Annotated in this window: 41 protein-coding genes (1 of these 41 cut by a window edge); 23 read left to right on the plus strand and 18 right to left on the minus strand. The window is 62.2% G+C overall.

The window, feature by feature from the left end; translation table 11 throughout:
- Positions 1-281: 281 nt before the first annotated feature.
- From PLL20_00090 to PLL20_00110, 5 genes are all read left to right on the plus strand, one after another.
- Complete coding sequence (locus PLL20_00090) at positions 282-2393, plus strand: tetratricopeptide repeat protein (GenBank protein ID HPD28362.1); 2112 nt, start codon at positions 282-284, stop codon at positions 2391-2393.
- A 227-nt stretch (positions 2394-2620) separates the two neighbouring features.
- The gene (locus tag PLL20_00095; GenBank protein HPD28363.1) at positions 2621-4999 is read left to right on the plus strand and encodes a BatD family protein; all 2379 of its coding nucleotides are present in this window, start codon (positions 2621-2623) and stop codon (positions 4997-4999) included.
- 82 nt (positions 5000-5081) lie between these two features.
- On the plus strand, positions 5082-5888 hold the full coding sequence (locus PLL20_00100; GenBank protein HPD28364.1) for a hypothetical protein: 807 nt from the start codon (positions 5082-5084) through the stop codon (positions 5886-5888).
- Positions 5889-5989: 101 nt separating this feature from the next.
- Entirely contained in the window at positions 5990-6982 is a 993-nt protein-coding gene (locus PLL20_00105; protein ID HPD28365.1) for a sugar phosphate isomerase/epimerase family protein, read from the plus strand.
- Between the two features lie 118 nt (positions 6983-7100).
- Positions 7101-7367, plus strand: a complete 267-nt coding sequence (locus tag PLL20_00110) for a hypothetical protein (GenBank protein ID HPD28366.1) — start codon at positions 7101-7103, stop codon at positions 7365-7367.
- 154 nt (positions 7368-7521) lie between these two features.
- Here PLL20_00110 and rsmA read toward each other — a convergent pair whose 3' ends face one another.
- The 5 genes from rsmA to PLL20_00135 form a co-directional block, all read right to left on the minus strand.
- Positions 7522-8400 carry a 16S rRNA (adenine(1518)-N(6)/adenine(1519)-N(6))-dimethyltransferase RsmA gene (gene rsmA / locus PLL20_00115; GenBank protein ID HPD28367.1) on the minus strand — a complete coding sequence of 293 codons (879 nt, stop codon included), beginning with the start codon at positions 8398-8400 and terminating at the stop codon, positions 7522-7524.
- A 62-nt stretch (positions 8401-8462) separates the two neighbouring features.
- Positions 8463-10535, minus strand: coding sequence for a fibronectin type III domain-containing protein (locus tag PLL20_00120; protein ID HPD28368.1), 2073 nt, complete (start codon positions 10533-10535; stop codon positions 8463-8465).
- On the minus strand, positions 10532-12226 hold the full coding sequence (locus PLL20_00125; GenBank protein HPD28369.1) for a carboxypeptidase regulatory-like domain-containing protein: 1695 nt from the start codon (positions 12224-12226) through the stop codon (positions 10532-10534). The genes PLL20_00120 and PLL20_00125 overlap by 4 nt, the downstream gene beginning before the upstream one ends.
- A gap of 131 nt (positions 12227-12357) precedes the next feature.
- On the minus strand, positions 12358-13290 hold the full coding sequence (locus PLL20_00130) for a ParB/RepB/Spo0J family partition protein (protein ID HPD28370.1): 933 nt from the start codon (positions 13288-13290) through the stop codon (positions 12358-12360).
- Positions 13291-13765: 475 nt separating this feature from the next.
- Entirely contained in the window at positions 13766-15070 is a 1305-nt protein-coding gene (locus PLL20_00135; GenBank protein ID HPD28371.1) for a carbohydrate porin, read from the minus strand.
- Positions 15071-15549: 479 nt separating this feature from the next.
- Here PLL20_00135 and PLL20_00140 point away from each other — a divergent pair, with 479 nt between their 5' ends.
- The 6 genes from PLL20_00140 (at position 15550) to PLL20_00165 (ending at position 27144) form a co-directional block, all read left to right on the plus strand.
- Positions 15550-18786, plus strand: a complete 3237-nt coding sequence (locus PLL20_00140) for a malectin domain-containing carbohydrate-binding protein (GenBank protein HPD28372.1) — start codon at positions 15550-15552, stop codon at positions 18784-18786.
- Between the two features lie 345 nt (positions 18787-19131).
- Positions 19132-19707, plus strand: a complete 576-nt coding sequence (locus PLL20_00145) for a rubrerythrin family protein (protein HPD28373.1) — start codon at positions 19132-19134, stop codon at positions 19705-19707.
- A gap of 353 nt (positions 19708-20060) precedes the next feature.
- Positions 20061-21692, plus strand: a complete 1632-nt coding sequence (ptsP, locus tag PLL20_00150; GenBank protein ID HPD28374.1) for a phosphoenolpyruvate--protein phosphotransferase — start codon at positions 20061-20063, stop codon at positions 21690-21692.
- 150 nt (positions 21693-21842) lie between these two features.
- Positions 21843-22358 (plus strand): HAD-IIIA family hydrolase, encoded by a 516-nt coding sequence (locus PLL20_00155; GenBank protein HPD28375.1) that lies wholly within the window; start codon positions 21843-21845, stop codon positions 22356-22358.
- 31 nt (positions 22359-22389) lie between these two features.
- On the plus strand, positions 22390-26058 hold the full coding sequence (locus PLL20_00160) for a hypothetical protein (GenBank protein HPD28376.1): 3669 nt from the start codon (positions 22390-22392) through the stop codon (positions 26056-26058).
- Positions 26059-26739: 681 nt separating this feature from the next.
- A complete protein-coding gene (locus PLL20_00165; GenBank protein ID HPD28377.1) occupies positions 26740-27144 on the plus strand; it encodes a tetratricopeptide repeat protein in 405 nt (134 codons plus the stop codon).
- Positions 27145-27536: 392 nt separating this feature from the next.
- Here PLL20_00165 and PLL20_00170 read toward each other — a convergent pair whose 3' ends face one another.
- The 7 genes from PLL20_00170 to ubiE all read right to left on the minus strand — a co-directional run bounded on the left by PLL20_00170 (position 27537) and on the right by ubiE (position 35657).
- Positions 27537-28751, minus strand: a complete 1215-nt coding sequence (locus tag PLL20_00170) for a CofH family radical SAM protein (GenBank protein ID HPD28378.1) — start codon at positions 28749-28751, stop codon at positions 27537-27539.
- 9 nt (positions 28752-28760) lie between these two features.
- Positions 28761-29537, minus strand: a complete 777-nt coding sequence (locus PLL20_00175) for a sugar phosphate isomerase/epimerase (GenBank protein HPD28379.1) — start codon at positions 29535-29537, stop codon at positions 28761-28763.
- A complete protein-coding gene (locus tag PLL20_00180) occupies positions 29527-31308 on the minus strand; it encodes a hypothetical protein (protein HPD28380.1) in 1782 nt (593 codons plus the stop codon). Before PLL20_00180 ends, PLL20_00175 begins: the two co-directional genes overlap by 11 nt.
- A 30-nt stretch (positions 31309-31338) precedes the next feature.
- Complete coding sequence (locus tag PLL20_00185; protein ID HPD28381.1) at positions 31339-32253, minus strand: UbiA-like polyprenyltransferase; 915 nt, start codon at positions 32251-32253, stop codon at positions 31339-31341.
- Positions 32250-32843, minus strand: coding sequence for a UbiX family flavin prenyltransferase (locus tag PLL20_00190; GenBank protein ID HPD28382.1), 594 nt, complete (start codon positions 32841-32843; stop codon positions 32250-32252). Before PLL20_00190 ends, PLL20_00185 begins: the two co-directional genes overlap by 4 nt.
- A gap of 18 nt (positions 32844-32861) precedes the next feature.
- Positions 32862-34784, minus strand: coding sequence for a hypothetical protein (locus PLL20_00195; protein ID HPD28383.1), 1923 nt, complete (start codon positions 34782-34784; stop codon positions 32862-32864).
- A gap of 114 nt (positions 34785-34898) precedes the next feature.
- Positions 34899-35657 (minus strand): bifunctional demethylmenaquinone methyltransferase/2-methoxy-6-polyprenyl-1,4-benzoquinol methylase UbiE, encoded by a 759-nt coding sequence (gene ubiE, locus PLL20_00200; GenBank protein ID HPD28384.1) that lies wholly within the window; start codon positions 35655-35657, stop codon positions 34899-34901.
- A 172-nt stretch (positions 35658-35829) separates the two neighbouring features.
- Here ubiE and PLL20_00205 point away from each other — a divergent pair, with 172 nt between their 5' ends.
- From PLL20_00205 to PLL20_00230, 6 genes are all read left to right on the plus strand, one after another.
- Entirely contained in the window at positions 35830-36120 is a 291-nt protein-coding gene (locus PLL20_00205) for a hypothetical protein (protein ID HPD28385.1), read from the plus strand.
- Positions 36121-36168: 48 nt separating this feature from the next.
- Positions 36169-36720, plus strand: coding sequence for a dCTP deaminase (dcd, locus tag PLL20_00210; GenBank protein HPD28386.1), 552 nt, complete (start codon positions 36169-36171; stop codon positions 36718-36720).
- Positions 36721-36851: 131 nt separating this feature from the next.
- Entirely contained in the window at positions 36852-38153 is a 1302-nt protein-coding gene (locus PLL20_00215; GenBank protein HPD28387.1) for an SO_0444 family Cu/Zn efflux transporter, read from the plus strand.
- A gap of 292 nt (positions 38154-38445) precedes the next feature.
- Positions 38446-38604 (plus strand): rubredoxin, encoded by a 159-nt coding sequence (locus tag PLL20_00220; protein ID HPD28388.1) that lies wholly within the window; start codon positions 38446-38448, stop codon positions 38602-38604.
- A 185-nt stretch (positions 38605-38789) separates the two neighbouring features.
- The gene (locus PLL20_00225) at positions 38790-39599 is read left to right on the plus strand and encodes a ZIP family metal transporter (GenBank protein HPD28389.1); all 810 of its coding nucleotides are present in this window, start codon (positions 38790-38792) and stop codon (positions 39597-39599) included.
- A gap of 345 nt (positions 39600-39944) precedes the next feature.
- Positions 39945-42698, plus strand: coding sequence for a S8 family peptidase (locus PLL20_00230; GenBank protein HPD28390.1), 2754 nt, complete (start codon positions 39945-39947; stop codon positions 42696-42698).
- A gap of 59 nt (positions 42699-42757) precedes the next feature.
- Here PLL20_00230 and PLL20_00235 read toward each other — a convergent pair whose 3' ends face one another.
- Positions 42758-44377: an ASKHA domain-containing protein gene (locus tag PLL20_00235; GenBank protein HPD28391.1), complete on the minus strand. Its 1620-nt coding sequence runs from the start codon at positions 44375-44377 to the stop codon at positions 42758-42760.
- Between the two features lie 286 nt (positions 44378-44663).
- On the opposite strand from PLL20_00235, the gene PLL20_00240 reads away from it, so the two are divergent.
- Complete coding sequence (locus PLL20_00240; protein ID HPD28392.1) at positions 44664-45899, plus strand: uroporphyrinogen decarboxylase family protein; 1236 nt, start codon at positions 44664-44666, stop codon at positions 45897-45899.
- A 283-nt stretch (positions 45900-46182) separates the two neighbouring features.
- On the opposite strand, the gene PLL20_00245 is transcribed toward PLL20_00240, so the two are convergent.
- The gene (locus tag PLL20_00245; GenBank protein HPD28393.1) at positions 46183-46329 is read right to left on the minus strand and encodes a hypothetical protein; all 147 of its coding nucleotides are present in this window, start codon (positions 46327-46329) and stop codon (positions 46183-46185) included.
- A 131-nt stretch (positions 46330-46460) separates the two neighbouring features.
- Here PLL20_00245 and PLL20_00250 point away from each other — a divergent pair, with 131 nt between their 5' ends.
- On the plus strand, positions 46461-47258 hold the full coding sequence (locus tag PLL20_00250; protein HPD28394.1) for a hypothetical protein: 798 nt from the start codon (positions 46461-46463) through the stop codon (positions 47256-47258).
- A gap of 82 nt (positions 47259-47340) precedes the next feature.
- Here the strand turns inward: PLL20_00250 and PLL20_00255 are convergent, their stop codons facing one another.
- From PLL20_00255 to PLL20_00270, 4 genes are all read right to left on the minus strand, one after another.
- Entirely contained in the window at positions 47341-48486 is a 1146-nt protein-coding gene (locus PLL20_00255; GenBank protein ID HPD28395.1) for a histone deacetylase, read from the minus strand.
- A 25-nt stretch (positions 48487-48511) separates the two neighbouring features.
- Positions 48512-49735 (minus strand): enolase C-terminal domain-like protein, encoded by a 1224-nt coding sequence (locus PLL20_00260; protein HPD28396.1) that lies wholly within the window; start codon positions 49733-49735, stop codon positions 48512-48514.
- Between the two features lie 223 nt (positions 49736-49958).
- Positions 49959-50960, minus strand: a complete 1002-nt coding sequence (locus PLL20_00265; protein HPD28397.1) for a zinc-dependent alcohol dehydrogenase family protein — start codon at positions 50958-50960, stop codon at positions 49959-49961.
- A 32-nt stretch (positions 50961-50992) separates the two neighbouring features.
- The gene (locus tag PLL20_00270) at positions 50993-51418 is read right to left on the minus strand and encodes an amino acid-binding protein (protein HPD28398.1); all 426 of its coding nucleotides are present in this window, start codon (positions 51416-51418) and stop codon (positions 50993-50995) included.
- Positions 51419-51585: 167 nt separating this feature from the next.
- Between PLL20_00270 and amrB the strand changes: the two genes are divergently transcribed.
- The 4 genes from amrB to PLL20_00290 all read left to right on the plus strand — a co-directional run.
- Positions 51586-53139: an AmmeMemoRadiSam system protein B gene (amrB, locus tag PLL20_00275; GenBank protein HPD28399.1), complete on the plus strand. Its 1554-nt coding sequence runs from the start codon at positions 51586-51588 to the stop codon at positions 53137-53139.
- 7 nt (positions 53140-53146) lie between these two features.
- A complete protein-coding gene (locus tag PLL20_00280) occupies positions 53147-54172 on the plus strand; it encodes a DUF362 domain-containing protein (GenBank protein HPD28400.1) in 1026 nt (341 codons plus the stop codon).
- 212 nt (positions 54173-54384) lie between these two features.
- Entirely contained in the window at positions 54385-55602 is a 1218-nt protein-coding gene (gene amrS, locus PLL20_00285) for an AmmeMemoRadiSam system radical SAM enzyme (protein HPD28401.1), read from the plus strand.
- 737 nt (positions 55603-56339) lie between these two features.
- On the plus strand, positions 56340-57671 hold the 5' portion of the coding sequence (locus PLL20_00290; protein HPD28402.1) for a sulfatase. 144 nt of this gene lie beyond the right edge of the window; 1332 of the gene's 1476 nt are visible here — the first part of the coding sequence; it begins with the start codon at positions 56340-56342; the stop codon falls past the right edge of the window.

The following is a 57671-nucleotide window of genomic DNA, read 5'->3' on the forward strand; positions in this document are numbered from 1 at the left end:
AGGGTGGGACTCTGCCAGGGAGAAGGCCCCAGAAAGGATTCTGGGGCCAGCGAAGTCCGCATTCCATGACCATGAAGATGGGACTCCGGCAGGCAGAAGGCCCCAGAAAGGATTCTGGGGCCAGCGAACTTGACTGCCCATGCACTGGCGGGCGAGCCGCCGGGTTCCACGACCATGAGGGTGGGACTCTGCCAGGGAGAAGGCCCCAGAAAGGATTCTGGGGCCAGCGAAGAGGATTCTGGGGCCAGCGAAGAGGATTCTGGGGCCAGTGGCTTCTGGTGATGTTGTGGCTGATCGCGGTGCTGCCGGTGGTCGCGCGGGCCGACATTCGTGCTTTGCTGCTGGATGCGGAGGAGCAATTCGAGCAGAACCGTTTTGAGCAGGCCCTGAAGCTGTACAAGCAGGCCGATGAGGCGGAGCCGGATCACCCGGCCGTCTGGTACAACATGGGGCTGTGTCACATGGAGTTGGGCGACGGCGACAAGGCGATTCAACAGTTCGAGAAGACGGCGAGTCACTCGGGTGTGCCCGCTTACCTTAAGCAGGATGCGTTCTACAACGTCGGCCTGGCGCGGGCTGCGAGTGCCCGTCAGAAACTGAACGATCTGATGGCTCCGGCCACGCAGCCGACGGATCGCAAACCCGCGCCCGACGATCCGGCGAACATCGAGAATCTCGGGAAGATCGCGGAGGAGCTTCTGCAGGCGATCACGGCGTTTCGCCAAGCGCGCGACGTCGGCCCGGACGACGACGTCGAACACAACATTCGGGCAGCCCGGATCATTCGCCGCAACGTACTGGGCTTGTTGCGGCGAGCCACGGAGGCCAAGGAGAAGGAAGACATTCTGAAGGATCCGCGTGCCTATCTGGAATCGCTGATAGCCGAGCAGGATCAGCAGGTGAGTCTGGCGCGATATCTGGTGATCAAACCGCCGGAGGATGCAGCCGCGGTTCGTCACGCACGGCGCACCGCCATTCGCGGCCAACGCAAGCTCATGGAGCGGACCGGCGAACTGGCCGATCAGTTGGCCCAGTACCGCCAGCAGCAAGCCGACGCCGGCGGGGCGGCGACGTCGCAAGCTTCCACCCAGCCGGTCGAGAAGACCCCGCTTGAGAAGGCCTATCATGCGGCGTCAGAACAGCTCAGGAAAGCGGTCGATTCGCAGAAGGACGCGTGCGCGTTTCTGCTTGACGGCGAGATCAAACCCGGCTGGGACAAGCAGTTTGCCGCTCTTGAACAGATGTACGGGGCCTTGTTCCTCTATCCGCTCGAGCCGGCGCCGGCGTTGGCCAAAGCAAGGGCGATTCAACAAGTGCTGCGCGGGTTGGTTGCCGAAGTAAAAAAAGAGACCGATTGGCTCAGCGATCCGCTGCTGGGAGACGTCGAGTGGCCCAAGGACGCCAAGTGGGACGCAGACAAAACCAGCATCTTTGTTCAGCAAGCCGTTGTAGGCGGTACCTTGACGTTGTTACAGAACCAGTTTCGAATTCTCTCGACCCGACCTGCTGATGAGGCCCAGGTGCCCCAGGAGCAGCAGGGAAACCCGATGCTTGATCGTGAGCTGAACGAGAAGCTGTCCAAGATTCTGGAGCCCGCACCGGAGACGGGGCAGCGATGTCTGAAAGCGATCACGGAGCGCAGCCGCAAGGACACACTGGCGGCCCAGGATGAGCTGCTCAGAATGATCGACGAGGCGATGGAGTTGCTGCCGCGGACCATCGAGCAGCGATTGCAGGAACTGATTGTGAAGCAGGCGGAGCTGAATTCGCAGGTCAAGGTGGAGGCGGGTGACCAACCGGTCGATGAATCCAAGAAGCCCTCGCCGCTTGACGAGGTTCGCAAGTGGGCCGCCGAATTAAAGACGAGGCTGCTGGCTCCGCGAGCATCGAAGGTCGCCGACGGATTCCGGGAGCGTCAGGAGAAGATTCAGAAGGATTGCGGCAAGGCGGCGGCACAGATTCGCGATGAGATCCCGGCGGAGGCGGCCTCGCAACCGGCCGGCGCTCCGCCGGCGTCACAGCCATCGCGCGTGCAGGCCCTGATCGAGGCGGGCAAGCACGTGGGCGCTGCTGACGAACAGATGACGCAGGCGATTGAGGGTCTCAACAAGGCTTCGGTTGAGAACTCCCGCAAGCCGCTGAAGTCCGGCGGTCCGGTCCAGGCGCCCCAGGCCAAGGCGCTGGAGGAACTGATCAAGGCACTGATGGTCCTGCAACCGCCGCAGTCGCAGCCGCAGGACGATCAGCGGGATCAAGAAGATCGGCAGCAACAGGAACAGCAGAGGGACAGGCAGGACATTCAGCGGGCGCTTGAGCAGGCCGAAAAGCAGCGCCGGGGAGTTGAACGTCAGCTCCATCAGCGCCGCCCGCGAACGGTGATCAAGGATTGGTGATGGTGATGGCAACCGTCTCGGACAGGACCACACAAGCGAGGCAGTGGTCCCGACGGCCAGCCGGCGGGTCTGGTCGGGAGCGAGATAACCCTGACGGGGCGCCTCCTCCACCGAAGCGGCCGCTTCGACCGCGAAGGCAGCAAGCCGCCAGTGGCAGCCGGCAGGTGTTGCGGCTTGCTTGCGGTCTCTTGCCATTTGCGCGGCGTCATCTGAACAGGATGGGGCTGTTGACTCTGGCCGCGGCGTGGCTTGTGCAGGCGTCACCGGCCGCATCGGCCGTGCAGGTCAACGCCGGTTTGAACCCGGAAACGATCTATTTCGGTACCCAGACGATTCTCACGGTGAGTGTTGAAGATGACACCGGCGAGTGGCCGAGCGTCGAGGCCGTGGAAGGAGTACACATCACGAGATACGGTTCCCCTTCGGTGATACACGATCTGATCTCCGGCAGGGTGCAGCGATCATATCGATTTCTGGTCAATCCGACTCGTCCGGGCACGTTCCAGATTCCCGCGGTGGCGGTCAAGGTCGGCGAGGAAACGGTCACGCGCGGGCCTTTCACGCTGCGGGTCAAGGAGGCCCCGATCAGATGCATTGCCGCCGAACTGAATCCAAAGGAAACACTTGTCGGTCGTCCGGCCACCCTTATTCTTGCCTTTCAGGGGCATCGCCCCGGTGCTCGACCCGTGTTGCCGAGCATTGAAGGATTAACCATCACATCGACGGGCGATCCGCAGATTCAGCAAGACAACCAGGGCGTTCCGGTTCGGGTGTTCCGTTATCACGTGACGGCTTCGAAGCTTGGGACCTTCCAGATCAGGGGAATCAGCTTTGCGGGTGTTTCCGCTGACGAGGTCACGCTGACCGTTTCGCCCTTTGTGATTGTCGGGACGCGGGTTTCTTCGCAATCGCTGGTGATCGGCGAGGAGGCAACTCTTCAGTTGGATACTCTTGGTCTGAGCGCCGAGTCGGAGCCAACGCCGGTGGCGCCGCCCGGCCTTGAAATCAAGTCCGTGGGAGAGCCTGCCCACGGTGTGACGGGGACGACCACTTTCAGTTTCGTCGTCCGCGGCGTTGAGCCGGGCAATCCCGTGATTACGACCTTGAAGCTCGGCGACGGTCGGCAGGTGCCGCTCACACAGCCGATTTCGTTCTCGGTGAGGCAAAGCGGTGAAGGCGGCATCCTCGCCTTTACCGGCAAGGCCCGCGGCGACGAGAGCGCCATCGGCGAGCCGTTCATTGTGGATTACGACGTGTTCTACCGGGGCAACCTGGTTGCGGCGGCGCTGGATCTATCGAAGGCGGGGTTTGCAGACAAGTCCTACATCAAGGTCGAGCCCGTCAATGACCTTGCCTATCCGGATTGGAGAGGGCGGCCGATGCAGGTTGAGTTGGCTCCCGAGGGGAAGTTGACCGTGCTGGTCGGCAGCGGCGAGTATGGGGGCCAGAAGGAGCAGCGAATACGCTTTGCTCTGAAGATCACGCCTCTGGCGGCTGGCGAGGTACAGTTGACAGGGGTGCGGGTGATCCTGCGTCTTCAGGTGAGTATCCGCCGGCAGAATGTGGGATTCGTTTTCCGGAGCGACACGACGAACGATTATGACCGCGTGGCGGATCTGCCGCCTCACCGTGTGGTTGATCCCCGGGGCAAGACCGCCCCGGCCGGGTATCGCGGAGCGGTCGGCGCGAACTTCGCATTCGTTACTTCGTTGGACCGTACCACGGCCGCGGCGATGTCGCCTTTGACGCTGACAATGAAAATCACGGGCGAGAGTGTCGGCCCGCAGTTCCAGCCGCCTGTCCTGACCGAGGTGGCGGAGCTGACCCGTGATTTCGACGTGTCGCCGACCGTTTCGGGCGGCGAGATCGAAGGCAACACCATTACCTTCACACAGATCATCCGTCCGCGGAGCGAACGGGTTAGCGAGCTTCCCGCCCTGCCGCTGGTTTTCTACAACTATCAGAAACAGCAATATGAGACGGTCTACAGTCTGCCGATTCCCATTGAGGTTCGCGCGGGGTCGCTGGTCGGGGCGCAGGCCATGCAGGTCCGGAGCGGAACGCAACCGGCCTGGGAGGCGGCGGTCGCAAGTGGCACGGCGAGGGAGGATGAGCCGGCGGCGGCGCTGGGTGCGAATTTCGATTCTCTCGGCAGTTTGGTTCGCGCTGAACCGCTGGGTCTGAACGGCTTGTTGCTGGTATTGGCAGGTGGGCCTGCGATCGTGCTACTGGTGCGCGTGGGCATCGGGGTCTTTCAGCGGCGGCGTCCGATGAGCGAGGTTCGCCGGGCGCAGGCGAGGTTGTTGACCTCGCTGGATCGTTTAGGCGAGGCGGAGCGGTTTCATTTTGAGCTGGCCGAGATCGTGCAGGCCTTCTTGCGGCTGACGTTTGGCCTCCCGCCCGGGGAGATTTCAGCCGATGACCTGGGGCGGTTGCTCGACGAGCGACGGGCGGGGAGCGAGCTGCGAACGGCAGCTTTGAGCCTGCTGACCGAGTGCGACGCCGGACGATTTGCGGTCGGAGCGGTGGATCAGGTTGAGAAGGAGCGGTTGATTCGTCAGGCCCGCGAGGTGCTGACCAAAACCGAGCGGTTGGCGAAGAATTGAGAGTGAGGAGTTGGGAATTGCGAATGCGGCTGCTTGGGCCAGTGTGCCATTGCTCCGCGGACGGTGAAGAAGACTCGATACGATGACGTGGATCTCCCGATCATGTTTCGTGTTGCTTGTTGCCTTCGCGGCGGCAAGCGGCGGTGCGCGCGCACGGGGGGCATCCGCGGAGGAGCGATTCGCCGAAGCCCAGGCACTGTTCGAGGCCGCGCAGAAGCGCCTGGCAGAGGAGAAGTCTGACCCTGTCGAAGCCCGACGGATGTTTCACGAAGCCGCCGGCCGTTTCGCCGGCATTGCCGCCGAAGGCGTGGCGAGCGTCAATCTCTGCGTGAACACCGGGAATGCTTATCACTTCGCGGGCGATAACGCCCGGGCGCTGTTGTGGTACCTGCGAGCAGAGAAGCTGGCCAACACGCCCGAAGTACGCTCCGGTTTGGCGACGCTTCGCAGGATCATCAATGCCGAGCCGAGGCCTCCGGAGCGGACGTCCATCGGTCGGGTGCTGATGTTCTGGCACTATGATTTGTCTCGCCGGACGAAGCAGGTCCTGATGCTGGCAACCTACCCGATCGGCTGCGGTCTGCTGCTGGCGGGGTTGATGAGTCGCCGCCGTGTGCTGTTGCGCCTGGCCGTCACCTTCATGCTGATGGGAGGCGTCGTGGGCGTTTCCGACCTTATGACGGCGATGATCCCGCCGGCACCATGGGCAGTAGTCGTGGAGCCAGGCGAAGGTCGTTCCGGTAACGGGTCGGCCTATTCGGTGATTGTCCCGTCCGTCCGTATGGGCCAGGAGGTGCGTATCATCGAAAGGCGGCCGGACTGGGTGCGGGTTGAGATGCCCTCGGGGGTGCGCTGCTGGTTGCCGGCGGAGACTTGTGAGGCGGTCTGAGCGAGCGGTTCGGCGAAGCCCGGCGTCTCGATTTGATGCGGACATCAGGTTGGCTTATAAGTGGGCAGGCCCGTGGGTCGGGCAAAGGAGCAACAGCGATCATGCAATTGTTCAAGCAGCAGACTCGACGCGACTTTCTGAGGGACTCGCTGGCCGCTGGGGCGGCGGTGAGTGTGATGAGCATGAACGAGTTGAGAGGTGCCGAGACGGCGGCCAAGCCGCGATGGATCATTGCCTGCCGGGACGCCCACCTGCCCGAGACCGGTGAGCCGGATGCCTGGTCGGCGATGAAGGTCATGGGGATTGAAGGCGTGGAAGTGTCGGTCGACCTGGCGGGCCAGTGTTCGCACCTGCACGGGCGCGAGAAACCCTACTCCATCGCCAAGCCTGATGATGTCAAGGTTCTGGGCGACGATCTCAAGAAGCACGACCTGAAGATCTCGGCGTTCTGCCTGCATAATCATTTCGACGAGAACCTCGAAGGGGAGCTTGCGTGCGTGAAGATGACCGTTCGCGCGGCCAGGGAACTGGGCGTGCCGGCCGTGCGGCTGGACATTGTGCCGCGGAAGATCAAGGACGAGAAGGAGTTTCTTGAGTTCGCGATCAAGACCGGCAAGCAGGTTGTCGAAGTGTCCAAAGAGACGGATGTGCGCTTCGGCGTGGAAAACCATGGGGGTACGACGAACAAACCTGAGTTTCTCAAGGCGATGTTCGAGGGCGTGGACTCAAAGCACTTCGGCCTGACGCTGGACACGGCCAATTTCTACTGGTTCGGCCACCCGCTGACGAAGCTGTACGGTTATTGGGAGGAGTTGGCCCCATATATCTGTCATACGCACTGCAAGAGCATCAAGTACCCCGAAAGCGAACGCGAGAAGCAGCGACCGATGGGCTGGGAATACGGCAAGTACTGCTGCCCTGTTTATGAGGGCGACATCGACTTCAAGAGGCTTGCCGCCATCCTGCGCAAGGCGGCCTACAAGGGCGATCTGTGCGTCGAGAATGAGTCGCTCGGCCGGTTCCCCAAGGAGCAGCGCAGGGAGATCCTGATCAAGGAGGCCGCGTTTCTCCGCAAGATCGCCGAAGGGGCGTAAAGTTGCGCGCTGATCTCGGGTGCCATGCCCACGGTTTTGCGTGGGCATGCGATGCTCGTATGCTCGGCCCGGAATCCTTACCCGGCCCGCATCGCCTGCCGCTTGATCGGAGTGTGCGATGAACGCCCGACGACTGATCCGAGGACTTGTCGCCGCCCTTTGCCTGCTTCTGAGTTTCGCGTTCTGCCATGTCACCTTGTCCAGCGGCAATTACAGGTCCAGTTACAGAGATGCGGCGCTGTTGGCGTTCGTGGCGATTGTCATCTTGGGGCTCAGTCTTGCCCGGCGCCCCAGCAAGGACAGATGGGTCCCCGAAGCGGCTCTCCTGGCGGCCGGATCGTACTGTCTTGTGTATTCGCTCTGGCGGTACCTGACCAGCCACTGAGATCCATGGGGGCATCCAGAAGAGTACTCCTGCGCAGTGGCTGAACGGGCAGATTTCGGGCAGTGACGTTCGCTCTCCTGGATGTGTTATTCACCGCTCGGCCCGGAATCCTTTCCGGGCCCGTCTGCAAAGCAAGGCGTTTGGGATGATTGCCTCATTCATCATTCCTGATCGCGATCATTTCCGCCATCTGCACCCATTGCTCGACGCTGAGTTGTTCGGGGCGCTGCGATAGGTCCCATCGGCCGTCGGACTCGACGAGGTGGAAATGCTCATCGGATAGAACGCGGCTGAGCGTCCAGCCGAGCATCTTGCGGCGGTGGTTGAAACAGTGGTGGACGATGGTGGTGAGTTGTTCTCGCACAAGCGGAGATAGCCTGTCGCCTGCGCGCAGATTGATTCGCAGCATCGCCGAATCCACCTGTGGCTCCGGCCAGAACGCGCTGGGCGGCACGCGGGTGATTCGCTCGGTGCGGGCCGTGGCCTGCGCGAACACGCTGATGGGTCCGTAGTCCTTGTTGCCCGGGGAGGCGGTGAGGCGATCGGCCACCTCGGCCTGAACGGTGAAGCACATGGGCGAGACGGTCAGTTCGCCCATCAGTAGATCCATCAGCAGTGGCGTGGCCACCTGGTATGGCAGGTTGGCCACCAGCATGATTCGGCCGTGGAGTTTCGCTTGGTGCCTGGTCAGGGCGTCGAGCACGCCGGGATCGATGGTCGATTTGTTGGCCAGGATGTCGCCGTGGATCAGCGTCATATTGCCTGCGGCGGCGAAGCGGTTTCTGCAGATCTCGTGCAGGCCACGATCGATCTCGACCGCGACCACGTGCCCGGCCTGCTCGACGAGGTAGTCGGTCAGGGTTCCGGTGCCTGGTCCCACTTCCAGGACGACATCGCGACGAGTGATTCCGGCGGCCTCGACGAGTTTGTGGAGCAGGTTGCCGTCGATGAGGAAGTGCTGGCCGTGTTGTCGCAGCGGCCGTAAGCCCGCCGCTTCGAGCATCGCACGGATCTCGGTTTTGGTCTGGGCCATAGCGTATGGTTATCACGCCGTGCGAGAGAATGTCAAAGGTTGGATGGCGTGCCCGATTTTCTCTACTTGGCCGGGCGGACGGTGATCTCGTCCACGTACAGCCGGTTCGTCTCCAGCGCCCACCAGTTGAGGAAGTGGACGCCGATGGTCACATGATCCTTCTTCGGCGTGAAGTGTAGTGACACCGGCAGCCAGCGATGGTGGGTGGCGAACCACTGCGTGCAGTTGGCCTGGTCGATGGTGTCGAAGCTTTCCAGGGTCCGGCCGTCGTCTTCATCGACCGCGAGGCGAATTCGGCTGTCGCGACCCCAGCCGCTACCGCGGTCGCCGGTCAGCAGGAACGCGGAGAAGACATATTCGCGCCCCGGCTCGACGGCGATGCGTTGATAGATGACCTCTTGCCTCCAGTCTTCGCGAGGTTCGACCCACGTGGGGTCTTCGGGCCCGCGGTAAGTCCATCCGTAGAGGCGCTTTCCGCTGTGCGGGTTGCAGCCCTCCACGCCGGTTGTCGCGTCGCCGAACGGCTTGGCGTCGGGCACGTAGGTCTCGGGCGTCTTGGCTCGCCCGCTGCCGGCTTTGCGCGTCCAGCCGGTGACGCCTTCTTCGAAACCGGGATTCACCACCGCCACGCAATCATCGCAAGCAGGCGGTTCAACGATGATCGGCGGCTTGTCGAAACGCGGGCGGTCCTCGCCGGCGGGCGGGGTCATGAAGCTGTAAATCCGTGAGTACGTTCTGCGCGAGGATTTCTTGTAGGTGTGTGATGAGACGCGGTACATGTATGCCGTGCCGGGGGTCAGGCCGTTGATCGTGACTTCATGTTGCCTGGATCGTTTCTGCTCATCACCGGCCTGCTCAATCAGATGCACGGTTGTGCCGTAATGTACCAAGCTGTCGCCCGGCGTACCGGTTTCCCAGGCGATGACAGCGGACGTGTCGGTCACGCGACTGACCCGCACGTTGACCGGATAGATGATTCCGGCGGGTTCCTCTTCGCCGATGACGGAGAAGAGCTGGTCGAACTGTTCGGGCACGAGTTTGCCGTCGCGATAGGCCCTGCCCTGCTTGTAGACGTTGCTGGAGAGGTATGAGAAGAATGGTTCGCCGTCAACGCGGCGGTACTGGAGGTAGTAGGTTTTTCCGGGAGTGACTTGTACGGCATCAGGGAACCAGACCGCATCGGCGCCCCAATTAGTGACCATTTTGACCGTGCAGGCCGGTCCGACCTGCGGCCCGCCCGGTCCGTCCTCGTGGATGGAGAAGAGGAATTCCTGCACCCCCGCGCCGCCCCACCCGCAGTTGGCCCCTGCTTTCAGGATATTGGGGGTCGTGGCTACAAAGGTTTGCCCCGCGACGGTGCAGGTGCCGGAGCCAGGACCTTCCTTGATGAAGTGCTGATCGTCGTCTGCGCCTGCGACCTGGATCAGGCCCGGGGTCGCCTCGTCGATGTGAATTCCCAGGTCGCTTTCCGGGTGGGGCACGCCGTCGTAGTAGGCAATGCCATCGGGATAGACGTCGCCGGTGCGGGGCATGCCGTGGTTCCAGGGTTTGCCGTCCGCGGCGGCCAGTTCGATGGCGTATTGTCTGCCGGGCGTGGTCTTGAATTGCTCGGCGGGCAGCGGAGACCCGCAGACCCAGGTCATTGATTCGCGTGTTTCGAAGGGGCCGGCGATGCGTTTTCCGGCAGGCGAATCCTCATAGAGTGATACCAGCAGCTTGCTATCACCGGATGATCGCCAGAGCGAGAAGCCCGTCACGGCCGTGCCGCGTGCGACGAAGCTCTGAGCGAATCTCACGCGAGCCGGTCCCCACAGCTCCATTTCGAGCGATAGCTTGGGCTGATCGGCCTGATCGATCACCGTAGTCCTTCCCTCGACGACTTCGACGCAAGGTGCCAGAGCTCCTGACACATCAAGCATGTAAAGACCGGGCTCCAGGCCGCTGAATTCATACAGGCCGCTGGGTCCGGTAATGGTCCAGCCGACCAGCCGGCCGTCTCGTGAATAAGCCGCCGCGCTGCGTTCGATGCCGCCGGCGTTGCCCTTGATCTTGCCCGCCGCCAAAGCATCGGAGACCGTTCCGAAAGCCATGAGAACCGCCGCGATGATCGATACGACTCGTGTGCCGCGCATCATTTGGCCCTCACCTGCTCGAGAAACGCTCCATCCACATACAGGCTGCTGCTGGGCAGGTTCCATCGTTGTTCGAGGTCAAAGCCCACGATCACGGTGTCGGCCGCGGCGGTGAACTCCACGGATGCACGTCGCCACTGCCCTTCCGTCGCGTACCACTGGGACGTTTCGATGTGATCGTTGTCATGCCATTGGATGCCGCCGCCGGGAAGCACGGTCAGCCGCACCTTGACGTCGCTGCTGCGTCCGCCATCATGATCGGTGTACACGGATCCGCTGAAGCGGTAAGAAAGGCCTTTCACAACTTTCACCGCTTGATACACGAATGAGCGGGAGCCCTCACCTTTGTCCGCGTTGGTCCAGCCGAACATGCGCGTGCCCCACATCGGAGTCACCCCTGCGTCACAGCCGACGACGGCGCCGCAGGGACCATCCAGCAGCCATCCTTCTATTCCACTCTCGAAAGACGGGTTTAGCAGCTTCACCGCGCTGCCGCCGTCCCGGCCGACCAGACGGACGAAGTCGGCGTCACTGATCTGTCCGGCGACGGTTGCGCAGAGTTCCCAGTCTGGGGCCGGAGTGGCTTCGAAGAAAGCCTGTCCGGAGGCAAAGCAAGCGGGTTGGACGGCCGCGAGAAAGATGTCGCCGCTCAATGACTCTATGTGGAGATACAAGGTTTGACCGGGTTCGGTGGGCACCTCGTCAGGGCCCCACGGGACGGCGGCATCCTCGGCGACCTGGACCACCTTGCTGGGTCCGATCTGGCGGCCGCCAGGGCCTCCTTCGTGAATGCTGAACCTCGCATAGACGGGGGGGCCATGCACTCCGGATAACGCCGCGGAGGCAAAGGTGATCGAGCGGCTCAGGGCGGTGAAGGTTTGGCCGACTGCCCGGAGACGCCACGTGTGCCACCCGGCGCTCATGGCGTAGTCAGTCCGCAGGCCACAGTTGTCCTCAGAGACGACGATGCCGAGGTCAGAGTCGGGTCGAGGCGAGCCGTCGAACCAGGCCGAGCCTCCGGCATAGACATCCCCGCGGCCGGCCAACCCTGGAACCCATTTCTCGCCGGCCGGTGCGGTCATCAAGAAAGTGAGAACCTGGCCAGGTCGCGTGGGCACCTCGCCACCGGACCAGTTAACGGGCTCGGTGGATTCGCCCCCGACCGGTGCCGTGATCCGCGGCGGTCCGACGTGCGGGCCCGTTGGTCCTTCGCCGTCGACCACTTGGACGGTCACGCGACGGCCGGGCCCGAAACCTTTGACGGCGACCGCCGTGATACCCAGGCCTGTGGCGACAAATGACTGGGCGAACGAAGGATAAGGCTGGACCCAGGAGTCGCCATCGATGAGGAGTGATCTGGTGACCTTGAGATTGAGCACTGCCGGCTGATCAGCGGGCACATCAAGGTCAGGAACAGAAACGGGCTGGTATGTCTCGCCCGGTGGCAGGCAAATGGCATAGCGACCCGGTGGCAGATCGGCCAGCGTGTAGGATCCGTCGCCCTCGCTTTGCGCGGCGATGGCCACGCTGCGTCCGTGTGCGAGAGCTCGAACGACGGTCCGGGGGATCCCCTTGCCGGTGTCGGCATCGAGGATGCGGCCCTTCACGGTTCCTGCCGGTGACGCGCGGTAAGAGAGAAGAAGCACGGAGAACGTAACTGCTGCGTGAGTAAGGAGATATGGTTGGGTGCTCATGACCGGTTCCCGCAGGCGTTGGGTTTGTTTAGCGACGGGGCGCCAGCATAGCAGAGCCGTATCAGCGGCACAAGCTGACATGTAAAGGGGGCCGCCAGGGCGGGACGCTGGTTGGAATCAAAATACTCTTTTTAGATCTCAGCCTGGACGCCGAGCCGTTCGGCCAAGCGGTCGAAATCTTCGAGGCTGTAGTAATGGATGATGAGCTTACCGGCGCCCTTTCGTTTCGACTCATCGATTTCCACCTTGGTTCCGAGTTGTCGGGTGAAGGCTTCTTCGAGGGCCCTTATCTGGGGTCGCTTTGCGGTGTTGTCTCGGATTGGTTTGGCGGCCGCCTCACGGGCGTTGACGCGGTCGCGAACGAGCTTTTCAAGCGCTCGGACGGAGAGGCCAAGGTTTATGGCTTGTCTGGCGGTGTTGACCAAGTCGGAAGGAGATCGTATCGCCAAGAGGCAGCGGGCGTGACCCATGGACAATTGCCCGGATGTGACCCAATCCTTGACTTCCTGGGGAAGATCAAGCAGGCGAATGTAGTTGGTGACGGTGGAGCGGTCTTCGCCGAGTTTTGATGCAACCTGCTCGGGGGTTAGGGAGAATTCGTCGCAGTATTTCTTGTATGCAGTGGCTCGGTCAATGGGATTAAGATCCTCGCGGAAGATGTTTTCCGTGAGGGCTATTTCGAGCATGTCTTGGTCGCTGGCCTCGCGGACGATGGCGGGGATTTCGGAAAGACCGGCCATCTGGGCGGCCCGCCAGCGGCGTTCTCCGGCGATGAGTTCATATACGTTTCCGTCTTTTGTGCGGACGATGACGGGCTGGATGATGCCATTGGAGGAGATAGAGGCCGCAAGGCTCTTGAGTTCATTGGGAGAGATCTCTTTCCTGGGCTGGAAGGGGTTGGGTCGTATTGTTCCAACGCTGATGGTTACCGCAGGAGGTCTGGGTTTTTCATCGCGGGGCTCGTTAGCGGCGTTTTCGAGCTGGGCGGGGGGTTCGAATGGGGTGGCAAAGGACATCAGCGAGCTGAGGCCTCGGCCCAGGCGTTTGGGCGGGTTTTTTGTCATAAGTGCCTCCGGTGGGCTGCGGATCATGGCCCGTAATTGAGATTAAAGATCTACGCGCGCGGGACATGGTATTTGTTTGGCCAGGACGACGCAAGTGGTTGTGGTGGGTTTCGGGGGGATGCATTCGATTGGGTTCGTTTCACGTGGAACCATTGGGCGACCTGAGGCCGGGCGTGTTCCACGTGGAACGGTGCTCGGAGAGGTCTGCTGGACCGGGAGTGGTTACACGTAGAACAAGGCTGCCTGAGAGATGTTGGTGAAGGGTACGTGAGGGGGTGCAATGGACCAGCTCCGCCAGCCAACGATTCCTCCTGGCGGCGAGAGGCAAGGGATCGCAGGCGGCAGAGCCCGAGACTCTTTGGTACTCCAAAGAGAGTCTTCAACTGGCAAGCCGCACATAATTCTTCCAGCGCGCCGCCACCCTGGCGTGCCGGCGGATGGTGAAACGAGAGGAAGGAGCCGCGGGGCGGTGAGGTCAGAGACTCATTTGCATACGAAGGCCGACGACCAAGGAGTCGGGAACGGCGTGCGTGCCGCCGGGTTGGTGAATCCACTGGAAATCGGGTGTCAGGCTGAGCCACGGCAGCAGGGCGATGTTGTAGTAGATCTCATAGACAGATTCGCGATCGCCGAGGCCGGCGTTTGAGGAACGATTGCCGATGATTCCTTGGACGAAACCCAGGCCGAGGACATCATCGTCGCGGTTCGGGAAGATGCCCTGGTATTGAGCGCCGATGCTCCAGAAGTGCTCGATGAGATGGACATCGTCGTGGGCGTATCCATATCGGAAGAACATGCGAATTCCCTGCGCGTCGTCGTCGCCGTTGGGGTCCTCTTTCCACAGCATCTGGTCCATGTTGAAGGCGAAGCCGACGTCGTCGGTCTTGTGGCGGAGAACGTCCGTGGTATTGATGAGCAGCGGCTTTGGCTCGGGTTTGTACCAGAGCATCAGGCGATAGGCTCCCGGCAGCTTGCCCCGGAGGGTTTTCCAGACGGGGAGGAGGCCGAGTTCAAGGATGGAGAAAGTATGACACTCGTCGTGGTAAAAGGTGTCGAAGCCGGTGTGTCGGCCATTGGCTTGAGCGTCGGCGATGGCGGCGCGGAGGTAGAACCAGTCGAAGGGTTGGATGGCGGTCATGATGCCCTGAGCGTAGTCGGGGAAGGGGATGTTGCCCATGTTGACCAGCGCGGGGTTGAGAAACTGGGTCTTTTCATCGTTGGCGACGGCGTTGAGATCGAAGTCGATCATCAGATCCATCTTGCCGACCTTAACGCGGACCTTGTCGTCCAGGAGGGACTGCTGAAACCATAATTCGCTTACCTGCAGGGCGTAATCGCCGAGGTAGGCATCGGCGTTGACTTTGAAGAGATTGCCGACCTTGTCGATGCCGATATCGTTGTTCCAACTGCTTTCGGCCAGCACGTAGAGAATGGCGCCTTTCCAGAGGCCCATCTGCTCGAAGTGGAGGGTGAGCTGGGCATCGACGCTGCCGGATATGTCATGGCCGTTGTGAGTGTCCCGGCCGCCGCGGGCATTGTGTTGGTAGATGGCGGTCATGGAGAGCGAGAAATCGATCCCCTTGCTTTCAAGCCAGTTGCGTAGACCCCAGCAGTCGCCGGTGAGGCGTTTGTTGTGCAGGACATCAAAGGGGGCTGGGGATCTTTGCTCCTGGGCAAGACCTTCGGAAACGGGTTGGGAGGCTGGAATCTGGGCAAGGGTGGAGCAAGCCAGCAGCAGAGATGCAGAGACGGCGGCGCCGACAGGTCGGGTTTTCTTCATTGCAGGTCTCCGGTCAGACGTGGTGGTCGCAGTTGCGTTTGTCCTGGTAGCATCATCTTCCGGCGCCTCGGCTCGCACGTCCCAGGGTTGGGAGTGGATTCCCGGGCGGCCCGTTTTTGTCACGGACCGTGGCCAAAGCGTGTCGTGATTTAGAAACCTGCGTAGAGACCGCAGGGGTCCAAGGCGATTGTAAGACGGGTTTGGGAGGGTTTCCATCCCAAGGCGGACCGCCTTTTTGCGTGCCGCAACGCAGGCGCAATGCCATCCAGAAACATGCGCGCAAAACGCGCACCGGGCGCCGCGGAAGAGATTGTGGTCGGCTGTGTGAGCGGCACGTTTCATGACGAGCGTTCCGGTGAGAAAGGGGTTTGACAAGGACTGGTACGGGACCTGCGGGCGGTTCTTCACGAACGGGGTGAGATGGGTTATATCCGAGGGGCGGCAGGTGGGTGCGGTCCCGACATAACGAGGAGAACAACATGCAACGTCTGGGAATGATGCTTGGCGTGCTGACGGTGCTGGCCGCGGTGGGTGTGTGCGGGGGCGCCACGGTTCAGAAACGGTATTACGCTCATGAGACGGTTGAAGACCGTCACGGAGTGATCGCGCCCTGGTACCAGGGTCAGAACGGCCAGTTGGATTTGCGTGTGCGGATCGCGGCCGAGACGCTCAAGCGCTACCCATGGACGGAACCCGGCAAGGCCCCCGTTCAGGTGCCCGAGTACATCTGCAGCGGGGCGTGGAAGATCGCGCCCGACGGCACAATCACAATTCCGCCGATCAGCGACTGGGCCAACGGTGATCTGGGGCAGCGGGCGGCGTATGTTCTCAGCGGGCTGATCGACTACTACCGTTACAGCGGAGACCCGGCGGCGATCGCCCACATCGCGCTGCAGGCGGATTACTTGCTCGATTACTGCCTGACGCCGGATGACCATCCGTGGCCTCGCTTCCTGGTGAGCGTGCCGACGAAGGGCAAACCTTACGGTCAGGCCGATCCACACGGCTTCATTCAACTGGATATCGTGGCTGAGGTCGGAGCGCCGTTGATCCGAGCGGCGCAGATGACCGGCAACCAGCGATGGCTCGATGCGGCCAAGCACTGGGGCGATCTGCTGGCCGAGAAACGCGACCGTCGCCCGGGCGTGCCGCCGTGGGGCCGTTACGCCAACGCCGAGGATGCGCCCTGGGAGGATATCGCCACCGGCGGCATCGTGTTCATTCTCGATTTCTTCGATGAGTTGATCCGCGCGGGTTACACCGGCAAAGACAATGCGATCGTGGAGGCCCGCAATGCCGGTGCGGCTTACCTGCGCGACGTGCTGCTGCCCGACTGGACGGGCGGCGACGTCTGGGGGCGCAACTACTGGGACTGGCCCTGCAACGTGCAGGTGGAGAACGTCACCGAGTTCGCTGTTCGCTATCTGATGAACCATCCGGACGAATTCCCCAACTGGCGCAACGACGCGCGCAACATCATGTCGTTGTTTCTCAACCGCACGTCCGTGGCACCGGGTTCCAGCGGCGACGTGTTCAGCGGAGCGTGGGCATATCCCGAGTCGTCTGGGTGTTGCGGGCGGTCGCTGTGGTACGGGCCGATGGAGCTGGCCAACGTGTGGGCTCAGTACGGCGTGCTGGCCGACAGCGAGTGGGCCCGCGAGATCGCCCGGCGAAAGATCATCCTCGCGACGTATGACGTCCATGAGACCGGCGTGGTCGAGGACAACATCGACGGCGGGCAGATCGTTGCCGGCGACTGGTTCAAGATCGCCCACCCGATGGCACTGAAGCACTGCCTGGCGGTGATCGCGTGGATGCCGGAGATCTTCGCACCGGCGAGGGAGAATCATATCGTGCGAAGCACCTCGGTGGTTACTGATGTGAGTTACTCCGACGGCTGGATCGCCTACACGACGCACGATGCACCTCTCAACACCGTTGACGTGCTCCGTCTCTCCTTTCGCCCCACGCGCATCGAGGCGGACGACAAACCCGTGAAGGAAGGCGACACGTCACGCGGCATCGCTTTTGGGGTGAAGGAACTGTGTGACGGTGACTATCTGGTCAACGTTCGCCATGATGGCGCCACGCGAATCGTGATCAAAGGGGACGATCCGCAGGAGACGATCGGCCACGAGTCGTTCTCCTACACGGGCGACTGGACCAGAGCCGAAGGCGTCGACACGGCGCTGCAACGCACTATCCGGATCGATCGCTACTCATCCGCAGCGGGAGCCACGGCCACGTGCAGTTTCAAAGGCAATCAGGTTCGACTCATCGGAATGGCGGGCCCAGATGGCGGTCTTGCGGATATCTACCTGGACGATGAGAAACAACTTGTCGATCTGGACTGCTGGTGTCCCCAGCCCAGACGGGGTGTTCTCTATCATCGTTCGGGCTTGTCGAATGGCGACCACACGATCAGGATCGTTCTTCGTGGAAAGGGCAATCCGCGCTCCGGCGGGACCATGGTGGCGCCGCTCGAAGTTCAGTACTCCGCGGCCAAGGCTGACAACGTCTTCGGCGAAGGCGGCGGGCCGACCGACGCCCAGCGGTGGGTCTTTGGCTACACCGGTCGTGAGGACTACATCGACTCGGCCGGGAACGCCTGGCGGCCGGCGACGGAGTTCGTCATTCGGTCCGGCGACGGCGTCGATTCGGTCAAGGCCGCATGGTGGACGGAGCGCAGGCAGATCCAGATCGACGGCACGAACGATCCGGAGTTGTATCGCTACGGCGCGCACGGCAAGGATTTCTGGGCGGATTTTACCGTCGGACCGGGCACGTATCATGCCTGCCTCAAGTTCTGCGAAACGCGGCGGATTGATCCAAAGCTTCGGGCGGTCACCATTCTGATCAACGGGGAGCAGAGGGTCGCAGATTTGGACATTGCCGCGACGGCCGGCCGAGATGCCGCGGCGAGAACACTCGCATACCCCAGCAGCCAGCCGTTTGTCCAGCCTGCGGGCATCAATCATGCCGTGGACCTGGTCTTCAACGATATCCAGCCGAGAAACGGCGTCATTTCTATCCGCCTGCGCAACGACCATGGCGGCGAGGCGATCGTGCAGGCGATTCAAGTCGGTCCGGGCGACGGGGGCAGGGGGGCTGAACCGGTATCGTTGCCGCCGGCGTCACAGCCGGCGCCGGCCGACCGGACCGGTGGTCTTCTGCTCAACGGGGGCTTCGAGGAAGGTGCCGTAGGGGATCTCGGCAGCCTGGGCAAGAGCGGCGGCGGCCACGGATGGAGCTACGTCTTTGCCGGACCGACGGTGTCGTACATTTATCCCGAGTCGGCATACAGCATTCACCCAGAGTGGGGACTGCCGAAGTTCCATTCGGGGAAGGAGGCCCTGCGGACACACACCGACGGTCACGGCCACACGGTGGTCTATCAGGACGTCAGCGTTGTCGCGGAGCGCAAGTACACGGCCTCCGTGTGGGTTCGCACCGACGACCTGCACGGCGAGGGGTTCGGCAAAGACGCCGGCGATTCGGCCGGACTGATCATTCAGGAAATCGACAAGAAGGGCAAGGTGACCAGCCACCCGAAACAGGCGGTTCGAAAAGCAGGCGATTTCCAGAAGGTGTCGTTTACCTTCACCACCGACAAGAGAACCAGGACCGTGCGGTTCATCCTCGACACGGTGATCGCATGCCCATACGACCAGGGCCACGTCACCTATGACGATTGCGAGTTGGTGCGCGCGGAATAGGAGACGTTGCGCGAAGCCTTTGCTTTCGTTACCGGCCCTCTTGTTTTGGGCGGGCGTCCCACCAGCGGGACATTAGCTGTCCGTGCGCTTCTGAATGAGCCGGTCTTGCGGCGCGTGCTTGCCTGAGCCCGGTCTTAAGGCGGACCGCAACCAGGGGGCTCCGTGCTTCAGAAGCGTGCGCGCAGAATGCGCGCCAGTTACGAGGGAAGAGACTGAGGTTCGGGTCGCCGTCCGGCGCGCCTTCAACACGAGGTCAGTTTGCGTTACAATCCCGCGGCGTCGCCCGGGCTAATCGGCGGCCATCATGATTGGCAAGAACAAGGTGCAGACGAGAGGAGCGGTACAATGCCCAGTTTGAAAGGCACGCAAACCGAGAAGAACATTTTGACTGCTTTCGCTGGCGAGTCTCAGGCTCGCAACCGTTACACCTACGCGGCGACCAAAGCCCGTGAGGAAGGTTACGTGCAGATTGCGGACATCTTTTCCGAGACGGCGGACCAGGAGCGAGAACATGCGAAGCGTTTCTTCAGGTTTCTTGAAGGCGGCGAGGCCGAAGTCAGGGCATGTTTTCCCGCAGGGGTGATCGGTACCACGGCCGAGAACCTGAAGCAGGCCGCCGAAGGTGAGCTTTATGAATGGGGCAGCATGTATCCCGATTTCGCCAAGACCGCGCGGGAGGAGGGTTTTGAAGCCGTGGCGAAGGTGTTTGAGGCCATCGCGGTTGCCGAGAAGCAGCACGAAAAGCGCTATCGAGGGCTGCTGGCCAACGTTGAGGCGGGTACGGTCTTCAAGAAGAGCAAGAAGGTCGTCTGGCGGTGTCGGAACTGCGGGTACATTCACGAGGGCGAGGAGGCGCCGGCCGTTTGCCCGGCGTGTGCGCACCCCCGGGCCCATTTTGAGGTTCTGGCCGAGAACTGGTGAGCCCGGCAGTCTGTCGGGGGGCTGCCTGGTGAGGTTCCGCTTCGGTTGAACGCGGTCGAAATCGAACCGTGGGGAAGCCGCGTTTTGGGGCGCTCCATCTGTCAACGGGCGCGGATTGCCGCGAGTGCATTCATCGGCTCGTTTTGAAACCGCACGGTCTCGCGGCATACAAGAGCATTTTTCACAGCCCTCTATGGCTTTCGGCCGTGGTCGGACCTATACCAAGTTTATGGGCCGTCCAATCTACCCTGCGCACGAATCCTTGCGCTCGCCGGCGGGTCATCTGTAGCGGTGATCGGATCCCCGCGACACCGCCGCCTCCGCAAGGCGTTGCTGCGGGACGGTGGCGTCGGATGGGACAGGTTAAGGCCAATTCAGAGACTCGTTTTGTCGGTCTTCCGATCAGTCCGGGGTTGGCGCTTTCGCAGGTGTGTTTGTTCAACGACCGCCGGCATGAAGGCCTGAAGGTCTACCGAATTGCCGCGGACGGCGTTCGGTACGAGCAAGCCCGCCTGCGCAAGGCGATCGAACTGGCGGATCGGGGGTTGCGTGATCTCTCCGCCCGCGTGGCCGAGCGGATCGGTGCACCCGAAGCAGCCATCTTTGATGTCCAGCGGACGATTCTGTCCGATGCGGGTCTGTCGCGAGAAATCGAGGCGATGATCGCGAACCATCGACTGAATGCCGAGGCGGCGGTCGCGCGCGTGCTCGATTCGTATGAAACCCGCCTGCGCGAGTTGGACGATCCTTACCTGCGGGAGCGGGCCACCGACATCGGCGAGATTCGTCGCCGGCTGCTTGACACCCTGGGCAACATGGGTTCGTCGCTGCGCTGCTGGACGCAAGAACACTGCCAGCGAGGCACCAACCGGATCATCGTGGCCGACGAACTGACGCCCAGCCTGACCGTCGAATTGGACGCCGAGCACATCATGGGCTTCGTGAGCGAGCGAGGAGGTCCGACTTCACATGCGGCGATCCTGGCGCGGGCGCTGGGTATCCCGGCGGTCAGCGGAATCAAAGGCGCGCGCGAGCTGCTGACTTGCGGTACCGAGCTGTTGCTTGATGGAAACACCGGTGAAGTGATCATCTGGCCGGACGAGCAGACGCTGGCCCGGCGCCATTGTGTGCAGAACAGCCGGCCGGTTCCGCCTCAGCCGGTCGCTCCCGTTCAGGGAATAACGGTCATGGCCAATATCAGCCGGGCCGACGAGGTGGTCGATGCTCTCAGCATGCAGGCCGAGGGCATCGGTCTGTACCGCACGGAGTTCGAATTTCTCGCCGCCGAGCGCCTGCTTGACGAAGAGGAACAGGCAGCCCGCTACGCCTCGGTCGTGCGGGCCATGGCCGGCCGGCCCGTGTACTTCCGATTGCTGGATATAGGAGGCGACAAGGAGGCCCCGTTCTTCGACCTTCCGAAGGAGGACAATCCGTATCTGGGTTTCCGCGGCAGTCGTCTGTTGCTCGGCAGGCCGGATCTGCTGGGGCCGCAGGCTCGGGCTCTGGCCAGGGCGTCGGTTCACGGGCCTGTGCACGTGATTTACCCGATGATTGTCGAGGTCGAGCAGTTCGCGAGGTTGCGACGGCTGTTCGTGGAGGCGATTGCCGACATTTCCGCCGGCCCCATCTTTCATGGCGTGATGTTCGAGGTGCCCGCGGCCTGCCTGCAAGCCCGGGAGGTGCTTGAGGCGGCGGATTTCGGAAGCATCGGCACCAACGACCTGATCCAGTACCTGTTTGCCGCGGATCGTAACAACGAACGGGTCGCGTATGACTGCTCGCCTGACCGGCCGGTGTTCTGGTCGCTGATCCGGGGGATTGTCGAAGCGGCCGAACAGACCGGACGGCCGTTGTCGGTGTGCGGCGAACTTGCCGGCGATCCACGGTACCTGTCGAGATTACGGGAAATCGGCATCCGGACTGTGAGCGTCGCCCCGCGGGCGATCCCGGCTCTTCGCCGATCGCTCCTCCAGCCTTACGCTTGACGGGCAGTGGTCCCCGGCTTGAACTTCCGCTTGTCGGGGAGGATACTATCCAGGTCGCGCATCGGCGGTGAGCCCGGCGTCGAGCACTTGTCCGCCTGCCTGCTGTTGACCGACTGACGGGGGTCGGTCAAGGGCCCGTGAGTATCAGTCGTGGCGAGCAACGAGATCCGTCTTCTGGTTCTGGATGTTGATGGTGTTCTGACGGACGGAACGATTTTCATTGATGATGATGGTCGCCAGAGTCGCGGCTTTCACATCCAGGACGGATTGGGTGTGAGTCTCTGGCGGTCGGTCGGTCGGCGGGTTGCGATTCTGACTTCGAAGCGTTCGCCTGGGGTGGAGGCCCGGGCGCGGATGCTGGGCATTGAGTTGATCGAGCAGGGAGCGGAGGACAAGGTGCCGGGACTGGAGCGGCTGGTGTCGCGAGCGGGCGTATCCCTGGAGGAAACGGCGTATGCGGGGGATGATCTGTTGGATGTGGCGGTCATGCGGCGGGTGGGATACCCGATTGCCGTGGCGAACGCCGTTGAGGAAGTCAAAGAGATTGCCGCGTATGTGACCTCGCGGAGCGGCGGACAGGGGGCGGTGCGGGAGGCGATCGAGCATCTGCTCAAGCGTGACGGTCAGTGGTACGCGGCGTTCAAGGCGATTGGGGCGGACCGCTGAGGAGGCCGAGGTGTCGGCCCGGAGAACCGCAGTGTTCAAGAAATTCATGCTCGTGGTGGCAAGCATGGCGGTCATTGCCGTCGCCTATGTCATTTATCAATGGCAGGGTGAGGTTGTCCCGGTTGTGGCACCCCGCGAATTGGTCCGGTTGCCTCGTCCGGTTCCACGGACTGCGACGCAGCCGGACGGGGCTGGGGAGCCGGCCATCCCTATCGGTCCGAACTGGATCACCGCCGGCGATGCCCCGCAGCTGCGTGTTTATGACAAGCAGGGCAAAGCGAGGATTGTCTTTCGGGCGACGCACTGGAGCCCGATCAGCGACAGCGAATTTGATCTTCTCGAGGCGACGGTGCGGCTGGCACTGCCGGGCGGCCAGTTGGTTTACATCTGGGCTGACGACGGGCGCATAACCGTGTTGCAGGGCAAGGACAACAATCCGGTAGCCAAGCGTGGACGGTTGCAGGGCAATGTTCGCCTGTTCATTGATCTGACGGATGAGGCGTGGCGTGAGCAGCACCCTGATCGGGCCGACCTGGATCAACATGCGGAGTCGGTTGTGAAGCTTTGGCTTGACCGGGTGCAATTCGATCTGGATCTAAGCCTGCTGGAAAGCGACGGGCCGATTGTGCTCCAGAGCGCGCTGGGCGACATCGAGGGCAAGGGCCTGAAGATCAGTTGGAACGAACGCGACAGGCGGATCCAGCAATTGACGATTGCGGAAGGGCGGCGGGCGGTGCTTCGCAGCTCTGACCTTGCGGGCACGTCGTCGCTGAGATCGAAGGAACCACGGCCGGAGAGGGCTTCCGCGGCGCGCGATGCGGGCTTGGAGAAACGGAGCGAACCGGCGACTCGGGCCGCATCCGCCCCGGCGATCGCCCGGATTATGCCGCCGGCGAAGCCCGGCGGGTTGCCGTATATTGAGTTGGGGGATCGGCGCGAACGTACCGCCGGACCACGGGTCGAAACGTATCGGCTGGTGTTTCACGATCATGTGGCGGCGGTGCAGAAGGAGCATGGCCGGCGTATCGGCGATCTGACGAATGCGGACTCTCTGCAGCTTCTTCTTGACTTCAACCAGTCACAGCGCGGTGGCGTAGGGGGCCAGGCCAGTCGACCTACGGGCGAGACGCCCGCGACCGCACCAGCCTCGGCGCCGGCCCTGGCGCAGGCAGGTGAGGCGATCGAGCTTACGTGGACGGGGCCTCTGGAAGTCATCCCGGTGACGGGTGATGCGGAGGCTTCTTCGGCGGTCAACCGGATGCAGTTGATCATTCGCGGACCGGCGGTGCAGTTCCACAGTCGGGATGGCGGCTCGGGTGAATTCCCCGAGCTGGAATACCATGACGAGACACAGAGAGTCTGGCTGCGCGGATCGAAGGACAAGCCGGTGGCGCTGGAGCCAAGCGAAGGGCGGCATCTGGTGGCTCATGGAACGGTATCGGCGGACCTGAGGAAGCGCACGGCGCGTGTGGATGGTCCCGGTCGGTTCACGGATCGAAGTGAGGCGGGGCCTGGGCCGGCTGCGGTTGTTGGCGGGCGGTTGGAGACGAGCGATTTTCGAAACGTCGAGATTGCCTGGGAGGGCTCGGTAGACCTCGAGTTCGCCATGGATGAGCAGGCCGCGGCCAGCGCGCCGGCAACGGTGAACGTGTCGCCGATACCTCAGGGTGCCTATCTCAAGCATGCGGTTCTGAGCGGTCAAGCGGTTTTCTCCGATGACCGCGGCTCGATTCGGGCGGACAGGATAGACGTTGTTTGCGGCGCGCCGCGCAAGAACGGGGCTTCGAGCGATCCGACGAGCAGCATGGTGGTCGAACGGATGAACGCGATCGGTCATGTGGTGATGACCGTTGTCAACCAGGACGAGACGGTGGATACGGTCGAGTGCGAGCACCTCGAAGTCGAATTCGGTATGGCTGAGGCCGGCAAGTCTTTTCCGAGGCAGGCGCGGGCCATCGGTTCCGTGGTTGCCCGCCGGGCGGGCCGGGCGGCAAGGTGGGGGCCCAGGTCGGTGCGGGATGTGGTGCTCCGGGAGATCTCTGCCCAGGACGGCTTGCTGCTCGATATGGAGTCGGTGACCTTCTCGCTTTCAGCGGACGAGATTGCCCGCAAGGAAGCCGAGGCCCGAGCACGGGCCAAGGAACAGGGTATCGTGGAAGGGTCGGAAGAGTGGAAGAAGCATGAGCAGCGGCTTCGCAACAGCTTGCGGGTTCGCAGCAAGACAATTGCACGCCGTTTGCGAGCTGGAGGGGGCGTGACGGTCCTCGACCTGAAGCAGGAACTCGATTTGGCGGCGGACTCGATTGATTGTGAGCTTGGGCTAGGCCGCGAGGAGATCCGCAAAGCGCTCATCACGGGCAGCGCGGATCGCCCGGCGCGGGTGGTGCTCGGTGGTTTCTTCATTCGCGGCCCGCGGATCGAGGTGGACGCGGAAACCCAGTCGGCCGAAGTACCCGGCGCCGGTACACTGCGTTTCATGACCCGGCAGGATCTTGACGGCCGGGCGGTGGACAAGCCGATTCCCGTGGTGCTGTCATGGGACAAGCATATGTCGCTGGCCGGGGACCGCAACACCGGCCGGATTGTGGGCAAAGTCCGGGCCGTTTCTGAGACCGTTATTCTTGACTGTGATGACGAGATGAGGCTGGAGTTCGAAGATGTGGTTCACCCGGCGGCGGTCAGTGAACCGGCCCGGACAAGTGGTCGGTGGATCTTCGGGATGCTCGCCAGTAGGGTCGGCCCGCCGGCCAGGCAGCCCTCTGACGCGCGGGCCGGTCGGCAGCTCCGCAAGCGGCTGAAGTTGCTGGATGCCGTCGGCAACGCGGCGATCGAGGGTAAGGTAAGGCAGGAAGGGACCGGTCGCGAGACGGTCATCGATCAGTGGCTCATTGCCTGGAACGAATCACTGGAGCGGATCCTGCCGGCTGATGTCTTCAAGCCTGTGACACGGCCGGCCGACAAACCAACGCGCCTTGCCAGCCGGGTTCTGGTCAAAGGGCCTCGTGTGATCATCCGTCTGGATGAAAAGGAAATGAGGGTTGAGGGAAGCGGACACTTGTTGGTCGAGGATTACCGGTTGCGGAAAGGCCGGCGAGCGGGTCAGCGTCCCGAAGCCGGGGGTTCGCTTATGGACAGCGCCTCTGTGGCTTCGCTCGAGGGGCTCGGCCCGAGCCAGACGTTATTCACGTGGGTCAACTCGATGTCATTCCTGAACAACCGAAACACCGCGATCTTTGACAGCGGCGTCGAGATGCGGCACCTCTCGGGATCGAAACTCATCGAGCTGGATCGAGTGGCGGCGGCGATTGCCGTTACCCCGGCACGTCTCAAGGAGTATCCGGGGCGCGAAGCCAGCCTGAGCTGTGATCGCTTCACGGTTGAGTTTGAGCGCGACGCGAAGACCGCGGCGGGAGAACCCGCCCCGCTTTCGCGAGCGACGCGTCTGAAGGGTTTCCGGGCACTGGGCCGCCAGGTTCGCCTGGAGGAGAGTGGTCGCTTCGTCGAGGGCGTTGAGGTGAGTTTCGATGGCGCCTCTCAGATTGGGCGGGTGATCGGATCGCCCGAGTTTCCAGCCCGGATGCGTTATCTCGACGAACGGACAGGGCGGCCGATCTTTTCGCAGGTCGAGCAGTTCCAGTGGGATCAGCGAACCGGCATCATCAAGGTCCGCGAGCCGCAGGTCCTTTCAACCGGCAGGTAAGCGGGACGAGCAGCCACCACGTTGTGATCGGATTCGAGTCACGTCGAGAAACGGGCCTTTCGTGCATGTATGACCGTTCCGAAAAGGTAACGCGTGTTATGTAAACGGAACGTGGCGGGGCAGACAGGATGTTTATCGGCCGTCAGTTGCCCGTTGAAGTGATCGCCGGGGGTCGTACCGTACCGGCCAAACGGCTTTCGGCGGGCAGGCGTCTCAGGTTTGCGCTGATTCAGGCTCATTCAGCGGCAAAGACGGACGGCGATGTCGCTAAGGTCGGGAGAATACCCCCCAAAGGGATGTGAATAGAAGATTAATTCGATCTATTTTTTTCGTTTCAGATCTTGCCTTCCCACAACCGCCCCGGATAATCTTATGTAGAAGGATACATATTCGTGGCAAGCATATCAGAATGTCACGAACTGTAGAGAGAGCGAGTTATAAGGGTATTCGACCGGGCAGTTGACGGCGGTTGACGCGAAGCGGGGTTTACGGCTCGTGGGGCTCGGAGCCCCGGTCAGGGGCAGGCCGTGCCAGTTTGCCCGGGGTTTCGGATATGTTGCCGGGGGGCGACGGAGACGTCGCGGCATGATGAAGTGAAAGGCCCGCTGCGTGATGGAGCACGACACCCTCATGGAAGTGCCGAGGCACGACGCTTCTTTGCTGAGCCGAAGGGGGTGTTGGTTGGAAAACGAGACAAAAGCCGACGAGCGATTGACCGTTCGTGAGATCCGGGGAGACGTAACGGCCCAGGACGTGATGGAATGGACGCAGTTGGCGACGGCCCTGATGCGGAGCAAGAAGTATCAGGAAGCCGTGGAGCTGCTGTATGTTGCGATCCAAAGGGATCCTGAGGCGGGTAAAGCCTGGTTTGCGCTGGGGCTCTGCTATTACAACCTCGGCAGGTTGAGCGAGGCCCAGGAGGCTTTGGAGATCGCTCGATGCAACGGCGGGCCGGCGGCGCAGATCGATGCTTGCCTGCGGCGACTGGCGATGGCGATCAGGGCGGAGAAGGAGAGAAGCCGCCGCCGGGCAGGCGAGAGGCAGACGGAGGTCGACCTTGCGGAGGCGGATCGTCGGACAAGGTGAGAAGGCCGTATCGCTTTCCGTGTGGGGAAAGAACGTGAGGCTGGGATGACGCGTGGGCGGCGGACATCGCAGTCGGCCGTTTGCTGACGAGTTCGTCAGTGGAAGGTTGCGGGAATGGCGGAGGGAGGAGTGTGGGGCTGCCGGGCTTGGCGCAGAGGAAGGGCCGGTCAGCCCCACTTTTTGCACTCGGTTTTGTCGTTGTCAATCCGCAGACGGTTGCCGAATTCATTCTGAGGGCTGCTCAGGGGGGAGTGGCCCTCGTTTGTTTTGTGAGTTGCCGATGGGCACGACCGGCAGGAGGGGCGGCCCAGGGAGTGTCAAGCGGATCATCGCGCGAGTCGTTGCGCTCCAAGCCATCCGACAGCCCGGTGGTGAACGCCGAAGGGTGCGATTCAAGCCGGATTCCGGATGGTCCAGCCGTCCGTTGTGCGAATGACTTCGCGGTACAGCGTATCGCGTTCGATGGGGATGCCGCCGGCCTCGATGATCAATCGTTTGAGGTCGTCGGCGGTCATTTCCTGGCGCCGGCTTTGGCCGCCGTGGCGATGGGTGATCTCGTAATGGACCACGGTCCCGTCGATGTCATCGACGCCCCAGTTGAGGCTGACCTGGGCAAGTCTGGTCGAGGTCATAACCCAGAAGGCTTTGACGTGCGGGAAGTTGTCGAGCATCAGCCGGGTGATTGCCAGCGTCCGGAGGTCGGTCAAGCCGGTGGGTTCGGGCAGGTGGGCCAGTTGGCTGCCGGCGGGGATGAATGAGAGCGGCACGACGCAGTTGAAATGTGCCGGGCGTGCGGCCAGCGAGGCATCCTGGTGCCGGCGGAGCTTGACCAGGTGTGCGATTCGCTCGGCGGGCGTTTCAACGTGGCCGTAGAGCATGGTGGCATTGCTGAAAATGCCCATCTCATGAGCGGTGCGGTGAACGTCGAACCAGTCCTGCTCACCGATCTTGCTTTTGAACGTCTCATCGTGTACGCGCTGGTCGAAGATCTCGGCTCCGCCGCCCGGCAGGCTGCCGAGTCCGGCGTCGCGAAGCGCCTCCAACACTTCGCGGATTGAGCGTCGTGGCCGGCTGATTCGCGAGAAGTGAACGATCTCCACTGCCGTAAAGGCCTTGATATGCAACTGCGGGCAGGCTTGGCGAATTCGCCGGCACATGTCGACATAATGCTCAAGCGGCCAGTGCGGGTGGAGCCCGCCGACGATATGCACTTCGGTGGCCCCGCGATCCGCGGCCGCGCGGGCCATTTCGACGATCTGGTCGTTGGAGAGTTCGTAGCCGGGGGCGTCAGAAGGGATGCAATTTCCCTGTTCGAGCGAACCGCGGGTTGCCGGAGAACCATCCTGAGACCTTCTTTCCGGCCAAGGGCGATAGAAGGAACAGAAACGACATCGTAATACACAGTAGTTTGTGTAGTTGATATGCCGGTTGATGTTGTAGTATGTGCGGCGTCCATGAAGCCGCTCGCGAACGAGGTTGGCCCATTCGCCGAGGGTGTGGATGTCGGCGGATTCATACAGCAGCAGGCCCTCTTGCGGCTCCAGACGTTGGCCGGCGCGGATCTTGTCGGCGATGGCCTGCAATTCGGTCGGCACGGAACCTTTCATGTTCGACTCTCACGGGGCATCCGACAACAGCGCCTGCAGGTATGCACGGGCGTCCGCCAGGTATTGCAGCCCCTCTCTTGGGTTGGGCAACGCCGCGTGGATCACCAGCCAGCCATCGTAACCGCTACGGCGGGCTTTTTCGATGATTGCTCGCACGTTCATCTCTCCCTGGCCCAGCGGTACGATTCTTCGTCCGATGCGATCATTCATTCGCAGGAGACCCAGCCGATGGGCGAACTCGCCGATGACGTTGCACGGGTTGACGGCGGCGCAGTGGAATTGTCCCGCGTCGAGGGCCAATCGTAATCCCGGATGGTCCATTTCCATGAAGAGTTGTCGGAAGTCCTCGATCTGTTCGAGGGTGCTGTCGAGTGCGTTGCCGACCTGCAGGGCCATACCGGCGCCGCTGACCCTGTCGAGCAGCAGGCGCAACGATCTGGTGAGCATTTCGAACGGCTGCTGTCGGCGGTCGCCTGCCCGGACGATCACCGCCGGAGGACGCAGAGTCGTTGTCGCGGCGATCTGAGCCGTCAGCCCCGCCAGCAGGGGTTCGATCTCCATCTCGTCGATCGCATCGACGGGTGAGACTGACATCGAAGAGAGGCGAAGGTCGTTCTCTTCGAGAACAGCTTTCAGCATTTCCGCGCATGCGGTCGTCGCGGAGAACTCGCGTTGTACTCGAGGCCAGTCGACCTCGACGGCCTCGTAGCCGATTTCACGGATGGACGGCAGGGCCTCTCGCAACGGCCGATCGCGCAGGCAGTGGGCGTGGCAGCTAAGGCGCATCGGCCGGTGCCTCCGCGCTATTGGTCAGCAAAGGCTTACGTGCCCGGCCGGCAAACGGCTTGTTGGCCCAGCTCATCCTGGCGAGGCCGAGCCACGGGCGGCCGTCGGTTGAGAACGGTACGTAATCGGAGGATGGTGATCCCGGTGCAGGCGGGACATCGACCACGCGGATGCTGACGTCGGCATTCTGCCCGGGCGCATCGGGTTGCCCACGGGGTGCGAGGATGATCGTCCAATCAAAGAGGTTGACCGGTGGCAGGCAATAGGGGGCTGGTACGCGGTCGGTAAGGAGTGTGCGGGCGCCGTTGCGCTGCAGCTCGGCGAGATGCTCGGCCTGGCGGATCCGTGTGTGGTGAGAGGCGCTGTCCCGCAAGAAGGATTCCACGTAGGCGGCTCCGGGAACGGCCGTCGCCAAGAGCAGCGCGATCTGGCAGATGGTCCGGAGCTTCCAGTAACGCGTGAAGGTGTCGAGGGCCACGACGGCGGCCAGGCACAAGGTCACGTCGACGAACAAAGCGAAACGCGCGTATTCACCGCCCTGGCCGTGGGCGAAGAGGACAAACTGCGTTAGCGCGAGGAAGGCCGGCGCCGCGAGGAGCCAGTGGGCGACAAAGCGAGGCCCGACCGGCGGGTTGCTGCTCACCATTCGCCAATCGCGGACCGCCAGGGCGACAAGGCCCGCGAGTCCCGCCAGCGCCAATACGATGGACGTTCCTTCGCCGATCAGGCACAACGCATTGGGTAGTGACTCATCCGGCGGCCCAAGGTGAAACATCGCCTGCGTGTTGGACAAGTTGTTCCAGATGAGGTCGCGGTTTCTGAACAGGTTGATGAGCACGTACGGGTTGGTCGCGAAGTAGGTCAGCAGGGCGATCGCCGTGCCGATCACGGCCTTGGCGAGCCTTGCGACCTTCGGCTGGGGCGCAAGCCATGCCAGCATGACCAGAGTCGCAAAGACTGGCCATGCTGACAAGACCATTCCCCCCGCTGCCCCGGCAAGCAGGCAAGCGAGAATCCACCAGTTGCGTCTGTTATTGTCGAGGCAGCGCATCGCGGCCAGGACGGACAGCAGCATCAGCACCGTGCCGGGCAGGTGCGGTTTGGCCTCATGAGCCGCATTGACGACGGCGGGCATGACCGCGAAGCACGCAGCCGCGGTAACGGACGCGCCGAGCGAGCCGCGGGTCAGTCGGTAGGTGATCCGGAACACGGCCCAGACGCCCACGAGCGTCCACGCAACGACATAAGCCCGCATCAGGACATAGAATCGTCCGAAAGCCTCCGGTCGGTCAAGGTAGTAGGCAAGGTCTGGCGTCAATGCGATGACGCGGCATGCTGCCGCCAGCCGCAGCAGGGCGCCGACCGGATACACCCACAGCCCGCCGTACTGGTACATTTTCGGGTCAAAGTCGCCCCGTCCCGGTCGCATCGACGCCAAGGACATCAGGGTGATCATCTCATCCGGATGATGCGTGAAGAGGCGAAACCGGCGGACAATCTCGGCCTTCTGGGCATCGGTCTGATTCACGGGCACGGAGCGGTCGGGTTCATTGATGGGATCGGCGTCCATGTCCGCGGGCCGTAAGGCATCCACCGACCGGTCGCCGGCCAATGCCTGAATGTCGAGGCCCGACCAAACGGGATGTCGGCCGAAGAGGTATGGGTCGATGTCTCGTGAAGGTAAGCCCCAGTTGATACCCAGGCAGCAGACAATTGCGCACCCGGTCAAGAGGAGCGCCAGAGCCAGTATCTCCTGTCGTCGTCGGTTCATGTTTCAAGTGTACACGATGAGCCGGTGGTTTTATAAGAGCAGACAGTCCGCGATGCCGAGCGTCCCGAGCAGGAGGCTCACGATGCCATTGACGGTGAAGAAGGCCGTGTTGACCCGCGACAAGTCGCGGGGATGCACCATGGCGTTCTCGATCAGCAGGAGCCACGCAACCGCCGCCACGCCGATCCCGTACAGCCAGCTCAGTCCGGCCACCGGCGCGAGGGCGACCAGCAGAACCACGGTGACGGCGTGGGCGGACCGCGCGATCCACAAGGCCGGTCGGACGCCTGTTCGTGCCGGCAGGCTGAAAAGCCCCTCCGCCTGGTCGGGGGCGATGTCCTGGCAGGCGTAGATGATATCGAAACCGCCGATCCAAAGCGTGACCGTGGTGAGGAGGATGAGCGCCGGCCACCCCAGGGATGCCGGGTGGATGGCCAGCCAGGCGGCCGGGGGTGACAAGGCGATCGCGCTGCCGAGCACAAAGTGTGACCAGCGGGTGAAGCGTTTCGTGTATGAGTAGAAGCACAGGTACGCCAATACCGGCAGGGACAGCATCAGCGGATACGGATTCCTTTCGATCCACCAGAAGCCCGCGCAGCAGAGAACGAATGCGGCAGCCGCAACGCCGAGGAAGACGAGTGCCTGCGAGGGGGAGATGATACCGGCAGGAATCGCTCTTGCGGCCGTGCGAGGGTTCCGGGCGTCAATCGCCGCGTCCACGATTCGGTTGAAGGTCATGGCGGCGGATCGGGCCGAGACCATGCATCCGAGGATCAAGAGGAACTGCCAGAGACTCGGGTAGATCTGTGGGGAATCACCGGCCTGGAAGGCGGCTCTCGACGCCAGGAAAGTCGCCAGCAGGGCGAACGGCAGGGCAAACACGGAGTGTGAGAACTTGACCATCTCGCCCCAGCGCCGGACGGTCTTGAACGTGTCGCGAATCACGGCGAGGGGGTCTCCTGCCGACGGGCGTTGAGCGTATGGGGGACATGCAGGAGATCGAGCACTCGCGCGACAACGAAGTCGATCAGGTCATCGATGGACTTGGGGCGAAGATAGAATCCGGGTGAGGCCGGACAGATGATGGCGCCGGCACGCTGCAGCCGGAGCATGTTCTCCAGGTCGATGCCGTTGACCGGCATCTCGCGGTGCACAATGATCAGCCGCCGGCCCTCTTTGAGCGTGACACACGCAGCCCGGCCGATGAGATTGTCCGCCCGTCCCGAAGCGACGGTACCCAGCGTGTTGCTGCTGCACGGACAGATGACCATGCCGTCGGTGGGATGCGACCCGCTGGCCAGGAGACCGCCGACGTCTTCGTAATCATGAATACGGATTCGTTCGCAAGGCCGTCCGAGCAGGGAGAGATCCTCGAGGTTGCGGAGGTCGCATTCGTCGCGCAACAGTCGGCGGCCGTTCGGCGAGGCGATCAGATGTATTTGTATTCCCGCCTTGTCGAGGCAATCCAGCAGCCGCAATGCATAGGGGCCGCCGCTCGCACCCGTAATGGCCAGAATGATTTCTCTTGTATGCACGGTCTTCTCTCCCCGTCTCTATTCCGTCCGTTGTCCCATGACCGCGAGCCGCCAGTTGGCCTCGGTGGCCCAGGGTGAATCCGGATGCTCCATCTGAATGGTTTGATAGAGGGTACGGGCCTCGTCGAGCAGGTTGTCGGTCTGATAGGCGGCGGCGAGTTCGAAACGGGCACGGGGCAGGGCGTCGCATCGCTTGTCCTTGGCGAAGCGATCGACCAGCCCCCTGAGTTCTTCGATTCTTCGGCTGCGCGAGCGGTTCGTCAGAGCCAGCAACAGTTCGATGTTATCCCGAAGGAGGTTGGTCGGGTCTTGCGGATCGGTTGACGTGGCGGCGAGGAGTTCGCGAAGGTTGCGGGCGTATTCAGGATGATGGGGGTCGATGCTGAACAACCGGCGGAGAATCGGATAGTCATAAGCTGGTTCGAGTTCCTTGAGCCGGTTCTTGGTCAGCAGATCCTCCAACTTGCGGGCGTTCTGAACGGTTGCCGTCACATCGATGCCCAGCGTGTTGGCCGGGGGCCTCTTGGCCAGGAAGTTGCGCCATCCCGAGGTCTCCGTCGGTGCCGTCTCGGTGATCTTTCGCTTGCCGAAACCTGCGATCAGGCGGCTGAGCAGATCCAATGCCTCCTGCACGCGACCTCGGCGGGTCTCGATAACGGCAAGCCGGTACATGGCCACGCAGCCGGGCGCGGAATCGGGGGCCATTTCCACGAGTTTTCGCCACACATCAGCCGAAGCTGTGTTTGGGAAGTCTTCGTTGTAGGCGAGGATGAGCGAATCCTGCAGATAGGTGAACTCGCGGTTGAGTCGCAGATCGGTAGCCCGGCCCTGCAGGTACAGCACGCTGGGCACGTACTCGCTATAGGGGAAATGGCGGAGAAATCGCCGGCACTCGTTGATCGCCATGTCTTTCTGGGCGTACCAGTCGGCCGTCAGCGTTCTGGCCACGCGACTCTGGCCGGTCTGACCCAAAGCCGCCCGCAGTCTCAGATCGTCGCGCACGAGCTGGACGAGCGATTCAATCGGCGGCTGGGGGGTGGGGGAAGATTCCCTGATGGCCTTGGCGGTTCGCAGGATTATCTCCTCGGCATCGGCGTGGCCGAGAAAGTGTTCGCGGGAACCCGGGCCGAAACCTCTCTCAAGCAGCCGGTAGCTCAGCTCGTCGCGTCCGACCTTGGTTTCGAAGAGGATCACTGGTGTGGCAAACAAGATGGCCATCAGCGGCGCGATTGCGCCCGGTCGGTAGTTTACGACTCGGGCAATGGTCAGCACGATCGCCATGACCACGCATGCGGCGATCAGGGCGATGGCGTAGGGGAGATACAGCTTGGCAAGTTCGAGCGGGGCGAGGCGATCGACGCCGGGGGTATTTCGCGTGGCCATCAGGTAATAAAGGACGACCGGCAAGATCGAGATCAAGGCCGTGGCGAATCGAAAAGAGAACTGGATTCGCTTCCAGCGAGCCAGCATGCAACAGAAGGTCACCGTGATAGCCAGCCAAGGGAGTGTTGCGAAAAAAGCGATAATCGCGGTGAAGACCAGGGATAGCGGCAGGCGGTAGAGCATCGAGACCAGGATGGGGACGGCGGTCAGGCTTGCCAGAACCAGCCCGTGAATCACGAACATCCAGGGGACCTGTTGAGCGGGTATTGGCTGCAGCAGGAACTCGAGCAGTGTGGCCTGGCGATCCAGGGTTGGGTCTAAGGACTGCCAGAGGTAGTCCCAGTACTGATCGCAGAGGAACGGCAGAGCATAGCCGGTTCGCAGCCAGAAGGTGAAGCAGCCCAGCCCGGCGAACAACAGGGCATCGGTCAGGAGGAAAAGCACCGCGCGGATGCGGTACTTCGGGCCGGTCCATCGCCAGACGTCGGCCACAGCTTGTGGCTCTTCGGCGCGGCCGCCTGCCCGCTGGAGCACGCGCCAGGCGCGAGCCAGGCTCATTCGCGGCCAATCTGAGTTGTCACGGGTCGATTCGGGCAATTCCTGTCAACCCTGCGCATGAGACCCTTGTTGATGCCGGCCCTGCACGTCGACCCAGGACTCGGGTACCGGGGCTCAGGTGCTTGTTTTACTTGCCAGGTAGATGGTCACAACGCCCCACGAAAGCGGGTGGACAACGACATCCGCGAAGCCCGCAGCCCTGAGGCTGGATACGATTTCCTCGCGCCCTGGAAAGCTTAACACCGACTTATGCAAATAGCGATACGCCCCGGTGCGGTCATGGCCTATCAGCCAGGCCAGCGCTGGAAGCACATGTCCGGCATAGAGGCGGTAGACGTGACGGAAGATCGCCACTGTTGGGATTGAGAATTCGAGGATGACTGCCCGTCCCCCGGGTGTCAGAACCCTGTGGATTTCTCGAAGGGCGGCACCGAGATCCTGGAAATTGCGGATGCCGAAGGCGCAAGTGACGATTGTGACGCCGGCTGGGGCCAGGGGCAGGTGCAGGGCATCGGCTTGCACCCAGGTCAAGTCGTTGACGTGACGAGGAACTGCGAGTTTCAGCATGGCCAAAGAGAAGTCGACGGCGATGATGCCGGCGGGTCGGGGGCTGGCCGAGGCAAACGCGCGGGCCACGTCGCCGGTTCCACAGGCCAGATCGAGGAGCACGTCGTCGGGTCGGACGGCGGCCAGTCGAACCATCTCGCGTCGCCAGTAGCGGTCGCGCCCCGCGCTGGCGATCGTGTTGATGCGCTCGTACGTCGGCGCGATGGCATCAAACATCCGTCTCACGCGCTGAGCCTTGTCCGGCTGCGCATGGGGCGACTGCAGTCGATCGCGATCCCAGACGGTGTCGATTCGCTCGCCGCTCACCCCTGCGATTGTAGTTGGGCCACCCCGACGACGCCAAGCGTACTCATGCCGGGCAAGCAGGAGCCGTTTTGAAGTCGTTTCCCACGCTTGTATCTACCTATGGAACGGTTATGGTGAAAGCTGCGCGTATGAGGGAGATGATGGTGTTGCCTGCCATAGCAGGAGGCGCGTCGTGGTCGAGGAGTTGAAGGTCAGATGCAAGGTTCGACCCGGTCTGTTCAAGAGTGAATACATTGTTACCTTTCCAGTGGTTTCTTCGGGCAGCCGTCGGCAGATCGAGTTCGTCTCTGACGCGGATGGCGTGATGGTGACGGCCGGCGCGGCAGCACCGCCCTGCGATGCGAGTGTTCGAGTATGGAAGGTGGGAGAGTCCGATGACTCCTATGTTGTACTGATTCCTGCGTCCGGAGGCAGCGATGCCATGAAGGTCAGCGTGCCGGCTGAGTGTGTTCTGTCCGCTTGACGGAGACGTCGGGCGCTGATTCTGACCGATAGATAGATTCGGAAAGCCATTCAAGACGGGCATTTGCTCATCGAGCCGAATCCGGCAGACGATCAGTTCTCTCCTACCGCCCTGGATCTTCACATCGGCGATGACTTTCGCCAATTCCAGCCCAAGTTGTACGAGACGAAAGGCGTGCAGGTCAGCTTCGATCTCGACGAGGTTCAGATCCCGGATCTGGCCCCCTACATGGAACCCCTGCCTGCGGAGTCGAATGGCACGGTGATTCTGAGGCCGAAGCAGTTTGTCATCGCCACGACCCTGGAGAGGGTCGCGTTGCCATCGCACGGCAAGCCGGCGGCCCGGGTGGAAGGACGAAGTCGATTCGCTCGACTCGGGCTCGTGATTCATATGACTGCTCCGACGATCCACAACAGTTTCCAAGGCAAGATCACTCTTGAGATCATGAACCACGGCCCCATATCGCTGCGAGTGACACCTCGAGTCACCAGGTTGTGCCAACTGATCTTCGAACGGGTGGAAGAAATCCCGGGAGCTGAGCTGGTGTCGCCTTTTCAGGGCCAGCAGGGTCCCCTTGGGTCTTTGGCTCCGCGGCAATAAGTCTCCTTCACCGGCGCGCATTGACTGGGCAAGCCAATGCCGGTGGCGTCTATGACGGTTGAATGCGCGCCCGTGTTCGTGCCCGGGGCTTTGTGGTCAGCGGTGCCGGCCCTCACTAAAATTCTTGCAGTATGCCGCAGCTTGTTGAGCAGTTCGTTCTCGGGAGTTGGCAGGTGTTGGGGCAGATGGCTCCTTACCTGCTGTTCGGCTTTGTCATGGCCGGGTTGCTGTCCGTGTGGATTTCGGCCGCGTGGGTGGAGCGGCATTTGGGGGGACGGGGTTTCAAAGCGGTGGTCAAGGGCGCTCTCTTCGGGGTGCCGTTGCCGCTATGTTCCTGCAGCGTGATACCTGTCTCGGTTTCGATGCATCGCAAGGGAGCCGGCCGAGCGGCGACGACGGCTTTCCTTCTGGCCACTCCGCAGACCGGCGCGGATTGTATCGCGGCCATGTACGCCGTGCTCGGACCGGTGTTCGCGATCTTCAGCCCGATCATGGCCTTCCTGACGGGTCTTCTCGGCGGAACGCTGGTCCGGTTTTTCGAGGGACGCGAAGAACGCGCGTCGGGTGCGGAGGCGACGGCGTCTTGCGTGGAGCAGGGCGGTTGCGGCGCCGCGTTCAAGCCGCCGGCGCGCGGCTCGTTATGGTCCGGATTGCGATATGGTCTAACGGTCCTGCCGCGAGACATCGGAGCGGCGCTGATGGCGGGCGTTTTGATCGCCGGAGCGATGACGGCGTTCATTCCGCGGGGCTCGCTGGAACCATACATTGGAGGAGGCCTATTCTCCATTCTGTTGCTGATGGCGGCGGGCGTACCGGTTTACGTGTGCGCCACCGCCTCCATTCCGATCGCCGCCGGCCTCATTCACTTGGGGGCCTCCCCCGGCGCGGCCCTTGCTTTTCTGATCGCCGGTCCGGCGACCAACGCGGCCACGATCACGACGTTGTGGAAGGTGCTCGGCCGGCGATCAGCGATGTTGTACATGGTCACCGTGGCGATGAGTGCGATTGGTTTCGGCCTGTTGTTGGATGCGATTGTGACCGTCACAGGTTCGAGGGTGCCGGATTTGGGCGGACACGTGCATGGCGGCGAGGCGGCCGCGATCCGGTCTCACTTGTGGGCGATCCTGCTTCTGGGCGTGCTGGCCGTGTCATACATTGTTTCATGGCGGCAGAAGATCACCGCAGGGGCGGAAGAGGCGGCAACGGTCACGCCCACGGATCAGCGTGTGGAGTTGGCCGTCAGCGGGATGACATGCGAGCACTGTGCGAATGTCGTTCGCAAGACTCTGGCCGATCAACCGGGGATCTCTTCCACCGAGGTGGATGTACACAACGGCCGGGTGATCGTGACCGGTCAGACTCTGAATCCGGAATCTCTTGTCGAGATGATCTCATCACTAGGGTATTCCGCGCGCCTGACAAATGCGCCGTAGCTCGACGCAGCACTCCGCCGGGCCTGTGACGTGACACAGGCAGACGCTCCGAAACATGGTAACGCTCGCGGCCTGCACGGCGGGAAGCTTGTGTTGCGGGCTTGCACCGTGGGTACCGCCGCGGGATGATCGCGGATCCGGCCATGGCGACCCCCGGTGCAGCGATCAGACGACGGGACGCTCCGGGTTGCGGCCGGACGCGAAGCAAGCGAGAATCTCCGCGTTGATCTCCGGGATCGTGGTAGTGGAGGGTGCCCTTACTCCGGCACCTTTGTTTTGGGAGGAACCATCGATGAAGAGATACGTCTGCGACGTGTGCGGTTGGGTGTATGATCCTGCTGTTGGTGTTCCGGAGCAAGGCATTCCGGCAGGAACGCCGTTCGAAGATCTCCCCGATGATTTCGTTTGCCCGGAGTGCGGTGTCGGCAAGGATCAGTTCTCGGAAGCATAAGGCGAGCCCGTGGTGGAAAGCGAGAGCGCTTGTCGAGCGGAGGTCACGAGGCTCCGGTGGCCGTGCGGTCTCGGGTATCTGTCAGCCGGCAGTCCGGTTTTGTGCTCGGAAAGGGGTTTCAGGGTTTCACAAAAAGCGATTCCTGGAGTCAAGCAGGTCGAGGATGTTGCATGAATGAGGCCTTGCTGAGCTTCTTCAACCGGTACCACCCGATCACGCAGGCCCTGATCGCCACGTTGTTCACCTGGTTCCTAACCGCGGCGGGTGCGGCGCCGGTTCTCTTTTTCAAGAAGGTCAACCAGAAAATCATGGACGGATTGCTGGGTATGGCCGCCGGTGTGATGATTGCGGCCAGTTACTGGTCGCTTCTGGCCCCGGCAATCGAAATGACGGAGGGGGACTGGAAGCCGGCGGTCGTGGGGTTTCTGGCCGGCGGCTTCTTTCTCTACATCATTGACAAGATACTGCCCCACCTGCACCTGGGGTTGGAGACATCCGAGGCGGAGGGTATCAAGACCTCCTGGCAGCGCAGCGTTCTGCTGGTGCTTGCGATCACCCTGCACAATTTTCCCGAGGGACTGGCCGTCGGCGTGGCTTTCGGCGCCATTGGCAGTGGAGTTGATCCTGAGATGGCTCGCAGCATGACTCTGGGGGGCGTGGCGTTGGCCATCGGCATCGGCTTGCAGAACTTTCCGGAGGGGATGGCCGTGTCGATGCCGCTGCGCCGTGAAGGTGTTGGCCGGTTCAAGGCATTTCTGATGGGGCAGGCGTCCGGGATGGTCGAGCCCGTGGCGGGGGTCCTCGGGGCTTGGCTGGTTTTCAGCATGAAGGCGCTGTTGCCCTATGGTTTGGCCTTTGCGGCCGGGGCGATGATCTTCGTAGTGGTTGAGGAACTGATTCCGGAATCCCAGCGTGACAAGTTCACGGACTTCGCCACGGTCGGGACCATGCTCGGGTTTGCCATCATGATGTCTCTCGATGTGGCTCTAGGGTAGCATGACGGCCCTGCCGGCGGATGACGGCGTTTGCCCACCGGTTGCGCCTTCCGGTGAAACGAGCCTTTGCGGCAAGCATCGCGGTTTTTGAAGGGTTTCCTTCGGTTTGTCGACGACTTTTCCTGTAAAGCCGGTCTCCACAAAAAGATCCACATTTGCAGGTCGAAACAACCGATTACAAATGTTTGCGGCGGTTTCCTGATGGCCCGAGATCAGGGTATGCCTATTACCGTCCAGGAGTTGGAATCAGCGTGCATGACACGGCCGAAGCAGCCCTTGCCGGGCACTTGGTCCGGATAAATGCTTGACAGGGCGTGTCTTGGATCGATCTTGAAAGGAAAGGGTATGCGGAGTCACGACCTTCTGTGGTTGTCGGCAGCTATCGGGTTATTGCCGGCGATCGGGTTGACTATGGGACAGGGCTGCGTCACGGTTGACGTGGACTCCGACTGGGATGGCTTCACTGATAAGGAAGAGATCAACAACGATCCCCCAACGGATCCCTTTGATCCTCTGGATACGCCTTTCAATGTCGTGGACAGCGACGGTGACGGATGCTCAGACTACGGAGAAAGCGAGTTTGGTCATTGCGACGGGAACCCGTCTACCCCGGTCGCAAGAGTCTCTGTTCGCGGTTCGGTGAGTGTCGGCAACACGCTTGTTGTGGACGGCGATACAGCCGACGCCAGCAACCCCACCGTTTACAACGACATGGTCAGTCCCGGCGGTGCTCAGGCCGTGCCCAATCCCTGCACGGTCGGGGGTTTTCTCGGGAGCATCTCCGGCAGTGACGACCTGCGCGACGTGTACATGGTTCAGATGGCGGGCGGTCAGCGAGCAACGTTGTTGCTTGCGGATCCGAATGATAATGATTTTGACCTTTATCTTTATGACGAATCGGGCGCTCAGTTGCTTGATAGTTCGGAGGGTCTCGGCAAGGCCGAGCAAGTGACCGCTCCTGCCAATGGTACCTACCTGATCGAGGTTCGCGGTTACAGTGTTATTCACGACAATGACCAAGGCGGTCTCTACTCACTGTTAGTCGGCGAGAGCCTGACCACATCGGTGACCGTCCAGGCACAGCGGGATCGGCTATCGAGTCTGTTTCCGCACGCGGAAGGCGAGATACTGGTCAAGTACGCTGAGACCGTCAAGTCTGCGCGAGCGGCGACACAGAAGCGCATCGGTCTGGAAGAGCTTAACGACGGCAGCAACTCCGGCGGGTTTCACAGGCTGCGGTTGAATCGTGAGGCGATGGACGCATACAAGTCCGTGGCCCGAGCTCGCGCGGCAGGGGGAGGCATGGCGGCCGAGATCTCGCCGACCATTGCGGCAATCAAGGCTCTGCGCCGACAAGCGGGCGTCGAATGCGCCGAACCCAACTACATACGCCGCGCCTTCGCGGTGCCGAACGACGAATTCTACGGTTACCAGTGGCACTACCGCCTGATCAGTCTGCCGGAGGCCTGGAACATTACCACGGGCAGCTCCAGTGTCATCGTGGCGGTGATTGATACGGGCGTTGCGCTCGGTCATCCCGACCTGGCGGGGCAGTTGACCACGGGCTACGACTTTATCAGCAGCGTGACCACGTCGATGGACGGCAACGGGATCGATGCGGACCCGGATGATCCGGGCGATTCGGCGGGCTACGGTATTTCCAGCAGTTTTCATGGGACGCACGTTGCCGGCACGATCGCCGCCCGCACCAACAACACGACGGGCGTGGCGGGAGTTGCCTGGAACGCGCGCATCATGCCTTTACGGGTACTGGGCCGAGCCGGCGAGGGCACGGACTACGACATTGCCCAGGCCGTGCGTTACGCGGCTCGTTTGAGCAACGACTCGGGGACGTTGCCGGCGAGGCGGGCGGACATCATCAACATGAGCCTCGGCGGGCCGGGTTCATCGAGCGTTCTGACCAATGCCGTTGTTGCAGCCCGGCAGGCCGGTGCGATCATCGTCACCGCCGCGGGCAATGAGGCCACCAGCGCCGACAATTCGTTCCCCGGGGCGATCAACGGCGTAGTCAATGTCAGCGCGGTGGACCAGCTTCGTCATCTCGCGTCGTACTCCAATTTCGGCTCGACGGTGGCGGTTTGCGCACCGGGGGGCGATCTGAATGCGGACCGCGACGGCGACGGCGTGAGCGACGGCGTGCTCAGCACGATCAGGAAGGACGACGGGCGATACACGTATGCCTTTTATGACGGTACCTCGATGGCTTGCCCGCATGTGGCCGGCGTGGCGTCCCTGATGAAGGCCGTGAATCCGGACCTGACGCCCGCCGATTTCGACCAACTCCTGGCCGGAACGCACCCGGGGACTTCGGTGAAGATCGTGGATGATCTTGGGATTGCCGGGCGTGACGCCTATTTCGGCTATGGTTTGATCAACGCGCCGAATGCGATCCGGGCCGCGTCGGAAATCGCGGGCTCGGGGGTGTCTGACGCGCCGTTGCTGCGGGTCGTGCCGCAGGACATCTCTTTGGGTTCGGTCTTGACGTCGGCGGAGGTGACGGTGAGCAACGTGGGGGGCGGCACGCTGATCGTGAGCAGTGTGGTTTCGTCCAAGAGCTGGATTTCGGTGAGCCCTTCCTCGGGCGGGGAGGGCAGCTATGAAATCACGGTGGACCGCACGGGTCTGGCGAACGGCGTCTACTCGGGCTCGGTCACCTTTGTATCCAACGACGGCAATGCGACCGTCACGGTCCGGATGACCGTAGGTTCGATCACGATGACGGGCGGCAACGTGGGCACGGTGTATGTGCTTCTTGTGGATCCTGACACGCTCGAAGCCTACGCCCAGGATGAGACGGACGTGTCGGAGAACTATGAGTTCTCTTTTGATGACGTCTACGCCGGCAATTATCGTCTTTACGCCGGGTCGGATCTCAATAATGACAGTTACATTGATGACGAAGGTGAGGCGTTCGGCGGATATCCGGTGCTTTCCAAGACTGAGGTTCTGGACATTGGCGCGGATCTTGGCGGACTGTCGTTCAGCGTGAATTACCGGATCAACGTTCAGAAGGCGGCGCCGCTGAGTGTGCCCGGGGCCTCGGTGGGGCCGAGGCCGCGATTGAAACGACTGCGGTGAGCGAGTTCGGTATCGGGGCGGCGTTTCGGTCGCGTGGCCCGGAAGCGGGCGATCGTTCGTCAAGTGATCGGCTGCAATTGAGTCATCTCGGCGAACAGGTCGAAGAAGTCCGGCTCCTTTTCCAATTCGACGTGTTCAATACGCCCCACCAGATGCTCGATTCGGTCGCGGCAGAAGCGGCTTCGCAGCACGCCCTTGGCGCCCTCGACGCTGGCGTTGCCGATACGAATGACGCGCTCATCGGGCACAGGCAGCAACAAGCCGATCCGCCGGCCGCTTTCCAGATCGATATGATTGGCGAACGCCCCCGCCAGGTAGTATGCCCGCAGGTCGCGCGGGCTGATGCGCAGGTGCCGCAGCAAGACCGTCTGCCCCAAGCCGATGGCTGCCTTCGTTTGGGCCAGCTCGCCGGCATCGCGGCGCGTAAATCGCAGGGGAGGGTTGTCGGCCACTGTCACGTGGGTCTGACCGTTGTCGAAGCGCCCGAGTGGGTCGATCTCGTTGGTTCGTCGAAGCTCGGCCAGGATGTCGACGAGTCCGGACCCGCAGATTCCCCTGGCCGGGCCGTCGCCGATGACTGAGAGATTCCAGCCGCCCGGCCGGCGGCGCATTCGGGTGACAGCTCCCTCACATGCGGCCATTCCGCATCCGAGGCGTCCGCCCTCGAAAGCCGGCCCGGCGGCGCATGAGGCCGCCATCAGCCGATCACCGCAGCCGGCGACGACCTCCGTGTTCGTGCCGATGTCGATCATCATGAATGGTTGGTCGTTGAGCGGCAGGGTGGCCAGGGCTGCGGCCGTGTCGGCCCCGACGTGGTTGGAGATCAGCGGCATGGCGTAGACGCGCCCTTGGGGGTGGATCTCGATTCCCAACTCCTGACCGGTCGTCCACACGGCGGTAGTTGGGCGCCGGCCGGCCAGCAGATCGACCTGGGTTGTGGACATGAAAGGTGACCGGCCGATGGATTGCACGTCGAGGCCGAGGAACAGATCTCGCATCGTCGGGTTACCGGCCACCACGACGGCTACGATACCTTTGGGGTCGACCGGCAGCGCACGGATTTCGCGGTTGAGATAAGCGATGATGGTGCGGTGAAGCCGGCCCGGATTATGGCCGTCGTACGAGATCCGATGGATGACGTCGCTGCCGCCGAAGCGCTGGGGGTTCTCGAATGCCCGCATGTCGAGGGTGTTGCCCGTCTGCAACTCGACAAGGTGAAGTACGACGGTTGTTGTCCCGATATCCAGCGCCAGTCCGTAGATTGGACCGGCGCAGTCGCCGAACTGCTTGTCGTCGCAAAACAAGCGTCCCTGGTTGCAGGTGATCCACGGATCAAATGCGTCATCGGCCGGGCGACCGTTCACGGCGATGTCGAGCTTTCGTTTGAAGGCCTCGACGCGGATCACGGCATCTGTCTGAGCGACTCTTGCCTGACAGGCAAGCCGATGAATGATGGTTTCGCTGTCGCTTTGATGACGGAGGAAGGCTTCCGGCTCGGTCCAGTCGTTCAGGGCCTCGTTTCCGGCGAGCACCTGGACGATGCATTCTTTGCAGCGACCGGCTGCCGGGCATGAGCTGGCCACCGCATGAGCCGCATCGCCAGAGCGGGCGATTGCCGCAAGCAGCGACTCACCCACGGCGATATCAACATGTTTTCCGTTGAAGATCAGTTGTGCCATGTGTTCTTCCGTCAGGTGCAAGCAGGTGTATGAAAGCGGTCGTCCCGGCTGCGGAATACGGCAGGTCTCGGTCGCCAAGGCGACCTTGACACTGCCCTACCAACCGGCTCCGTGGGCTTTCACACACATTCCAAGACGGACCGCCTTTTTGCGGGCCGTAACCCAAGCGCACTGCGATTCAGAAAAAAGCGCGCAATCTGCACACACGTCTGGCCGTAAGGTTCCAGGATTCTTCCGGCCTTTGGGCCGACGGGGTATAGTATAAGCTGACGAGAGGAGCCTCAAAATGATGACCTCGCGGGAGCGGATTCTGGCGGCCATCGATCACAGGGAGCCGGACCGGCTCCCTATTGATTGCGGGGCCATGCGATCGACGGGCATCCAGGCTGTGGCCTACGGGCGGCTGAAGGCATATCTGGGCGTCAAGGAAGGCCAGACACGCGTGTTCGACGTCATTCAGCAACTCGCCGAGCCCGAGGATTTCTATCTTGAGCGATTTCGCGTCGACGCGATCAACGCCGGCCGAGATTTCGACCCGAACGGATGGAAGGACTGGGTGCTGCCCGACGGTTCGCCCTGCCAGATTCCCCGGCACATCGACTTTCGACCGGACAACGGGGACTGGGTTGCGGTTGATGCCCAAGGGAAGGAGCTGGCCCGGATGATTGCCGGCAGCACCTACTTCAGCCAGACGCACTATCCTTTCAACCGTGATGATTGGCCGGATTTACTCGACCGGATTGGTGGGTGCATGGGGGAAGTCTGCTGGGGCGCTTTGGCGGAGCCGATTTACGCCGGCGGGCTGAGCGACGACAACCTCGAGCGCATCGCCGCCCATGTCGCCCGCCTGCGGCAGACGACGGACAAGGCGATCATGATCGCCTTCGGCGCCAACCTTTTTGAATGGTCGGCTTATCTTCGCCGCATGGATAACGCGCTGATGGATCTGGCGGCCGAGCTGGACAAGGCCGAGGCGTTGCTCGACAAGCTGGTGGAGACGCATCTGGCGGGCTTGGACCGCCTGTTGCCGGTGCTTGGAGACAATGTTGATCTGATCCAGTTGGGCGACGATCTGGGTATGGAGGCCGGTCCGTTCTTCTCGCCGGAGCTGTTTCGCAAGATCTTCAAGCCGCGGTACAAGGCCATCATCGACCGGGTCCACACGCTTGCCCCCAACATCCGGGTTTTCCTGCACTCGTGCGGTTCGATCTACAAGCTCTTAGGCGATCTGATCGAGGTTGGCGTCCAGGTGATCAACCCGGTTCAGATTTCGGCCCGCGACATGGAGCCCGCCCGACTCAAGAAAGAGTTCGGCAAGGACGTCACGTTCTGGGGCGGCGGATGCGACACGCAGAAGGTCCTGCCGCGCGGCACACCGCAAGAGGTCCGAGACCACGTCCGTCGCAACATTGACCTTCTCGCGCCGGGCGGCGGATTCGTCTTCACCCAGGTGCACAACATTCTCTCCGAGGTCCCGCCGGCCAACATCGTTGCCATGTATGAAGAGGCGACGAAGAGTTGAGTTGAGAGAATGCCGAGTTGCGAATTGGGGGACTTGGACGTGTAATCCATCCGCGGCCTGTGCCGCATTATGGTCGGTTGTCATGCCACTCGCTATTGTGACCGGGCCTGTCCGGAGGCTTTTTGACTGATCTCCGGTGGTGTCGCATCATTGGGGCGAAACGTCGCCGGGGCAGAAGCATCCCCGGTCGGGCGGCCGACGGCGGGGGACGCGGTAGCGGCTGTTCAACGGCAGCGCGACCGCGGCACCCGAGCCGGTATTGGGTTCCCATTCGCGGCCTTGCTCACACCGGCGCCTGCCGCAGGAGATCGCGGGCGGTGGCGGCGTCAACAACCAGTTCACTCCATACCCGCAGTTCGGGGACGACGAGCAGCGGAAGGAGGGCCCCCGTGCGCAGCTTGCCGCACTTGCCGCACGGCTGGACGGTCAAGACGACGGCCCGGAGGTCTGCTCGGGTGGAATTATGAAGCGGTTACCTGGAGATCCACCGAGCACAATATCGATGTCTTTGCTCTGGGTCGCGTATTGTATGACCTGACCGGTCACGCGAAATGGAACAGTATGGCTCAGCATGCCCAGGCATTCGTCCAAAGCATGTTCGTGGACGGAGACGGGTATTACCTGACCGGGACGCGGGGAGCGGATGGTACTGAACCCAATCCGTCACCGATTCCGGCCGACGCCCAGGTGTGGGCTGTGCTGGCGGGGATCGATGAGCAGTCGAGACTGGAGCAGGCTCTGGAGTGGCTGTTGAATCATCTTGTTATTACCGAGGTGGTCGGCGAGCATACCTATATGGGCGTGAAGTTCTCGACGGAAGGCAACCATATCATGAGTGAGGCGACGGCCGGGGCCGCGATGGCTCTATGGTTGGCCGTGCGAGAGCCGGAGGCACAAAGTCTCTTTGATTCCCTTGAGCAGATCCAGGCATTCGCTCCGAACAGCGATGGAAACGGCATTGTGGCGACGCCCTTCCCGGCTGGTGCTCCGACGGGGTATGGTTCGACGTATCCCAATTCCCTGCACGTGGCGAGCACGGCCTGGACGAGCCTGGCGTGGCTTTCTCGGTGCGATTCGGATGCCAATCCGCTGGGGCCACATGCCGGCTCGGATTCTCGGTCGGATCGGGTGCCGGCCGATTACGACTGCGACTGCGACGTGGATGGGGACGATTTCAGTCTCTTTGAGGCGTGTGCGTCGGGTCCCGCGGTGTTGTCGGCGGTCGGTTGTGAGGCAAGGGATTTCGACAAAGATCAGGATGTGGATCAGTCCGACTTCGGCATATTCCAGCGGTGCTATTCCGAGGTTGGCACCATCGTCGATCCGACCTGCGCGGAAACCAGAGCGTTTTGCGAATGAAAGTCGCAGAAGGCTCGGGAGCCCGCGGTCGGTCGGACCTTGGGGGGTGCAGGATCGAAGACACAACCTGCGCGGTACTTGACTATCTTGCGTACATCTTTTCCGCGAACGTGGCGGGGCGTGAAGCGGGTCGGGGCAAGCCGGTGGCACCGTACTTTGCGATCACGCCTCGGATACTGCGGTATTGGATCTGCCAGGCCTGCGGGCTGTAGCCGCCGCCGAGCACCATGACGATCGGGACCATTCGCCGCGCGGCCTCATCGAACACCAGCCGGTCGCGTTCGATGATTCCCTCGGGTGTCAGTCGCAGCCGTGCGAGCCGGTCGCCTGCCAGGACGTCAACGCCGGCTTGCAGGAACACGATGTCGGGCCTGGCGCGATCAAACACCTTTGGCAGATGGTCGGATAACATTCTCAGGTACTCATCGTTTTCCATCCCGGCCGTCAGCGAGATATCGAGATCGTTGGTCTCTTTCGGGAACGGGTAGATGTCCTCTTCGTGCATATCGAACGTGAACACGTGATCGTCGCCGGCCAAGCAGCGGGCTGTGCCGTTGCCCTGATGAGCGTCCAGATCGACCACGAGGGCGCGGCGGATGAGCCCTTCGGACTGCAAGACTCGAATCGCGATGGGCATGTCGGCGTAGATGCAGAATCCGCCGCCGCGATCGGGCTCGGCGTGGTGATAGCCGCCGCCGAGGTTGACGGCGACTCCGTACCGCACGGCCAGCCTTGCCGCCAGCACCGTGCCGCCCGTCGCATATCGGAAGGGGCGCAGGATGGCAGCATCGGCCAGCCCCGGCAGCATCAGCGCCACGCAGGCATTTTCGAGATACCGGGCCAGGGCCGAGGGTTGCCGAAGCCGGGCCAGGTACTCGGGCGTGTGGACGCGCAAGAGATCCTCGCGGCCGATCTCCGCGGGCACGTAGACGTCCTCAGGTCGGATCAGCCCGTCGGTAACGAGCTGCAGGTAGATCCTGGCGTACTTGTTGATGTCGAACGAGTGGAGGCTCTCGAAGCCACCGAGGTCAATCTGGTATCGTTGCGAGTAGACCAGGCACACGCGTCCGTTCAAAGGCACGCCGTTCCGTGGCTGCTGGACTCTACGGAACGACTCCGGAGCGGCGCAGCCGGCCACCAGCATGGGCAGCATGAGCGCGGTGACCAGTAACGACCAAAGGGGGCATCGGCGAAACCAAGGCGACCAAGTAGGAGCATCCGCCAGCATGAGTCGAGTCGTCTCCCTATTCTCGTCAGAGCTTCTTCATCCGATGCTCTTCCAGCTTCTGCTCGTCAACTTCCACGCCCAGACCGGGGCCGGTGGGGACGGGCAGCAGGTCGCCGGTTGGGACCAGGGGCTTTTTCAGGATGCTCAGACCGCTCAGGAACTGGGGGCCGTTGAGGGCGGCCGGGAAACGCAGATCGTATGCCCCGTAGAGCAGCAGGCTGGCCGCGAGCGAGATGTCCGGGTCGGTCAGGCCGCTGCCCAGCCACATCAGTCCTTTCTTGAGGCAAAGCTCAATCTGGGCCTGGGCCTCGGTGATGCCCCCGCAGCGGGCCGGCTTCATCGCCACACCATCGAGCATGCCCAGCTTGATGAACTCCTCCAGTTCGCCGGTGCTTACGATCCCCTCATCCATCAGGATGGGCAGCCCGCCGATCTTCTTGAGCCGCTGGTAGCCCGAGATCCGGTTGGGCTTGAGGGGCTGCTCCAGGACCGCCACACCGGCCTTGGCCAGTTTGGGCAATACCTCGACGGCCGTGGCCTCGTCGTACCCGCCGTTGGCATCGGCCCACAGAAAACCGTCGGGCACGAGTTTCTTGACCATGGTACACATCTCGACGTCGAATTTCGGATCGGGGGCGACCTTCACGTTGAAATTGCGGTAGCCGTGCTGCTTGCCCTCCTCGATCAACCGGGGGATATCATCAAGAGTCTTGGGGTTGAGCGTCCAACTGAGCAACACCTTATCGCGGCCCTTGTGTTTCCATCGCTCCTGCGCCGTCTGCTTGAGCAGCTTGCCCGTCAGGTCGAAGAGCGCCAGGTCGATTCCCGCCTTGCAGATCGGCTGGCCGGTGGAAAACGACGGAGCGATGATGGTGTCCATAGCCTTGTGGACGACCGTCAGGTCGAACGGGTCCAGCCCGATCAGCACGGGGGTCAGGTACCGCTCGATGGTGGTATGGACGGTTTCAAGCGTTTCGTAGCTCCATTTGTTGGTCGGCACGCTTTGTCCCCAACCGACGGTGCCGTCGTCGGCGGTGATTTTGACCACCACCGTCTGTCGCCCGAGCGGCTCGCCCTTGGGCCCTTCGAAGAATTTGAACCGCCCGGCCGTCGGGTAGGTCAAAGGAATGGTCTCGATTCGATCGATCTTCACGGATTTCATCGGTGTCCCCGGTGATCGTTGTGCATACAGCGCGCCGGCCAACCCCGCAGCCCCGGCGATGAATTGGCGACGGTTTAGTTGAGACACGGGCGGACCTCCTGCTTCACGGCGAATTCCTGATTAAGTTCAAGTCTATCAGGTAATCAGAGAGCCTTCCACGCGGCAGACCGTTGGTCGGTCATCGTTCTCCACTTGCAGGAAACGAGGAGACACTTACTTGGCGAGCCACGGCCGCTTATCGCGGAGACCTGCACAAGTACCCGCAGTGCCGCCGGCATGAAGCCGCCGGCTCGTCAAGACGCGAGGAAAATCAGCCGATCACCAGTACCCCTGAGCCGTCGATGCGGTCGGCCTTGAGGTGCTGCAGAGCGCGGTTGGCCTCCTCAAGAGGGTAAGTCGTAGTGTGCGGGCGAATCGGGATCCTTGCGGCCTCGGCCAATAGCGCCCGGCCGTCTTCGCGGGTGTTGGCGGTCACCGAGCAGACGTTTTTCTCGTAAAACAGGTGCTCCTCGTACTGCATGGTGGGCACATCGGTCATATAGATGCCTGCCAGCGCCAGCGTTCCGCCCTTCTTGAGTGCGGCCAGCGCCGGGGGCACCAACTCGCCGGCCGGAGCAAAGATGATCGCGCTGTCGGCCTTGACCGGCATCTCGCGCGGATCCTCGCCGACCCACTCAGCTCCCATTTCCCGGGCCAGTTCGCGATGGCTCTCACCGCGGGTCGCCACGCACACGCGGCAGCCGCGATGACGAGCGATCTGGATGACCACGTGAGCCGACGAACCGAATCCGTACAAGGCGAGCGTGCCGCCATTCGGCACGGCCGACCGCTGCAACGCCCGGTAGCCGATGATCCCCGCACATAAGAGCGGGGCGGCCTGAACGTTCTCGAAGACTTCGGGAATCTCATAGGCGAACGCTTCGGGAACGACCGCATACTCGGCATAGCCGCCGTCGGCGTGATAGCCGGTGAAAAGCTGCGACCCGCAGAGGTTCTCATGACCTGTTCGGCAGAAGTCGCATTGCCCGCAGGTGTGCCGCAACCAGGCTGCGCCGACTCGTTGCCCGATCTTGAGGCGCCCGCACCGGGGGCCCAGAGCGTCCACGACGCCGACAATCTGGTGGCCCGGAATGATTGGCTGCTTTCGCGGCGGCAGCTCTCCCTCGATCACGTGCAGGTCCGTCCTGCAGATGGCACAGCAACGCACTTTGATGCGGACCTCGCCGGCCTGAGGCGACGGGGTCGGCGTATCGATCAGGCGCAGAGGTGCGGATTCGATCGGCGCATTGTGTTCGAGCACCATGGCCTTCATGGGGACGGATTCCTCTTGCGGGATGAGGGGCGTCAGGCCATTTTTCTGAGAACTGCCGCTGCTTTTCGAGCGTCAGCGGCCTTGTCGAAAGCCAAGTGAAAAACGCACTGCTTGGCGATGGCGGCGCCCGAGAAGCCCCGCAGATTGATTCCTTCTTTGGCAAGCGCCCTGGTGAGCGTCGCTCCGAGCCCTTTCTTGTTCGCACAGGTAATGCGCAACGAATGCAAGCTCTTACTCTTGGCGAAGCCGGCCGCCTTGGCGGCGTTGATCTGCTTGGCGCCCTTGAGCGGGGTCACAAAGACGACACCGGTGCCGGGGATACTCGACTCTCGCCGGGCGATGACGAATTCCAGATTCGCACCCGCCCGGGCCAGGTCCGCCAGCTTGGTGGCCAGGCCGCCGGGCCGGTCCGTTATGCCCGTGACCCATACCTCCTCATGAGAGATCTTCAGTTTCATGATGTGTCCTCCAATAAGAGACTTGTCGTGCAGAGATCTAACCGCAGATGGCGGTTGCTGTCAATCGGCCTTTTTCTATGTTTGATTTCCCCGCTTTGCCGAGTTGACGTCTCTTGCCGCGCCGAAACGTGGTATACTTATGGCACACCTCGTGTGGAGGTCACGCCATGAAGTCTGAAGTGGGTCTGGTTGCAGGTTCAGTTGTGATCTGGGCCATGTTGGCAGGAGGCACGCACATGGCAAATGCCCAAGACAGCAAGACAGTCGCTAGTCGGGAGCCGGTTTGCGCGGGGACATGGTATCCGGGGGATGCCGGCACCCTGAACAGCCTGGTCGACAAGCTGATGGATGAAGCCAAGCCGCCGGCCATCAACGGCAAGCCGCTAGCGATCATTGCCCCGCACGCCGGGTATCGATACAGCGCTCCGGTTGCGGCGGCGGCATACCGTTGCCTTCGAGGGCAATCCTATAAGCGGGTCTTTGTCATGGCCTTCAGCCACAGGAGGGCATCCGCGTACCGCGGCGTTCATGTCCCCGATGACCTGGGCGCTTACGACATGCCCGCCGGCGCGGTGCCCCTCGATCGGGAGACCATCGCGCTGCTCAAGCAGAACCGTGCATTCGTGTCGATCGCCGGTATAGACCGCGACGAGCATTCTCTGGAGCTACAATTGCCTTTCCTGCAGCGCACGATCAAGGATTTCAAGCTGGTTCCGCTGTATGTCGGCCAGATGACGCCTGAGTTTTTCGCTCTGGCGGCACGGGCAATCGTACAGTGCCTTGACGGCGATACCCTGCTGGTAGCCAGCAGCGACTTTACCCACTTCGGTCCGAACTACGGTTACGAGCCTTTCAAGGATGACGTGCCCAAGAAGCTGGCCGAACTGGCCGACAAGGCGGCCGGACCGTTGCTAGCCTGCGACTTCGACGGCTTCGCCGAGCACATGAAGAAGACGGACGACACCATCTGCGGTTACGGGCCGATCATGCTGCTGTTGCGGGTTCTTTCGATGAAGGGCGGGGCCCAGGCGACGCGTGCGGCGTTCGACACCTCAGGCCGCATGACCAATGACTATACCAGCAGCGTGACATACCAGTCGTTTGTTTTTACGCCGAGGCCGCCGCTCTTCGAGGAGCCTCTTCGGCGGCAGTTGCTCAAGCTGGCTCGCGAGACGATCACCGCCTATCTGAGCGGCCGGGAGCCGCCCAAGGTGGATCCGACGACGCTGCCGGCACCGCTGCGCGAGAACGGGGCATGTTTCGTGACCCTTCAAAACCGGGGCGAACTGCGTGGTTGCATCGGCAACACGGAGGCGATCGATCCGCTCTATACCGCCGTGATCCGCAACGCCATCAATGCCTGTCAGGATCCGCGGTTCACTCTTGACCCGGTCACGGCGGCCGAGGTCCCCAAACTGCACATCGAAATCAGTCGCCTGACGCCGATGAAGCGGGTCCGGGACACCAGCGAGGTCATCATCGGCCGCCACGGCCTGCTGATTTCGCTGCACGGGCGGCGCGGGTTGCTGCTGCCGCAGGTGGCTTACGAACGAGGTTGGACGCGAGAGCAGTTTCTGGGCGAAGTCTGCCGCAAAGCCGGCTTGCCGATGGACTCATGGAAGCAGCCTGAGGCGGAGTTGTACTCATTCGAGGCAGAAGTGTTCGGGGAACCTGAGACGGCGGGACAAGCCGGGCAAACCACCGCCCCAAAACCGGAGTAGGGCAACAATGTCCAAGAAAGGTACGACCAGAAGGGGTTTTCTAGCAAAGGTCGGGGCGGCAGCCGCTGCGGCGCTGGGTTTTCGCCGACCGCGGGCCGCGGTTGCGGAATCACCAAGCGAAGCAACGCGTCCTGCCGTAAACGTAAAGGCCCCGGCTCGTGTGGTCATCGCGCGTGATGAGGCGCTGGCCAGAGGCGAGGTCGGTGATCACGTTGATCTGCTGACGAAGCTGCTTGACGCGGCCGTGCAGAAGGTCACCCGCACGGATTCGGCCCGTCGGGCGTGGTCGAGCCTGTTTACGCCCGGTGACCGGATCGGCATCAAGGTCAACACGCTGGGCTTATCCACTCAGCCGGCGGTGGTGGAGGCCATTGTCGCCGGGTTGCGCCGAGCGGACGTTCCGGCCGGGAATATCATCATTTGGGACCGGTTCGATGTGGAACTGCTCGCTGCCGGATTCAAGCTGGCCAAGTCCGCCGGCGCGGTGCAGTGCAAGGGTACCGACGCCGACAGCTACGGCAGCGGTTACCAGGAACAGATCGAGCACAGCGGGCGGATTGGTTCGTGCTTCTCGCGGATCCTGGCGGAGGAGGTGACCTCGCTGATCTGTGTGCCGGTGCTCAAGGACCACAATCTGGCGGGCGTTTCGCTGGGCCTGAAGAACTTCTTCGGCGCGATTCACAACCCGAACAAGTACCATGAACACAATTGTGATCCGTACATTGTGGACGTCGTCTCGCACCGGTTCATCCGGCCGAAGTGGAGGCTCACGATTTGCGACGCGACGCGGGGGCAGTATCAGGGCGGTCCGACGCGCAACCCGGAGTACGCCTGGCCATTCGGCGGGCTGATTGTTGGAACTGATATTGTGGCGGTTGATGCCGTGGCGGCAGACCTGTTGGCCAGGCAGCGGCAGGCCAAGGGGCTTAAGTCGCTGGAGCAGGAAAAGCGCCCGCCCAAGCACATTGCGACGGCCGCCAGCCGCGGATTGGGCACCGCCGACCTGGCGAAGATCGAGCGGATCGAGCTCTGATCCGCTCGGCCCGGAATCCCTTCCGGGCCGTGTGAGTGTGCGGAATCCATTCCGCATTCGGTGATAATGAGGATGGGAATCCTCTGACCGGGGGCCCAGAAGGGATTCTGGGGCCAGCGTGAAAGAATCCTGGGGCCAGCGTGAAAGAATCCTGGGGCCAGCACAATTGGGCACCGCCGACCTGGCGGAAATCGAACGGATCGAGCGCTGACATGGACAACCTCGACAACATGTTCCGGCGTCCGAACCGGCGTGACCTCCTGAAATGGGGTACCGTCTGCGGGGCGGTGTGCACCTGCGGACTGCGGCCTTGCGTCGCTCAGGACGTCGCCGGAACGAGCGAGCTGGAGGGCCCGAAGCTCAAGGGCGTCATTCGGCATCCGGCCAAGCACTGGGAGAAGCTGGAGGACAAGAAGGTCAGGTGCGTGCTCTGCCCGCGCGAGTGCGAGGTAGCCGACGTCGAGCGGGGTTACTGCGGTGTTCGCGAAAACCAGGGTGGACGGTATCAGACGCTGGTTTACGGGGCCCTGTGTTCGGCGAACCTCGACCCTATCGAGAAGAAACCGTTGTTTCATTACCTGCCCGGCACGACGGCATTCTCGGTGGCGACGGCCGGCTGCAACATCGAGTGCAAGTTCTGCCAGAACTGGCAGATCAGCCAGTTCCGCCCCGAGCAGGTCGAGAGCGTCGCCGTACCGCCGAATAAGCTTGTCGCCGCGTGCAAGGCCCGGTCCAGCCCGACCATCGCGTACACCTACTCGGAGCCGGTGGTGTTCTATGAATATGTTTACGACTCGGCGGAACAAGCCCGCAAGGCCGGGATCGGCAGCGTGATCATCTCCAACGGGTTCATCCAGGAGAAACCTCTTCGTGAGCTCTGTGGCCAACTGACCGGCGTGAAGATCGACCTGAAGGCATTTACCGAGGAGTTCTACCGCGAGCACTGTGCCGGGCGGCTGGCCCCGGTCCTCAAGGCGCTCGAAGTGCTCAAGGACACGGGCATCTGGTTTGAGCTGGTCATTCTGATCATCCCAACACTCAACGACTCGCCGGACGAAATCAAGGAGATGAGCCGCTGGGTCGTCCGGCAGCTTGGTCCGGACGTGCCGATGCACTTCACGCGATTTCACCCGACCTACCGCGTGACCAATTTGCCGCAGACGCCGGTTTCGACGCTGGAGCGCTGCCGCCAGATCGCCCTCGACGCGGGCGTCCATTACGTCTACGCGGGGAACGTGCCCATGCACAAAGGCGAGAATACCTACTGCCACAAGTGCCAGGCCGAGCTGATCCGCCGAGTGGGTTTCCGAATTGCCTCCAACCAGGTCAAGGACGGCAAGTGCCCCAAGTGCGGCACGGCCATTCCGGGCGTCTGGTCACAGGCACAGGCCTTGGCGTTCGAGCCGAGACAGCAGAGCAGACCGACGTAAATGGATTGTTGAACCGGCAGACCGTGTCCGAGAAGCGTAGAGCATGGTCGGACCCGCCAACGGCGGCGAGACCTGCCGGGGAACTCGTTCATTGCTCTTGCCATACCGACGGTGAGCGGATGGCACGAGATCATACGCGGTTTTCGTCGTTTCGTGAAACCACAGTTCTTCATCGAGCCCTTGCTTGTCGCGTTGCACTGCCTGAATCAGCGAGGGGATGTCCTTGACGGTGTATTCCATCGTGGGCACCGGCCTCCTGCCAGTGAACCTGGGGGTCGCGAGCGTATACGAGATCTCTCGCCGCAAGCCGGCCGGCTGATCTCGGCGCACACCTTCGTCGCCTCTGCGATCAGACGGGCTTCGATGGCGGTTGGTCGCAGTCACCGCCGTAGCCGTCGAGCTGACCCGCGTAGCCTGGCGGATCATGACCGATCGCGGGGACTATCTTTCCAGGTCCCCGGCCTGAAAAACGCCGCCCAAACAGCTTTAAGGAATCCTCACTTGTCAAAGATCGAATTCGCGAAGTCCTTTTGCTTTGCTCATGACTGGCTATAGCTGGTCTCGTGATGGGGTAGTCGGCACTATCGCCGTAGTAGCGTTCGAACGCCACGGCCGCTGGACAAATATGATGGGACAAGCGAACATCGAGGGCCTTGAGCGAGCCGGTGGGTCCCGTCCGGCGCCGAGGCGCCGCGCGACACGCTCGTGCCTGACCTTCTTGTGAGGTTTCATTTCCTATGAGGCCGTTATCTCGATTGACGGTGTGCCTGTTGGTGTCGGGACCGGCGGCATTGGGCTTGTTGCGGGCTCGGGCCGACGCTGCCAGTGGCGATGGCTCCGCCGCCGGCCGGGTCAACGTGCTACTGATTACCGCCGACGACCTGAATTACGATTCCTTGGGGGTCACCGGCTGCAAAGTGCCGGAGATTACGCCGAACATCGATCGACTGGCCTCCGAGGGGATGCGGTTCGAGCACGCCCACGTCACCATCGCCGTGTGCCAGCCTTCTCGCTCGGTGCTGATGACAGGCCTCTACCCCCACCGCAATGGAGCAAAGGGCTTCGAGCCGATCCGCACTGATGTGCCGACGTTGCAGGAGTCGTTGCGAGCGGCCGGTTATCTCAACGGCATCATGGCCAAAGTCGGCCATCTGGAACCCGGCGAGAAGTTCTGCTGGGACACGGTTGTGCCCGCCGAGCAACTGGGCAACGGTCGCGACCCGGATCTGTATTACCGACACGCCAAGAGCTTTTTCGAGAGAGCCCGCAACGAGAATCGGGCGTTTTTCCTCATGGCCAACTCGCAGGATCCCCACCGGCCCTTTGCCGGCAGCGAACAGGAGGCGAACCGCGCGAATCGCGGACGGCCGGCGGGTGATGCTGCGGCTGTAGGTCGCACGTACAAACCCGAGGAAGTTGTTGTCCCCGGCTTCCTGCCCGATTTGCCCGACATCCGCACCGAACTCGCCCAGTATTTCACCTCGGTGCATCGCTGCGACCAGACCGTAGGGCGGGTTCTTGAAGCCCTCAAGGAAAGCGGCTCGGAGCAGAATACCCTGGTGATGTTTCTCAGCGACAACGGCATGTCCTTCCCGTACTCGAAGACCAACTGTTATCCGGCCGGCACGCGGACACCGTGGATCGTGCGCTGGCCCGGACAGGTCAAGCCCGGGACCGTCGATAAGGACCATTTCATCTCGGGTATCGACTTGACGCCGACGATCCTGGAGGCAGCCGGCCTCAAGCCGATTGAGGGCATCGACGGGCGCTCGTTTGTGGGGTTGTTCCGTGGTGAGAAGGATGATTCTCGCGGCGGGGTGTTCACATACTTCTTCCAGACCTCGGGAAGAAACGACTATCCGATGCGTGCCTTCCAGACGCGCAAGTACATCTACATCTGGAACCCCTGGTCCGACGGCAAGACGTTGTTCCGGAACGAGCCTCAGAGCGGTCTGACCTTCAAGGCCATGCAAGAAGCCGCAAAGAAGGATCCGGCCGTCGCCGCAAGGGTCAAGCTCTTCCTGTACCGCGTACCCGAGGAATTCTACGACGTCGAAAAAGACCCCAAC

The sequence above is a fragment of the Phycisphaerae bacterium genome, assembly GCA_035384605.1.
Lineage (GTDB): Bacteria > Planctomycetota > Phycisphaerae > UBA1845 > PWPN01 > JAUCQB01.

Coding starts and splice junctions, on each gene's coding strand:
- PLL20_00090 (HPD28362.1), top strand. CDS start 282: ATGTTGTGGCTGATCGCGGTGCTGCCGGTGGTCGCGCGGGCCGACATT.
- PLL20_00100 (HPD28364.1), top strand. CDS start 5,082: ATGACGTGGATCTCCCGATCATGTTTCGTGTTGCTTGTTGCCTTCGCG.
- PLL20_00105 (HPD28365.1), top strand. CDS start 5,990: ATGCAATTGTTCAAGCAGCAGACTCGACGCGACTTTCTGAGGGACTCG.
- PLL20_00110 (HPD28366.1), top strand. CDS start 7,101: ATGAACGCCCGACGACTGATCCGAGGACTTGTCGCCGCCCTTTGCCTG.
- rsmA (HPD28367.1), bottom strand. CDS start 8,400: ATGGCCCAGACCAAAACCGAGATCCGTGCGATGCTCGAAGCGGCGGGC.
- PLL20_00120 (HPD28368.1), bottom strand. CDS start 10,535: ATGATGCGCGGCACACGAGTCGTATCGATCATCGCGGCGGTTCTCATG.
- PLL20_00125 (HPD28369.1), bottom strand. CDS start 12,226: ATGAGCACCCAACCATATCTCCTTACTCACGCAGCAGTTACGTTCTCC.
- PLL20_00130 (HPD28370.1), bottom strand. CDS start 13,290: ATGACAAAAAACCCGCCCAAACGCCTGGGCCGAGGCCTCAGCTCGCTG.
- PLL20_00135 (HPD28371.1), bottom strand. CDS start 15,070: ATGAAGAAAACCCGACCTGTCGGCGCCGCCGTCTCTGCATCTCTGCTG.
- PLL20_00140 (HPD28372.1), top strand. CDS start 15,550: ATGCAACGTCTGGGAATGATGCTTGGCGTGCTGACGGTGCTGGCCGCG.
- PLL20_00145 (HPD28373.1), top strand. CDS start 19,132: ATGCCCAGTTTGAAAGGCACGCAAACCGAGAAGAACATTTTGACTGCT.
- ptsP (HPD28374.1), top strand. CDS start 20,061: ATGGGACAGGTTAAGGCCAATTCAGAGACTCGTTTTGTCGGTCTTCCG.
- PLL20_00170 (HPD28378.1), bottom strand. CDS start 28,751: ATGAAAGGTTCCGTGCCGACCGAATTGCAGGCCATCGCCGACAAGATC.
- PLL20_00175 (HPD28379.1), bottom strand. CDS start 29,537: ATGCGCCTTAGCTGCCACGCCCACTGCCTGCGCGATCGGCCGTTGCGA.
- PLL20_00180 (HPD28380.1), bottom strand. CDS start 31,308: ATGAACCGACGACGACAGGAGATACTGGCTCTGGCGCTCCTCTTGACC.
- PLL20_00195 (HPD28383.1), bottom strand. CDS start 34,784: ATGAGCCTGGCTCGCGCCTGGCGCGTGCTCCAGCGGGCAGGCGGCCGC.
- PLL20_00215 (HPD28387.1), top strand. CDS start 36,852: ATGCCGCAGCTTGTTGAGCAGTTCGTTCTCGGGAGTTGGCAGGTGTTG.
- PLL20_00220 (HPD28388.1), top strand. CDS start 38,446: ATGAAGAGATACGTCTGCGACGTGTGCGGTTGGGTGTATGATCCTGCT.
- PLL20_00230 (HPD28390.1), top strand. CDS start 39,945: ATGCGGAGTCACGACCTTCTGTGGTTGTCGGCAGCTATCGGGTTATTG.
- PLL20_00235 (HPD28391.1), bottom strand. CDS start 44,377: ATGGCACAACTGATCTTCAACGGAAAACATGTTGATATCGCCGTGGGT.
- PLL20_00240 (HPD28392.1), top strand. CDS start 44,664: ATGATGACCTCGCGGGAGCGGATTCTGGCGGCCATCGATCACAGGGAG.
- PLL20_00250 (HPD28394.1), top strand. CDS start 46,461: ATGGCTCAGCATGCCCAGGCATTCGTCCAAAGCATGTTCGTGGACGGA.
- PLL20_00255 (HPD28395.1), bottom strand. CDS start 48,486: ATGCTGGCGGATGCTCCTACTTGGTCGCCTTGGTTTCGCCGATGCCCC.
- PLL20_00265 (HPD28397.1), bottom strand. CDS start 50,960: ATGAAGGCCATGGTGCTCGAACACAATGCGCCGATCGAATCCGCACCT.
- PLL20_00270 (HPD28398.1), bottom strand. CDS start 51,418: ATGAAACTGAAGATCTCTCATGAGGAGGTATGGGTCACGGGCATAACG.
- amrB (HPD28399.1), top strand. CDS start 51,586: ATGAAGTCTGAAGTGGGTCTGGTTGCAGGTTCAGTTGTGATCTGGGCC.
- PLL20_00280 (HPD28400.1), top strand. CDS start 53,147: ATGTCCAAGAAAGGTACGACCAGAAGGGGTTTTCTAGCAAAGGTCGGG.
- amrS (HPD28401.1), top strand. CDS start 54,385: ATGGACAACCTCGACAACATGTTCCGGCGTCCGAACCGGCGTGACCTC.